This window comes from Pontiella desulfatans (assembly GCF_900890425.1).
GTDB classification, from domain to species: Bacteria; Verrucomicrobiota; Kiritimatiellia; order Kiritimatiellales; family Pontiellaceae; genus Pontiella; species Pontiella desulfatans.
Genome location: NZ_CAAHFG010000001.1, coordinates 3,517,088 through 3,574,758, shown reverse-complemented (window position 1 = coordinate 3,574,758; position 57,671 = coordinate 3,517,088). Strand labels below are relative to the sequence as shown.

Below are 57,671 nucleotides of genomic sequence, written 5' to 3'. Positions count from 1 at the left end.
GACCGAAAAGGGACGCTTTATTGAGGTGACCATTCTGGACAAGGTACTGGCCGATTCTCCGGTAGCGACGGAAGAGGTCTTCGGGCCGGTGCTGTCGATTGTACGCTTTAAAACGCTGGATGAGGCGATTGCGATTGCCAACGGAACGGATTTCGGCCTGTCGGCGGGGATCTTTACGAATGATTACAATCAGTCGATGAAGGCGGCCCGTGAGCTGCGTGCCGGCACGGTCTGGGTCAACACCTGGCTGGAAGGCCATCCGGAACTGTCGTTTGGTGGGTACAAACAAAGCGGTCTGGGACGCGAACTGGGCAGCCGCGCGGTCGAGGAATATACCGAAGAGAAGAGCGTCCTGTTCAGCCTCGGCAAAAGACAGCCCTGGTGGTAAATCAGCGAGATAGCGTTGACCTTTGTTGAACCGCGCGTGTTGCGAAGGGGAAGACAAAGGTTAATGCCGTGCTGATTTATTGATGTTCACTGCGTAAAGCGGTGTTTTTTCAGAATTTTGGATTGTTGACAATGTACATGTGCGGGTTGTGAAACTGGAACAAAGGAGAGTACGATATGGGTGGATTAGGATTTGTTTATGCTGTGGTTTGTGTGTTGGCCTGGGGATCGTGGCTGGTGCCGTCGGAGAAGGTGAAGTTTCCAAATGAGCAGGCGAAAACCTTTTATGTGGCGCTGGCGACATCAATCATCGCAACCATTGTGGTGGCGCTGCGCGGTGAGATGGGGCAGCTGGCATCGGGCATTGCCTGGGTGCCGGTGATCGGCGGGCTGATCTGGGCGGTGAGTGCCTATTGTGCGTTTGTCGGCTGCAATCACATCGGTATTGCCAAGGCTTTCGGGATCTGGGCGCCGCTGAATATCATGGTATCCTTCATCTGGAGTCTGACGCTGTTCGGGCAGTTCCGTGATTGTTCGGTGCTGACGTGGGGGGTTGGACTGGTTTCGCTGATCGTGATGATCGGCGGCATCTTCATGATTATTTTTGCCGGCGGTGCCGGCGAGAAGGAAGAGGGCAAGTCTGCAGTCAAAGGTTTGCTCGGTGCGGTGGGCGCCGGGATTCTGTGGGGCACCTTCTATATTCCGGCCGCCTATGTTTCCGAGACCAGCAGCGAGCTGGCGCAGATTTCTCCGTGGGCCTCGGCCCTGCCGCTGGCCGTCGGGATGCTGATCGGTACCTCCATCATGGTGGCGCTGACGCGTACGTCGCCGAAACTGGAAAATACCCTCTCAACCGTACGGGCGATGAGCTCCGGCGGACTGTGGTGCGCCGGTTTCTTCGGGATGCTGCTGATGGTGGCCGCGATTGGACCGGGACCGGGCTATACGCTGGCTTCCCTGTGCGTGGCCGTGAATGCACTGTGGGGCGTTTTTTACTTTAAAGATCCAGCCCCGAAAACGAAGGCCGGCAATCTGACCCTGACGGGCGTGCTAATTGCAACGCTGGCCGGTACCGTGCTGGGTAACTTCGGCAGCCTGGACCGCATTATGGGCCAGGAAAAACCGGCCGTAGAGGAAGTGCAGCATGTCAATGAATAAGACACAGGTAACGTATGAAGTTGAGAACGGCATCGGCACCCTGCTGCTGGTGCCGCCGGAAGGCAAGCCGCTGACACTGGACGGCGAGGTGATGGTCGAGCTGGAGCAGGCCATTGCGGGCCTGGCTGCGGAAGCACCGCGTATGGTATGGGTCCGCAGCATGTCTGAACGTTTTTTCTGCGTGGGCGCCAATCTGAATGTGCTGCAGAACACCAATGAAGAGACGATTGTTCCGTGGGTGATGCAGGGACATCGTGTGCTCAATATGCTGGAAGATCTGTCGATGCCGGTGGTGGCGGTGGTAGAAGGCTATGCCATGGGCGGCGGTCTGGAGCTGGCGATGGCCTGCGACCTGATCTTTGCTGCGGACGGGGCAAAACTGGCGCAGTCGGAAGCCGGTCTTGGATTCATTCCCGGCTGGGGTGGCACGCGCCGCCTGGCCGGACGCATCGGGGTGGCCAAAGCTAAATACTACTATTACAGCGGGGCCATGATTGACGCGCCGAAGGCGGCCGAAATCGGCTTGGTTGACTTTGTCGGAAGCAAAGAGGAGATCGAGGCAGAACGGGGCCGCTTTTCGACGGCGGTTGCGGCGAATAACAGCAACTCGCTCACCCAGTTTAAAACGATATTAAATCAGCAGGAACGGGCGGCGCGTGATGAAAATGCCGCAGTGGAAGCCTTTCGTTCCATCAGTTGTCTGCAGGACCCTGATACAAAGCAGCGCCTGCATGACTTTCTTACGAAAAAAGGAAAAAAGGTATGATTGCAAAAAACGCATTGGAGGGGATCCGTATCCTTGATTTCAGTCATGTGTATCAGGGGCCGGTGGGCACCCAGCTGTTAGCGGACTATGGCGCAGATGTCATCAAGGTGGAACGTCCGGGCAGCGGCGACTGGAGCCGCTCCTGGGGCCCGTTCATCAAAGAGGTTTCGCTGCCGTTTGCCAATCTGAACCGCAATAAACGCTCGATTACCGTAGATATGAAATCTGAAGCGGGCAAAGAGATGATCCGCAAGCTGGTCGCGGCATCCGACGTGGTCGTGCACAACTTCCGCCAGGGCGTGATGGAGAAGCTTGGCTTCGGCTATGACGACCTGAAGGCGATCAATCCCGGACTGGTTTATGCGACCTCCAACGGATGGGGCGATACAGGACCGTATGCTGAACGCGGCCGGGCCGGCCATGACATGATGGCGCGCGCCGAGGGCGGCTGGTTTACTTTTTATGATGAAGAAAAACCGCCGATTCCCGGCGGTATCAGCATCGACTACCCGGCCGGGCTGAATCTGATGATCGGTATCCTGACCGCATTGGTGCATCGCCTTAGAAGCGGCGAAGGGCAGTATGTCTCCACGGATCTGTTGAGTGTGGCGTTTCATGCGCATGCCTGGGATGCGGCGGCGCGACTCAATGCAGACAAGATTGATCGTCCGGCTGCTGTTGGTGGAACGGAAGCGGCGATTAATAAAGCCTTCCGGACGCAGGACGGATTTATTGAAATCTCGCCGGTCTTTTCAAAGAACGCGTTGCGTGATATTTCGACGGCGCTCGGATTGGGCGATCTCTCAGAAAAATCGCAGTTCTGCACGGAAGAGCTACAGATTGAAAATACCGGGGAGCTGAACGCGATTCTCGCGAAATCCTTTGTGGAGAAGACCACCGGGGAATGGATGGTGGAACTGGAAGCCAATGGCGTGCTGTGTGCGCGGATCAACAGCTTTGAAGATGCGGCCGCTGATCCGCAGATTGCGCACAACAACATGGTGGTCTCGATGGAGGATGAAGAGGTGGGCGAACTGCGCCTGCTCGGTAACCCGATCCGTCTGAAAGGGACCCCGCCGCAGCTGAAGACATTTCCGCCACGCCTGGGTGAGCACAGCCAGGCCGTGGCCCTGGAGATCGGGTACACCCAAGAAGAGGTGGCCCGCATGACTGAAGAAGGAATTTTAGGATGATTATTAATAAAGAGATTACGGTAAACGATCTGAATGCGGATCTGGCGACCTTCTGGGAGCTGTCCGGTCAGAAGATTCGTTTGATTGAAAAAGAGTTCAGCACCACGCAGGGGGCTCCGGTCTTTACCTGGAAGGGTAAATATATTCCGAAGGGCTGGACCGACTGGACGCAGGGCTTTCAGTTTGGCTCCTCCATCCTGCAGTATGACGCCACCGGCGATGAATCGTTTCTGGCGCTGGGTAAAAAACAGACCGTGGAACAGATGGCACCGCACATCAGTCACGTTGGGGTGCATGACCACGGCTTCAATAATCTCTCCACCTACGGCAACCTGCTGCGTCTGATGAACGAGGGCCGCATTCCCGAGGATGCCTTTGAACGTGAATTTTACCAGCTGGCGTTGAAGGTGTCCGGCGCGGTTCAGGCCAGTCGCTGGACCGACCTGCCCGACGGCGGCTATATCTACAGCTTTAACGGTCCGCACTCTTTGTTTGTTGATACCATCCGCAGCTGCCGCATTCTGATGGTGGCGCATCAGCTCGGTCACTCACTGATGGGCGAAAACGACGCGAAGATCAGCCTGCTGGGCCGTGCACTCGATCACATGAAGGCGACCGCAAAGTATGCGGTTTTCTATGGGGAAGGGCGCGATGCCTATGATGAGTGGGGCCGCACGGCGCATGAGAGTGTCTTTAATGTGAACGACGGTAATTTCCGTTGCCCGAATTCGCAGCAGGGCTTCAGCGGATTTACGACGTGGACCCGCGGTCTGGCTTGGGCGATGGTTGGTTTTCCGGAAGAGCTGGAGTTTCTGGCTACATTGGATGATTCCGTGCTGGAACCCTATGGCGGGCGCGAGGAATTGGAAGCCATTTTCCTGAAGGCGGCCAAAGCAACTTGCGACTGGTTCATCGAAAACACGCCGACCGACGGGATTCCGTATTGGGACGGCGGTGCGCCGAAGCTGCATAAGCTGGGCGACTACCTCAACCGTCCGTCCGATCCGTTCAACGACTACGAGCCGGTCGACAGCTCGGCGGCCGCGATCGGTGCACAGGGACTGCTGCGCCTGGGTAAATATCTGGGCCTCGATACCGAAGACGGTAAGCGCTATTGGCAGGCCGGTCTGACCGCGTCCAAAACCATGCTGGGTGATCCGTACATCAGTCGTGATCCGGAACATCAGGGCCTGTTGCTGCACTCCATCTACCATGCGCCGAACGGATGGGACTATAAGCCCGAAGGTAGCAAAATTGCCTATGGTGAAGCCTGTATGTGGGGCGATTACCATGTGCGTGAGCTGGCGCTTTATCTACAGAGAAACGTGGATGATCAACCGGAATACACCTTTTGGGGCGGATTCGCTTAAGACCTCGGAGGTGAAGGCGTATCTTTGGGCGCAACTCTACGTGCGATGAGCTGTTGGTTTTTTCCAAGGTTTGGAAGATTCGTTTTTATTTTTTGCCATCCAGCGGGACGGCTCCGTCGGCGTCGCGGATGGCCTGTGCTTTTTTTGTCATATCTTCGGTGTAATAGCGGCGTGTTGTTTTGGTGAGATCCTGCGGAATATTTTCCGGCACGTTGTATTGTTCGCGCAGCTTTTCGAGTTCGCGGTGCATCTGTTTGGCGACTTCGGCATATTCGGGGCGTTGGTAGACGTTGGTCATTTCGTTGGGATCGGTTTTCAGATCGTAGAGCTCCCATTCGCCGAGGTCGTAGAAGTTGAGCAGTTTGTAGCGCCCGTCGTATGCGCCTTCGTGGCGATGCACCATGTGCCAGCCCGGATATTCGTAGTAGTGGTAATAGACGGAGTTGCGCCAGTCTTTGGGCGTGCGGCCTTTGAGGATCGGAACGAGACTCAGCCCCTGCATGTCGGACGGAATGTTAACGCCGGCGATTTCGAGGAAGGTTTCGGCAAAGTCGAGGTTGGACACGAGGTCGGAGTTGACGCTGCCGGGACGGGTTGTTCCGGGCCAGCTGATGAGCAGGGGGGTGCGGAACGATTCATCGTACATGAAGCGTTTGTCGAACCAGCCATGTTCACCCAGATAGAAGCCCTGGTCGGATGAATAGATGAAGACGGTGTTTTCGAGCAGACCGCTTTTTTCCAGGTGATGCTGAATCTGCCCGACGGAATCATCAACCGATTTAATGCAGCGCAGATAATCTTTCAAATAGCGTTGGTATTTCCAGCGGATCAGATCTTTGCCTTTCAGGTTGGCTTCCATGAATTTTTTGTTTTTCGGGCCGTAAGCGGCGTCCCACTTTGCAAGCTGTTCGGGAGTCAGTCGGCGTTTAATCCGCTTCTCCAGTTCATTGAAAACATCGTGTTCCCAGATTTTAAGGTCTTTCCCCAGCTGCATGGCGATGTCGAGGGATTGGTCCTGTTCTTTGGCGGCCTTGCCGCGCCCTTCGAGGGTGTCGAATAACGTATCGGGTTCCGGGATCTCAACGTCATCAAATTCGGTGAGGTATTTCAGGGAAGGCGACCATTCGCGATGGGGGGCCTTGTGTTGCACCATCAGGATAAACGGTTTGTCGGGGTCGCGCGTCTGGTCCAGCCATTGAATGGCTTTGTCGGTGATGACGTCGGTCACGTAGCCCTGTTCCTCGTAGGTTCCGGTCGCGGTCTGGAACTCGGGTTTGTAGTAGACTCCCTGTCCGGGCAGGATTTCCCAGTGGTCGAAACCGGTCGGTTCGCTATCAAGGTGCCATTTGCCGATGATGGCGGTTTGATATCCGGCGCTGCGGAGCAGTTTGGGAAAGGTCTGCTGCGAACCATCGAAGGTCGAGGCTTCGTTGCGCATGAATCCGTTCATGTGGCTGTGTTTCCCGGTCAGGATGGTGGCGCGGCTGGGACCGCAGATGGAGTTGCCGACCATGCACCGGTTAAAGCGCATGCCGTTGGCCGCGATTCGGTCCAGGTTGGGAGTGGGGGCGACGGCTGCCAGCCGCCCTCCGTAGGCGCTGACGGCCTGCGTGGCGTGATCGTCGGAAAAGACGAAGACGATGTTGGGCTGTTTTATATTTGCCGTGGCGGCAAAGGCGAGGGAGAGGAGGGCGAAGGTTGCAGAACCTGCTCGATGGATCGTCGGTTTTAAAATTGCATTCTTCATTTTGTGTCCCTTCTTTTCTGTGTGGGTTCTCTCAATTTCACACGACATTCTCTCTCTGCCTGCTGTTCGTCATTTTATTTAAGGTCATACTTCAGTCGTCCCGGCCGATTTAAAAGGTGTTGAAGTCCGATTTGGTAAAGTTCATCCGCCTGTTTCTGGCGCCAGGTTAACTGACCATCCTTGGCTTCGACATACTGCTTATACACGTTCGGCTTCTTTTTCAGCCGGTCTTCATCGGGAATCGGCAGATGCTCCAACCGGGATTCCAATATCATCCGGGCGTTTCGGCTGGCCTCATCGGCCGTCTCAATTTTTTCGAACGTGAAAGGGTTCCCCGATGGATTGCAGCGCCAAAGCTGTCCCTGGGCATCCAGCGAATAGTCCCGATTACGAATCATCCGATGAAAACCCAATACATAACTGAAGATCCACTCACGGCTATGCGCACGATCGCCCTCCAGCAACGGAACCAGACTTTGTCCATCCAGCACTTGCGATGGCAAGGCCCGATGGCCGGCCAACTCCAGCAAGGTCGGATACAGATCTACGCAATCGGTCAAACTTCCGGTCTCGCCATTCCATTTAACCCAGTTTGATCCCCCGGCTACAATAAAAGGTACGTGCGCACCGATCTCCGAAGCGGCGCCTTTCCCGATTCCATAGGTTGGATTATCTGCCAGGAAAAAGATGACCGTATTTTCGTATTCACCCATCGCTTTGAGCGCGTTCACCAGCCTGCCCACTGCCGTATCAAGATATCGTACATTGGACACCATGCCCGGCTCCGTTTTCGCGACCTCATGGTTGCCCGGCGCTTTCATCTCCGTCCAGGGAAAATGGGTCAGGTGGGCAGAATAATAGATAAAAAACGGCTTTTCGGCGTTGTTACTCCGTTGTGCAAAATCAAGGACAGCATCCCCGAGCATTTCCGGGCCGAAATCATCGGCCTCCGTCGATCGCAGACGGTTGTTTTCAATCACCATCGGATGCCAGGTTGCTGATGGACTGTGCAGTTTTTTATGGGTCGGCGAAAATTTGTTTGAGTTCCACCAATACCACCATGGGCCGGAATATTCCTGGATCCATTCCTTCTTCAATCCATCACCGCCGATCAGTGAGCCGTACAGAAAATATTCATCCACGCCCCAGTCCGGATCCGCCGGAGAGGTAGGCAGATGCCATTTGCCTCCGTGAAACGTTGCATATCCGGATTCCTTCATCGCCCGGAAAAGAGTCGTTTTTTCCCGAGGCATGGCATCGTACGTTTCGGTTTCAATATATGAGTTGCCGTAGGCGCCGTTGCGGAAACCATACTGACCACTCATGATGGCCGCACGGCTGCTCACACACAACGGCGTCGCCCAGGCGGTCTTGAATTTAATACCGCCCTCGGCCAACGCATCGATATTCGGCGTCGATATCATCGTATTTCCATAACAGCCCAGCTCATGCGTACTGCAATCATCGACCAGAAACAGGATAATGTTCGGTTGCTGGGTTGCCTGCAACCCAACCGGTATAAGGGAGAGCGCCAACGCCGCCAGCACTATTATATTTTTCATTTTTCTCATCGAGATTTCCTTTAACTGTTTTGTGCCGGGGATGTGGTGTTTAGGTTTGCAAGCGTTCACTGTGGGTTGGAAGGGACAACACTCAAGGTGGTTGTCTACGGCGTTTCCCACGTTCCGCGAATGTAGGTTGTTTCCGGGAATTCAGGGATGCCACGTTCGCCGGTATGGATCATGGAGATGATTTTTCGAATGGCACAGGCGCCGATGGCACGAGAGGGGGGGCGAATGCCGGGACCTTTATCTTGGGGTTCTTTTAGTGAAAAATCGAAGACCGGCGTATTCTCCGGCAGTTGGTTGTCGAACATTTTTTCCAAGGTATGGCAGTGGTAGGTGATGATGTGGTCCGGTCTTATTTTTTCGATGGAACGCACCATTCTCTTTATCTGCCTTGAGTCGTCGGGATCGACAATGAAGTATGGGAACTTTTGGTTTCGGGTGAGTGAATTATAGTGGGTGTATATGCTTTCGAAGGTGCCTCGTATGATTTCGGCCGTGGGCTTGGAGGGTGTGGCCGGGCAAATGAGTGCCGGGTTTTTGAATCCGAGTTCGTGCGCTTTGTGCAGTGTGAACTCCAGCGCATATTGCGTGTCGTGCAGGATGCGGTGCACCGGGAATGCGTGCGTTGTGAAATAGTCGAGAGAGACCACCGAAAGGCGCTGAAGGTTGCAGTCGAATTCGTATGTCTTATACGATGGAAGCATGAGGAGACCCTGCGCGTTGCGATGGCGCAGGATGCTGGCCAGCCGTTTCGGGGTATAGGTTCCCTGCCAGAATTCTTCGAGCTGATAGCCGAGGGTCAAAGCCTGCTCCTTCGCGCCGGCGAAAACTTCCCGGAAGTCATAATTGAGGCGGGTATCGGATTCGGATATCGGATGTTCCATGGGATTCCACACCGCGAGCGTGCGGATCTGTTTAGAGGGATCCTTGGTTTGGATCTGCGCCATGAGCTGCGAAAGGTTGGGATCCAGATGATAGCCCAGTTTTTTGGCCAGGCGTTTCACTTTTTGGCGCATGACCGGGCTGATTTGAGGATCATTCTTCAGCGCCCGTGTAATCGTGGACCGGTTGACGCCCAGATGTTGCGCAAGGTCTTTTTGAGTGATGCGTTTTTCAGTCATGGTGTATCGTTGTTTATCCGATCCTGTCGTGGTCAACTGTTCTGATTCATTTGAGGAATAGAACAGAATTGATTCCCGCTCAAGGGATATTTCCGCAAAGATGGCGCACCAGGTGCGTTCGGGGCGGGTGCTGACATTTAAGAGCTGTTTTATGAGCGGAGATCCCGTCGGTGGCTGTAGGGGAAAATGGAGAATAGAATGAAGGGTCTTGCTTGATCAACGCCGGGCTCTCTTATGGCTCTGAACTAAAATCCCGGCGCAACGGGTGCGCTAGGTTTGGGTTGCGGAATGACATCGCATTTGAATAAATGGCTATTCGTTGAAATTAGAAAAGCGGCCACGACGGGACTGCGAACAACCTAATGAAAGGAGAATGAGATGAAATCAAAATGTATGAAGATTGTCTTGTTGGGGCTTATCGCGTGTGCGGCGGGTCAATTGCAGGCGGGAGTGGTCACACTCTATACTGATGACTTTACAGCCGCTACGGATGCGAACCTCCTCGGTCGGACTCCGGGCGGAACGCTGGGTTCCGGTGCGGGAGCATCAGCAAATACATGGCTTGCGCGCGAAGCCGATAATCCGTACACGACACAGGTGGACGCGACAGACGATGTCGTGGAATACTTTCAGAATCCCACCGACGGAAAGACCTCCAACGGATTGCTCGCGTTCGCTCCGGAGGCAGGGAAAGTGTATGCTCTCACTGCGGATCTGGATAATAATTTTACGGGTCTGTACGATTCTGTCAGGCTTGGGTTTACATCTGCTTCCGTATCCAACAATTTTGGTGGTGGAACGAGCGCGCGGATCTATACTACTGCCACCGGCGACTTTAAGTTGAATTCGAAGCTGGAAGGAGATACCGCCGTCAACGTGGACACTACAATTGGGAATGGGACGATGCAAATGGTGCTTGATACGACAGCTGCACAGTGGGCGATTACTGCCTCGTGGCAGAGTCAGTCGACCGGCGAGTTCGTAGAGTTTAGTAGTCATACATATACGGTTAATCCAACAGATATTACGCATGTGGGTTTCGGGTTTTCGAACGGGAATGGCAACCTCGATCCAGTTGAAGGCCTTGGAAGTACGGTTGACAACTTCAGTCTGACGGTTATTCCGGAACCGACGACGTTGGGGCTGCTTTCGATGGTGAGTGGCACCTTGCTCTTTATTCGCCGGCGTCTGGCTTTATAGGCCGTAGCGTATTTGTGTTGAGAAACCTCCGGCATTAAGTGTTCGGAGGTTTTTTTTATCGCTCGATCCATTCAATAGTGAACTGGGCGCCAACGAGCATCGGGAGGTGCCGAGCCAAAACTGAGTGTGTAAACAAATCAACACACATATTCAACATAACGTTGCTGTTTGCGGCTCAATTTTATTGTTACATTTCTCCACTTTAAGCTGAGATAATTTTAAGGAGTTTGAATTTAATGAATGTAGCAATATCCAGGTGTCTCGGTCTGATTCTATTTTATGTGTGTTTTCTCTCGCTTGCGACTCCTTCGGCGATTGCAAAACAACCGAACGTCCTCTTCATTTTCGTCGATGATCAGGGGTATTACGACCTCGGCTGCTATGGCGCAACGGAGGTTGAAACACCACGGATTGATGCGTTGGCGGCGAAGGGATTGCGGTTCACGGATCACTATTCGGCGGCACCGATTTGCAGTCCGTCGCGTGCCGGATTGCTGACGGGGTGTTATCCGCGGCGTTCAGGGAATCATATCTGGGTGCACCGCCCTGATTCAGAGCATGGGATCCCGTCGGACCGGTTGACGCTCGGTGAGCTCTTTAAGACGGCCGGGTATGCCACCTGTTGTATCGGCAAATGGCATGTTGGTTTTCAGGAGCAGTTCCTCCCGAAAAGCAAAGGATTTGATCATTACTACGGAGTCCTGCATAACCTCGACTCCTGTGAGGTTGGACAGTTCGAGGCCGAAGGCGGCATGCCGCTGTTGCGCAATGATACGGTGTTGCGCCGCAATACGCCGCCGGGCGAGCTGGTGAAGCTCTATACCGAAGAGGCCATCCGCTGGATTGGTGCACAGGTGGATAACAATCGCCCCTTTTTCCTCTATCTGCCCCATACCATGCTCCATGAGCCGCTCGGCGTGACCGATGCGTTTAAGGGATCGTCGGATTGGGGGCTCTATGGCGATGCTGTTCAGGAAATGGATTTTTATACCGGCAAGCTGGTGGATGCGCTGGAGCAGTTCGGTGTGGCGGACAATACGCTCGTAATTTATACCTCCGATAATGGTCGGCTGGGGGGGCGAACCCCGCAACAGCCCATTCGAGGCACCAAGCTGACGACCTATGAAGGTGGGCTGCGTGTTCCCTGTGTGGTGTATGGTCCCGGACTGCGTATTCCAGAAGGAGAGGTGACGTCGGCACTAACCTGGTCCATGGACTGGTTTCCGACGCTGGCCTCTTTGGCAGGGATTAAGGTTCCTGATGACGCCATTCTGGATGGCCGCGACCTCAGTGCCCTGTTGACCGCGGAGACGGATGAAATTCCGGCTTTTGATGAGGCGGTTTCTTTGAATGCTGCGGTGCCGTTGCGCCGTCCGTATCAGCTCGACAGTGAATGGCAGGGACTGTTTACGCAGGAAGAGTATTTGAATGCATTCTTCTATCACGGCAGTGAAGGGATGCTTTCAGCGGTACGCGCAGGAAAGTGGAAATTGGCGCTAACACCGGCTCTAAGGTTGTATGACCTGGAAGCGGATCCCGGCGAACGCGTTGAGGTGATCGCCCGCTGGCCGAGCGATGAACTGTTGGCTTCGACGGCTCCGGAGGACATTGCAAAGGTTGAGGCCTGGAAGGTGAAGGCCAAACTGCGTGGCATGGCCGTTCGGTTTCAGCAAGAGATGGAAGCCGTGGAGTAGATCCAGGTCGGGCAGACTGGGTGCATCGAAGCCAAAGGAAATTTATGACAGGACATTATCGATCCATTTTTTTTGCGGGCCTTTTTGTGGCGTCCCTCGGTTATTCCGAACGTCCGGTGGATCATCTGAATCTTTTTATTGGCACGGGGTATAACGGACACACCTTTCCGTCGGCAACGGTGCCGTTTGGTGCGGTCGTTCCGGGGCCGGATTGCTCGGTGCGGGAGTGGCATGCGGCGGCTGGCTATCATTATGACAAACCGACCATTATGGGGTTCAGTCAGACCCATCTCAGCGGAACCGGACTGACCGATTGGGGGGATTTCCTCCTGATGCCGGTGGTAGGTTCGGTGCCGTTGGTTCCGGGGACTGAAGCCGAGCCGGAAAAGGGCTATCGCTCGCGCTTTTCCCACGATGACGAGTCGGCCGAGGCCGGGTATTATCAGGTGCGCCTGCAGGATTATGATATTAATGTGGAGCTGACGGCAACCGAACGGGTAGGCGTTCATCGGTACACGTTTCCGGAGGGCGAGCCCCGCCGGATCCTCATGGATCTGGAGCATGCCATTCAGCGCAACACCACAATCCATTCCTACATGCGCATTCACGATGCCCAAACCGTGACCGGATACCGCATTACGGGGTCGCGCTGGGCTTCCAGTCGGTTCCTCTATTTTGCGATGAAGTTTTCGGAGTCGATGACGGAGCATATGATCCATGATCGTGTGCGGCAGCTTGATTATGACAATATTCCGGAGTTGGCTTCGTCGAAATTGATTGCCTCGTTCCGTTTTGAACCCGGTAGGGAGTTGATGGCTAAGATTGCGATCTCGCCGGTGTCCATGCGCAACGCGTTGGAAAATCTGGAGACCGAAGTTCCGCATTGGAATTTTGAAAAGGTCCGCAGTGCTGCGGAAGCGAAGTGGGCTCGTGAGTTGGGTAAGATTTCTGCGGAGGGTTCGGACAAGGCGCTGGAGGTCTTTTACTCTGCGCTCTATCGCACCATGATTCATCCCGACGTGCATCAGGATGTCAATGGTGAGTACCGCGGGGTTGATAAAGAGGTTCACTCCGCCGACGGTTTTACGAACTATACGGTCTTCTCTCTCTGGGATACGTTCCGGGCGTTGCACCCCCTGCATACCATTACTCAGCCGGAGCGGACGGCGGACTATGTGAAGTCGATGCTCGCCTATCAGGAACAGAGCGCGCACAACATGCTGCCCTGCTGGTCGATGCACCATAACGATAATTTCTGCATGATTGGTGTGCATGCCTTGCCGGTTGTGATTGATGCATGGATCAAGGGGCTGACTGATGAGCCTGCGGAAAAAATTCTGGATGCGGTCATTGCAACAGCGACGCAGCCGGGGGCTCATAAAATGAAGTATGAGCAGTATCCTCAGTGGTACGGGCAGCAGCACTATTTGAAGCGCGGTTATTTCCCGGATGAGCTTGTCCGCTCGGGGACGTCGTTGACCTTGGAGCATGCGTATGACGACTGGACCGTCGCTCTGATGGCTGAAAAGATGGGGAACAAAAAGATCGCCGGCGAGTATCAGGCACGCGGGCAGAATTACCGCAAGGTCTGGGATGTTGAAAAAGGCTTCTTCCGTGCCAGGATGGGAGACGGCTCCTGGCACCCAACGTTTGCACCGCGCGCATACCATCGCGAGGATTTCAAGGATCGCGAGTTTACAGAGGGCAACGCGTGGCAGTATCTGTTTTTTGCACCGCATGATGTCTACGGCCTGATTGATTTGATGGGTGGCAAGGCGCAGTTTGCCGGGCGCCTTGATACCCTGTTCACATTGCCGCCCCAAAAAGATGGGCCGGCGGTCGGCGATGTCTCCGGGTTGATCGGGGACTATGCACACGGAAACGAGCCGTGCCATCATGTTGCATATCTTTACAACTATGCCGGGCAACCGTGGAAAACCCAGGAGCTGATCCACCAAATTGCGCGGGAATTTTACCCTGCCGCGCCTGCCGGCTACATCGGCAATGAGGATGCCGGGCAGATGTCAGCGTGGTATGTCATGAGTGCGATGGGATTCTATCCGGTCAATCCCTGCGGAGGCATTTATGTGATTGGATCCCCTTTGCTTTCCGGCTGCACGATCCATCTTGAAAACGGGAAATCCTTTCGTATGACGGCTCAGGGATTGTCGGAGGAAAATATTTATATTCAGTCGGTTAAATTGAACGGTCGGCCGCTGAATAATGTGTGGATCACCCATGCGGATATCATGCAGGGCGGTGCGTTGGAGTTTGAGATGGGATCCCGTCCCGGCACGTGGGGGGCGAATTCAAAGCCCGTTCCATTTGCAGACGGTCAAAAATAATTGGAGTAACTATGACGGAAGCACAGAGAAAATATTTGGTTCCCTTCGCGATTGTAACCAGCCTCTTTTTTATCTGGGGGTTTATTACGGTGTTGGTGGATGCGCTGATTCCGAGATTACGCGATGTTTTCACCCTCAGCTATTTTGAAGCCGGTCTGGTTCAGGTGGCTTTTTTCGGCGCCTATTTTCTGGTGTCGCTTCCCGGGGGGACGATTGTCTCGAAGATTGGATACAAAAAAGGGATTATTCTCGGACTCTCTGTGATGGCGCTGGGGTGCTTTCTGTTTTTGCCGGCATCATCGATTCGGGTATTCCCTCTATTCCTGCTGGCGCTCTTTGTCTTAGCGGGGGGGATGACGCTTCTTCAAGTGGCGGCAAATCCATATGTCGTTGCGTTGGGGCCTGAAAAGACCGCATCGAGCCGGTTGACGCTTGCGCAGGCCCTTAACTCGCTGGGGACGGCCATCGCTCCTTTGGTTGCGGCGTCTTTTATTCTTGGCTCAGAAGTGCTTTCTCCTGAAGCGCAACAGGCGCTGTCGGCCGGAGAACTTGATGCCTACCGGATTGCTGAGGCTTCCGCTGTTCGGGTTCCTTTTGTTGCCCTGGCTATGGCCTTGGCGGTCGTTGCTTTCATTTTTCGGTTTTTTCATCTGCCGGCCGTTAAGGAATTGGAAAAGCATGCCGATGAAGGCTATGGATTTGCATTGAGGCATCGAGGGCTCATGCTGGGTGCGCTGGGCATCTTTGTTTATGTCGGTGCCGAGGTGACCATTGGCAGTTACATTGTGAACTATCTCCTGCGTCTTGAGATTCCTGAACTCATTCAGTCGAATGCTCTGGTTGCCGGCTGGGTTGAAAACCTGGGCGGCATGAAGATTGAGGAGATGAACCCGTCGCGGATTGCTGGAACGTTTGTCACCTTCTATTGGACGGGAGCCATGGTCGGCCGGTTTATCGGTTCTTTATTATCCCGATTGATAGCGGCCTCCCGCCTTCTGGCCATCTACGCTGTAATTGCGGTCGCATTATGTCTGGCCGCCGGGTTCGGGTCGGGGTTTGTGGCGGTTTGGAGCCTGCTCGCCGTCGGGCTGTTTAATTCGATCATGTTCCCGACGATTTTCAGCCTGGCGATCAACAGTCTGCCACATAGTCGTTCGCAGGGATCCGGGGTTTTGTGTGCGGCGATTGTCGGCGGAGCCGTTATTCCGCCGCTGTTCGGGCTGGCCGTTGATGTGAGCAGCTTCACGATCGCATTCTTCCTGCCGGTTTTATGTTATCTGTACATCGCGTTTTACGGATGGATCCAGAAGGTGGAAAAGTCGTAGTGCGGCATGGGAAATTCAGCGTTTAATCAGGGAAATTACAGGGACGTAATATGAGTCGAATACATCTTTTTTTAATACTTGCCGGCCTTCTTCAGAGCGTTCACGCAAAGCCGCCCAACATTCTCTGGATCTTTACCGATGACCATTCGCATAACGCGATCAGCGCCTACGGAAGCCATCTGACCGATTTGGCGCCGACGCCCAATATTGATCGTATAGCAGAGCAGGGCATGCTGTTCCGCAACAGCTTTGTATGCAATTCCATTTGCGGCCCCAGCCGGGCCGCAATCATGACCGGCAAGCACAGCCATGCAAATGGGTTCCGTTCGAATGGTGACCGGTTTGACGGTCACCAGCAGACCTTCCCGCGGCTGTTGCAAAAGGCCGGGTATCAGACGGCGGTGATCGGCAAGTGGCATCTGGGCACGGATCCGGTCGGTTTTGACCATTGGGAAATCCTGCCGGGGCAGGGGCACTATTATAATCCGGACTTCATCACCGCAAAAGGGACCCACCGCGAACCGGGCTATGTAACGGATCTGATTACAGACAAATCGTTGAGCTGGATGAAAGAGCGGGATCCGGAGCGGCCGTTTATGCTGATGCTGCAGCACAAAGCTCCCCATCGTGAATGGTCGCCGGCCAAGCGCCACCTGCAGCTGTTTGACGATGTGACCTTCCCGGAACCGCCGACCCTGTTTGATGACTACAAAGGGCGCGGCACTGCAGCAAAAACGCAGGACATGACCATTGCCAGGACGATGCATCCGGGCGACCTGAAGATTAACGACGTGGTTGATTTCGAAGATAAGACGCATTGGACCTCTCGAGTGACGAAAAACCGTATGGATCGGATGACGGAAACGCAGACCGAAGACTGGTGGGCGGCGTATTCTCCAAAAAATAAAAAGATGATGGAGGCCAACCTCTCGGAGAAGGATTTGGTGCGCTGGAAATATCAACGCTACATCAAGGATTATCTGCGTTGCATACGTGCGGTGGATGAAAATATCGGGCGCGTGCTGGATTATCTGGAGGAGAGCGGACTCGCTGAAAATACGGTCGTCATGTATTCCTCCGACCAGTCGTTCTATCTCGGCGAACATGGTTGGTTTGACAAACGGTTTATGTATGAAGAATCGCTTCGCACGCCTTTGATTGCCTATTGGCCAAATCATGGCACCCCGGGGGCAGAAACGGAGCTGATGGTGCAGAACATTGATATGGCGCAGACTTTTCTGGAGATCGCCGGCGTTCCCTTTCCGGGCGATATGCAGGGGCGCAGCCTGGTGCCGCTGCTCAACGGAAAGAATCCTGCGGATTGGCGTGAATCGATCTATTATCAATACCATCAGGACGTAAACACCGTTCATCACGTTTATCCTCACTATGGAATTCGAACGGGCCGCTATAAATTAATCTATTTTAATACACTCGACGAGTGGGAGTTCTATGACCTGGAAAAAGACCCGCAGGAAATGACCAGTCAATACGCCAACCCGGAATATGCTGGAAAAGTGGATGAACTGAAACAGCAGCTGACTGAACTTCGAGCAGTCTATCAGGCAACAGAATAATCGAATTTAAAACCACCCGCAAAAAAGGGACCTCATGAAAAAACATCCTAAAAATAACCTGATCAAACTCTTTATCCTTTGCCAAATGGCTCTCGCGGGGACGGGGTGCGCACAAGCCGGATCGGTTGAAGAAGAGCTGCACGAAAACTGGAGCTTCCGTCACCTCGGAACCGCAAAGTGGTATTCGGCAACCGTTCCCGGATGCAACTATACCGACCTGCTGGACAACGGCATCATCAACGATCCCTTCTGGCGACTCAACGAAGCCGACCTTCAATGGGTCGACAAGCTGGACTGGGAATATAAAACCACCTTCTCCGTAGAACCGTCGCTCCTGAATCACGACCGTGTAGAGCTCGACTTTGCGGGGCTGGACACGTATGCCGACGTCTCCTTGAACGGAACAAATATTCTATCCGCCGATAATATGTTCCGCAACTGGCAGGTGGATGTAAAAAACCATCTCAAACCCGGAGCAAATGAACTCTACATTCTGTTCCGATCGCCCGTTGTCGAGGGAATTAAAAAACACGACGAGTTAGACTATATCATTCCAGTTTCCAAAAACGATCGGGCCGAGCTCGGACAGGTGCCAGGTGGAAAGAAAGTATCTGTCTACAATCGAAAAGCGCTCTATCACTTTGGATGGGACTGGGGGCCGCGCCTCGTCTCCAGCGGCATTTGGCGCCCGGTAAAACTTAAAGCGTGGAATCAATCACGAATCAAAGACCTGCGCATCATTCAAAACAGTCAGTCCGAAGAACGCGCGCAGCTAACCGCCGTGTTTGAAATTGAAGCCGAAACCGCAGGCGAAGCCGATCTGGCCATCCGCGTGGATGACGGTCAAGTGGCTGAAAAATCGGTGCAACTCAACGCCGGCATTAACACCTGTCGTCTCGACTTTGAAATTCAGAACCCGGAACTCTGGTGGTGCGCCGGGCTGGGGGAACCCCACCTCTATGACATTGCCGGAACCCTTGCACAAGGGCAACGAGTCGACCGCACATCCCACCGGACGGGCATTCGAACCGTCAAACTCGTGCGTGAAAAAGACGACATGGGCACCTCGTTCTTCTTCGAAGTCAACGGCATCCCCGTCTTTATGAAAGGTGCGAACTATATTCCAAACGACATTTTGCCGACCCGCGTATCGGACGCCAAATACCGCAAGGTCATTCAGACGGCCGTCGACTCCAACTTTAACATGTTGCGGGTTTGGGGCGGCGGCTTCTATGAAAACGACATCTTCTACGACCTCTGCGATGAAAACGGTATTCTGGTTTGGCAGGACTTTATGTTCGCCTGCGCCATGTTCCCTTCAGATGAAGAGTTTCTCGAAAGCGTGCGTCAGGAAGCCATTCAAAACGTAAAACGGCTGCGCAACCACCCATCGGTTTCCATCTGGTGCGGCAATAACGAAATGTTAACGGCATTGGGGTGGGCTGAATGGCAACTCATAGAACAAGGCCTGGGCGGTTCGGATCCCGAAGGCGCGTGGGCTGCCGTTTCCAATGGATATGAACGTATCTTTCACGACGTCCTTCCGTCCGTCATTGAAGCGGAAGACCCCGGACGTTTTTATTGGTCGTCCAGCCCCTCCGCCGGACCGGGAGTTAACGCGCGGAAGGTTGGTTTGGAACATGGCGACGAACATTACTGGGGTGTCTGGCATCAGAAGAAGCCGTATGAAACCTATTCCACCCACATCGCCCGTTTTATGAGCGAGTATGGATTTCAGTCGTTCCCGGAGCTGCGCACCATCAAAGAATTCGCACTCCCGGAGGACTACGGACTGTTGACCGAGGTCATGAAGCATCACCAGCGATCGCCTGTGGGCAACGAAGCCATTGACCACTATCTGCTTCAAAGCTATCGCAAAACCAAAGACTTCGACTCCTTCCTCCACGTCGGTCAGGTTTTGCAGGCGGAGCTGATTAAATATGCCGCCGAGGCGCATCGCCGGGCTATGCCGTTCTGCATGGGAACGCTCTACTGGCAGCTCAACGACTGCTGGCCGGTCGCGTCCTGGAGTTCAATGGACTCTTCCCTGCGCTGGAAAGCGCAGCAGTATTTTATGAAAAAGGCCTTCGAATCCATGTTGATTTCCCCGTTTGAAAAAGAGGGGGTTCTCGATCTTCACATCGTCTCCGACAAACTCCAACCGCTCCCCGGAACTCTTTGCCTAAAGGTGATGGACTTCAATGGAAAATTGCTTTGGACAAAAACCCTCGACGGCACCGTCCCCGCGAACACATCAACCGTCATATATTCCATTCCGCGTGAGGAGATTCTGGAAGGCATTGACGACACCCGGGCCGTGCTTCTTGCCGAATGGGTCGAAGAGGGCACCGTGCAGGCTGACGCGCTCTACTACTTCCGCCGCGTCAAAGATCTGGAGCTTCCCGAAGCGACGGTGACGCACAAAATAAAACCGGTCTCGGACGGATTTGAAATCACCTTGAAAACGGATCAGCTGGCGAAGAATGTTTATCTGACCATTGGCGACGAAGACGGATTCTTCAGCGATAACTATTTTGATTTGCTGCCCGGAACCGACGTTTCCGTTCTCCTCAAAACAGACATCAGCGCCGGCACCCTGAAACAAGTCCTTCGGTGCAGCACTATCGCAGATACATTTTAAACGTGAACGGCGGTCAGCCAGTGAAAAACGGGGGCTGTGAATGGTGAATCAGCAAAAGAACATCGGCATCAATCTCTGGAGCATTAAAGAGCACCTAACGACGATCGAGGAAGCCGACGAATCGTTGCGCCGTCTGGCGGAAGCAGGTTGTTCGGCAGTTGAGCTCTGTCTGATTTCGGAAATGCCGGATGCGCAGACCATGAAGCGCCTGTGCGACCGGTATGGTCTGGCGGTCTGCGGCCTGCATGACATGACGGTGCTGGAAAATCCGGTGGCTTCGCTGCAAGCGGCCAAGACGGTCGGCAGCGGCTTTGTCTCCTTTCCCTATCCACAGGGGCGAGATCTCTCCGATCCGGATCAGGTATCGACGTTGGTTGAGGAGCTGAACGAAGCGGGGCGGGTTCTTTACGAAAACGGCGTCACGCTGACCTATCACAATCATCAGGTCGAGTTCGCGCGTGCCGACGGTGCACTGGTGCTGGATCGGCTGGTGACCGAAACCGATCCCCGAACCGTTCAGTTTCAGCTGGATCTGTACTGGGTTCAGCTCGGTGGCGGTAATCCGGTGCAGTGGTGCAAAAATCTGGAGGGCCGCCTACCGCAGCTGCACGTGAAGGACTATGCCATCGGCGCAGACGGACAGCCGTGTTCGTGTGCCGTCGGAAAAGGCAATCTCTCCTGGGCGGAATTAGTCGACCACTTCGACGGCAAACAGCTGATCATTGAGCAGGAACTCTACACCTCGGATCCATTCGATGAGCTGGCCGAAGGCATTCGTTTTCTCAGCAGCTTCGGCTCATAGAACGAACAGCTCCGCGCCGCTTTCGGTGCGGATCAATTTTCTCACCACGGAATACCTAGCGCGGCCCAACCGCAACCAAATTGAAACCACGAAACCCATCAAACGCATGAAAAGGGAATTGCCCACGAATCACTCGAATGAACACGAATGAAGAAAAAAGGCACTGTCCTGATTCGTGAAAATTCGTGGGGATTCGTGGGGAAAAATAGCCTCTGTTTAGTTGCTGTTGAATAAGGATTTGCAGAGAAAAGCTTGCCAGGAAAACAAGTTTTCGGCGGATAGTAGTACAAGAACCCACAAGGAGAGAGCCGTTCGGATGCATCATTTTTGTGAATTTTGGTGTTTCTTGTGGCCAACTATTTTTCCGTTTAACTCTTAACATTTGAGTGCCGGAGCAATAGGAGTCAAAACTTGCTCCGCACCGATCCGTGGGACCTCATCCGTGGGACTTCTGGGTTTCCAAGGTTCGGAAAGCCGGACCCACGCGGAATACCGCTGAGTTCAGGCTCTACTCTTTGCGTCGTCGCGTCGTCGCGGTCAAAATCTCCCCGCACCGTCTCCGAATAAACAAATCAACACCCTTATTCAACATAACGCGGATGTTTATGGCCGCATTCTATTGCTATCTTTGACCACTTAAGTAAATAAAGAGAGCTGAAGGTATGAGAAAACGTTGGTTGCACAGTCTTGTAGCGCTGGGAACATGCGCATTTGTTTGCGGTGTGTTTGCGGAACAGCCGAATATAATTTTTATTCTGACGGATGATTTGGGTTATGGCGACCTGGGGGTGATGGGGCATCCCTATGTTCAGTCACCCAACATCGACCGGTTGGCGAACGAAGGGCTCCTGCTGGAACAGGCGTATTCCGCTGGAGCTTGGTGCTCGCCCAGTCGGGCGGCGTTAATGAACGGGGTCTATCCGGCACGGGAGTTTAACGTGAACAACTGGGAGCTTTCTGCGGATCGGCCTACGCTGACGAGCATGTTTAAAGAGGCGGGCTATGCCACCGCCCACTTCGGAAAGTGGCACATGGGGGACAGCGAGGGGGTGCCGCCGCCTGCCGAGTACGGAGTTGACGAGAATTTCGGCACGCAGAGCACCGGGCCGGTATGGACGGACGAGGAGATGGCGGAATCGCATCATCGCGAAAGAACGGCGGCCCGCTATGTAGATCTCTCCATCGATTTTATGACGCGCAAAAAGGATCAGCCTTTTTTTATCAACCTTTGGGTGCATAACACCCACGCCATTGTGAATCCAACCGATGAACAATTGGCGGTTTATGACGATCTACAGGTGTCGATTGATGATTTTGAGGACCCGCTGCAACGTGATTTTCTGGAGTTTATTGCCGAACACGGAAATGTGACGAATGCCATGCGCGCATTTTGTGCCGATGTGACCGCCGTCGATACAGAGATTGGCCGTCTGCTCAGCAGCCTCGCGGCACTTGGGCTTGAGGATAATACGATCGTGGTTTTTACAAGCGACAACGGCCCGGCGCCGTACTTGAAAGTTGGGGAGCGGGATCTGCTGATCCCGCGGTTTGAGAAAAGTCCGAAGTTGATGAACAGTGTCGGCTCCGCCGGACCCTACCGGGATCGGAAGAGTTCGTTGCATGACGGGGGGATCCACGTTCCATTCTTCGTCCGGTGGCCTGGTAAAATCCCGTCGGGCATTGATTCGAGTACGGTGTTTTGCGGCGTGGACCTGTTGCCTACGCTGGCCGGTCTGGTCGACGGCGTGGCGGCGCCGGAGGATATTGATGGCGAAGATCTGAGCGCGGCGTGGCTGGGCTCCCCGCAAGAGCGGGCCACTCCCCTTTTCTGGTGCGATAAACCGGGCTGGTCGGCACTGCGCGACGGCAAGTGGAAGGCGCATCTGCAGGGGGATACGATTCGTCTCTACAACCTGGACGAAGATCTTTCGGAGTCGGTCAATGTGGCCGACGCCTATCCGGAGATTGCCGGAACCTATTTCGACACGCTCAAAGAATGGGAGGACGCTTTGCCTGCGAAAACGCCGGCGACGAATGGAGAGGGCGGGGTGGTGACGGACTTCTTTGTCGCGGGAACGGATGCGTCTTCGATTGATCTGACCTGGTCGAATCTGGCCGGTTCCGTTGTGCTGGAGTCCTCGACTACGTCGCTGCCGCTCATCGATTCCGTGCAGGATTCATTTCTGGATTCCGAGGGCGTTTCGGGAATCATCAAGCTGAATCTCCAGGCCGTGGATGACGGGTCTTCGAGGTTTAATCCATTTACATGGAGCGGCGGCGGGCAAAGCACGGGAAATGTAGTGCACACAATGTCAAGCCAGGGATGGGGAGTTCAGACGAGTACAAAAACGAATGGCGATATTCAGGACTCCGAGGCGCTGATTTTGACGTTTGACCTGAGTGAACTCTCCTTGGGGGCGGATCAGACGCTTGTGCTGTCAGCAATTGGTTTGTTTAATGATGTCGCTGAATACAGCGGCGATCTCTGGATGCGGAATCAGGAGGTTCCGGCGGGCGAACTCGGTGCAGGGCGGTTGCTCGCGAACCATGTCAGCTCCTTCTCGGATGCGATGCCGATTCGTGATGGCGACCAGATTGCCTTGATGGAAGGGTCAACAAAGATTCGGCTGGCGAAGCTGACGTTCGATATTTTGCCGGTCGGATTCAATGCGCCGAAGATCTCTATTTCCCTGGACACCGGGAACATGTTCGTCGGAGCAACGAATCTGTCTGCCGATGTCTATCTGAGGATTCAGCAGCGCGAGAGCCTGACCTCCGGCGCGTGGACGGATGTGGCGGTCACCAGTGGAGTCAGCCTGGCCGAGTGGGCGCTCGAAACGACCAATGCGTCGTCGTTTTTTCGTGTGCAAAGCAGCGACACCTATCCCGTGCCCCGGTTTGGATATCTTTTCAAACCGGTCGACGACTCCTTTGTGTCGGGGGCAAATACCGCGTCAAACTATGGGTCGAATACCAACCTTTCGCTTCGTGTCGGCGGGACGGGACAGAAACTTGTCTCCTATTTGAAGTTTGACGTCGATGCGGTGCCCTCCTCGATTTCGGAGGTTTGGCTGAAGGTGTATGCCGCGCAAGCCGTTTCCAATGAGGTCACGTTTCGTGCGGTTGCTGATAATGCGTGGGATGAAAGCACCATCACATGGAAGAATCGTCCGGGGTCGGGGGACGTGATCACGAAAAAGGCTTCTTTATCCAAGGGTTGGAATACCTTCGACTTTTTCGGCCACATCACTACAACGGGAACCTATTCGGTTGCAATTACGACCGTTGACCCGAGTGAGCTGGTTTTGATGTCCAAAGAGTCGGTCTATGACTCCGTGCTGGAGATTCGCGAAACCCCGGATGGACCCGAAACGCCGGTGGGGCTTTTTGCCGGTGGCAGCATGTATGGCAGTTACGGTAATAATGCTGCAGAGGTGAAGTCGTCCGGATTCGACACCCTTTTGCTTTGGAGTGCAAAGGTGAATTCCGAGGGGAAGATCAACTACAATTTGACCGAAAACCCGCTCGCGGAGCACGGATGGTATGTTGGCGAAAAGGATTGGATCGAGCAGCTGGTGGATCTGAAAACGGCGCCCTCAACCGTCAAGCGGATCGAGTTTTCGGTGAGTGCGTGGGGGGATGCCAGTTTTGCGAATATCGATGCATTGATCGAAGCCGAGGGAACCGGCGAAGACAGCCGGCTCTATCAGTCTTTCAAGGTGTTGCGCGATGTGCTGGGCGCCGATGCCATCAACTTTGATGACGAGGAGCACTATGACGTGGATTCCATGGTTGAGTTCAGCAAAATGCTCAGTGTCTTGGGGTATAAAGTGACGCTTTGTCCGTACATGAGGCCGGAGGGCGTTTGGAATCCTGTATACGAACAGCTCGAAGCCTATCAGCCGGGGCTGGTGGATCGGATTTATGTGCAGTGTTATGCCGGGGGCGCGGCGAATTACCCTGAGAACTGGAATACAAAATTTACCGGCGACCTCAAGGTGATCCCGGGGCTGTCAATTAGTCCGAGTGATGCGGGTTGGAAAACCCCCGCAGAGGTCGAGACGCAGCTTTCTGAATGGAAGGATCATTGCGGAGGGGGCTTTATTTGGCTGCATCAGGAAATTCTGAATGAGGGATACGGCGTTTCGAACGTTGCGAACGCGGTAATCAACGGCCTCCAATAAGGGCTGGCCGATCCTTTCGTGCGTTCCGGCTGGTGTTGCACATGAAGGGGGGGCTTTTTTACAGAATGTCATCCCATTGCGGGAGTTAATCGGAGCGTGTTATGAAGAAAGTGTATTCGGGGTTTAAACGGTGGAGAGTGATTTACGGGATCGGTGCGATTTGTTGCCTGAGTTCTGGCTTGAGGGCGCAAAGCGCATTTGAACAGGTCAATCCGTTTATCGGAACCGGGGGGCACGGCCATACCTTTCCCGGGGCCACCACGCCCAATGGAATGGTGCAGCTTAGCCCGGATACGCGAGTGTTTGGCTGGGATGCTTGTGCCGGTTATCATGATTCCGATGAATCGATCCTTGGGTTTACCCATACCCATCTGAGCGGAACCGGGATCGCCGATATGGGCGATTTTCTGTTTATGCCGTTTGCCGGTGAGGTGAAACTCGACAAAGGAACGCCCGAGGATCCAGACGCGGGCTATCGCTCGCGCTTCAGTCACGATCGTGAAAAGGCGGAGCCCGGCTATTACCGGGTGCATCTGGACGACTATGAGGTGGATGCCGAGCTGACCGCGTCTACTCGGGCCGGCTTTCATCGGTATTCATTTGAAGGCGATAAAGAGGCCGGTCTGCTCGTTGATATGAGCCATTGTCTCCAAGAGGATTATTGGCGGTATGAATTTGTAGAACTTCGCGTGATCAATGATCGCGAAGTGGAGGGCTACCGCCGCAAGCGGGGCTGGGCTGAAAATTCACATCTCTATTTTCACGCAAAATTCAGCCAGCCCTTTAAAGCCACGCTTTATAAAAACGGGAAGCCGTTTAATGGGAAGTGGGCGACGGCCGGCCAGGATGTGAAAGCGGTTCTCCGGTTCCCCGGACTCGCCGATCATCTGCTGAAAGTGAAGGTCGGTGTTTCGAGCGTCGACTATGCGGGCGCCCGCAACAATGTTGAGTCGGAGATTGCCGGGTGGGATTTCGATGCCGTTCGCGCGGCTGCAAAAAAGCGTTGGGAACAGCAACTGAACCGCATCGCGGTTCAGGGTGGAAGCGCGGACCAACGTGCCATGTTTTATAGCGCCCTCTATCACACGGCGCTCAGTCCGTACATTTTTACGGATGCGGATGGTCGCTACCGCGGAACGGATCAGCGCATTTATCAGTCGGAGGACGAGCCGATCTATACGATCTTTTCCTTGTGGGATACGTTCCGTGCGTTTCATCCGCTACTCACCATCACGGAGCCGGATACGAACGCGGCGTTCATCCGCTCCCTGCTGGATAAATATGATCAGGCCGGCATCCTGCCGAAGTGGGAACTCAACGCCAACCTGACCGGCACCATGATCGGATCGCATGCGATCAGTGTGATTGTGGATGCATATATGAAAGGGTGCCGCGATTTTGATGTGGAAAAAGCCTATGAGGCGATGAAGGCCTCGATTCACTATCGTGAAAACGACGATTTTCTTTATGCGTCGGAGAGAAAAAGGGAAAAGCTCAATCCGCGCGCGAAGTTCTATAACGATACGCTTGGTTTTATCCCCTGCGATCTGGAAAACGAGTCGGTATCCAAGGCGCTGGAATATGCCTACAACGACTGGTGCATGTTGCAGATGGCGACCGCGCTGGGCAAGACGGAGGACATTGCCCTCTACCAAGAGCGGGCGGGGCGCTACAAAACCTATTTTGATGCCGGAACCGGTTTCATGCGCGGAAAAAACCGGGACGGTTCGTGGAAGACGCCGTTTGATCCCAGGTTTTCCAAGCATCGGAGAGATGAATACTGTGAGGGCAATGCTTGGCAGTGGACCTGGTTTGTTCCCCATGATGTGAACGGCCTGGTCGAACTGATGGGCGGCACGGATGCGTTCACGGCTAAACTTGATGAGCTGTTCAGCACGGACTCCAGGCTGACCGGCGATCATGTCTCCAGTGATATCAGCGGGCTGATCGGCCAATACGCGCACGGCAATGAACCGAGTCATCATATTGCGCATCTGTATAACTTTGTCGGGCAGTCGTGGAAAACGCAGGAACTGGTGGATCAGGTTCTTTCAACCCTCTATTTTAATGACCCCAACGGGGTCGCCGGAAACGAGGACTGCGGGCAGATGTCGGCCTGGTATATTCTAAATGCGATCGGATTCTATTCCTTCTGCCCGGGCGATCCGGTTTACTCGCTGGGTCGGCCGATCTTTGACGCGGTATCCATCGCGCTGCCCGGCGGGAAGACCTTCGAGGTTGTGGCCACGAATAATTCCCCCGAAAATAAATACATCCAGTCGGTGCAGTTGAACGGCGAACCGCTGAAAGAGCCATTTATTTCGCATCGGGACGTTGTCAGCGGTGGGCGGCTGGAATTCACGATGGGTGAAAAGCCCAATCGGACGTTTTTTGCTTATGAGGATGCATTGTACTCCGTCAGGGATTAAATATCGGATCGTTGACCGTGAAGACACAGGGAATTTAAGCAGAAAAAATAACGCAACTTAAAGGGAGAATGAGATGAGTAGAACCACAAAAGGAATACGGACAATAATCGCCGCGGGCGCACTGGCTGCGGTGGCAGCGGTCGCCGCGCAGAAGAAACCCAACATCGTTATTTTTCTGGCAGACGATTATGGCTACGGCAGCTCCAACTGTTATGGAACTCCCGAATCAGTGCTTAAAACGCCCCATATGAATAGGTTGGCAGAAAAGGGCATGCGATTCACGCAGGCGTATGCACCGGCTGCGGTGTGCACCCCGACCCGCTACGGCCTGCTTACGGGGCGGTATTGCTGGCGAACCGGGATGAGGCGCGGGGTCGTCAACGTCTGTGACCGGCTGCTTATTGATGAGGGGCGATTTACGCTCCCGCAGATGCTGAAGGATGATGGCTACCGCACCGCTGTAATCGGGAAGTGGCATCTGGGCTTTGGTAAGCAAGAGGGGAAACGTGCCGATCCGGAAAGGTATTTTAAACCGATTACGAAAGGGCCGCTTTCGATCGGCTTCGACTACTTCTTCGGCCTTCCGCAAAACCATGGAGATTACACCGGGATCTATATGGAGAACCATGAAGTGTACGGGCGCAGGTCCTTCGATAAAATTGAAATTGAAGGCAAGTCGCCATACGGAAAAGCTTGGATGGGCGTGGATGCTCCGCAGCGGGTCGATGACGAGGTCATGGATGTCCTGACGGAAAAGGCGGCCGAGTGGCTCAATCAGCAGCCGGACGATCAGCCCGTGTTTTTGTATTTTGCCGCACCGGCGGTACATGCTCCGGTCACCCCGTCCAAGCGCTTTAAGGGCACGTTGGCGGCCGGGCCGTTTGCAGAGTTTATTCAGGATCTGGACTGGAGTCTCGGCGAGGTGGTAAAGGCCTTTGAAAAGAGCGGTCGGCTCGAGAACACCCTGTTCATCTTCTCGAGTGATAACGGGGGTGTTTACGGAGACGAAATCAAGGAGTGGACGCGCGAGGTCCCAGGTGTTTGGAAGCTGAAAAGCCAGGTGACCCAGATGCGGCAGGCTGGCGCGGAAGTGAATGGTATTTATCGAGGCGGGAAGCAGGATCCGCTTGAGGGAGGAACCCGCGTGCCTTTCATCGTCTCCTGGCCGGGGCATGTTAAAGCGGGTACGGTGAATGACGACAAAATAAGCCTGGTGGATATGACCGCCACACTGGCCGAGCTGCTGCATATTGAAACCCCCGCCAAAGAGCTTGGCGCAGAGGACAGTGTGAGCGTGCTGGATACCTTTTACGGCAAGCCCGTTGATCGCGATGCGCTCGCAACCTGCATTACGCACAGCGGAGCCGGAACCTTTGCTCTTACGCTCGGGAATTGGAAATACATCGAAGGGGCAGAGGTGCCGATAAAAGGCAAAAAAATGGATCCTCCCGGTACAACCTGCCAGAACACCAGAGCTCTGTATGATTTGGAAAAAGATCCGCACGAGGACAATAATCTGATTGAGGCAAATCCCGAAGTCGCAAAGAAAATGCAGGCACTGCTGGATCAAACAAGAACGCGCTCCTTTTCACGCAAGCACTAATCTGCAGTGCTCACCGGATAGGTTCGAACGGCAGGAAATCCTAAATTCGAAGCACCCAAATCTAAAATAAAAAAATGGGAGAAAGCATGAGAAAACGTTGGTTGCAAAGCCTTATAGCGCTGGGAGCATATGCATTTGTTTGCGGTGCATTTGCGGAAAAACCGAATATCATTTTCGTTCTGACGGATGATTTGGGTTATGGCGACCTGGCGGTGATGGGGCATCCCTATGTTCAGTCACCCAACATCGACCGGTTGGCGAACGAAGGTCTCCAGCTGGAACAGGCGTATACCGCTGCGGCCTGGTGCTCGCCCAGTCGGGCGGCGTTCATGAACGGGGTCTATCCGGCACGGGAGTTTAATAAGACCAGAGTGCTTTCCGCGGATCGGCCCACGCTGACGAGCATGCTGAAAGAGGCGGGCTATGCCACCGCTCACTTCGGAAAGTGGCATATGGGTCACAAAAAGGGGGCGCCGCCGCCCACCGACTATGGTATCGACGAGAATTTCGGCAAGCAGAGCACCGGAGCGGTATGGACGGACAAGGAGATGAAGCAAAAGCATCACCGCGAAAAAACGGCGGCCCGCTATGTGGATCTCTCTATTGATTTTATGACGCGGAAAAAGGATCAGCCCTTTTTTATCAACCTCTGGGTGCATAACCCCCATGCCGTCCTGAAACCGACCCCGGAACAATTGGCGGTTTACAAGGATCTTGAGGTGTCGATCGATGATTTCGAATATCCGCTGCAGCGCGAATTTATGGAGTTTGTTGCTAAGCATGGAAATGTGCAGAAGGCCATGCGTGCTTTTTGTGCGGATGTGACCGCCGTCGACAAAGAGATTGGTCGTCTGCTCGACAGCCTCGCTGAACTTGGGCTTGAGGAAAATACGATCGTGGTTTTTTCGAGCGATAATGGCCCGGCTCCGTTGTTGAAGGTTGGGGAATGGGATCAGATTGTCCCGCGGTATAAGAAAGATCCGAACTTGATGAACAGTCTCGGCTCCGCCGGACCCTATCGGGATCGAAAAATCGCATTGCATGACGGGGGGATTCACGTCCCGTTTTTCATACGCTGGCCTGCGAAAATTAAACCCGGTATCGACCGCAATACGGTGTTTTGCGGCGTTGATTTGATGCCCACGCTTGCCGGACTGGTCGGTGCGTCCGCTCCGGAGGGGATGGATGGCGAAGATCTCAGCGCGGCGTGGCTTGGCGCTCCGCAAGCCCGGGAGAAAGCGCTCTTGTGGAGCGATACTTCCGCATGGCTCGCATTGCGTGACCGGCAGTGGAAGGCGCATCTTCAGGGGGATACGATTCGCCTCTACAACCTGGACGAAGATCTCTCGGAGTCCAACGACCTGGCTGGCGCGTATCCGGAGATTGCCGCGAAATATTTTAAAACGCTCAATCAATGGAGGGCCACGATCTATCCGAAAGGGGCATCGAGACCCAAAGCAGGCGGCAAGAAAAAGAAAAATTTAAAACAGTAAACAGAGGGATGTTATGAAGAAAAACAGGTTGAAATGCGCACAGTTATTAATGGGCGTTGCTCTGCTTTGCGGGGCGGGCATCGCGGCTTCTTCCGTGCCTGCCGCTGAGGCGGCTGGACAAGGGGCATCCCCGAACAAGCCGAATATTATTTTTATTCTGACGGATGATCTGGGCTACGGGGATTTGGCGGTGACGGGTCATCCCTATGTTCAGTCACCCAACATCGACCGGTTGGCGAACGAAGGGCTCCAGCTCGAACAGGCGTATGCCGCTGCATCCTGGTGCTCGCCCAGTCGGGCGGCGTTTATGAGCGGGGTCTATCCGGCCAAGGAATTTAACGCGAACAAATGGATTCTTTCTGCGGATCGGCCCACGCTGACGAGCATGTTGAAAGAGGCGGGCTATGCCATCGCCCACTTCGGAAAGTGGCATATGGGTCACAAAAAGGGTGCGCCGCCGCCCGCCGACTATGGTATCGACGAGAATTTTGGCACGCAGAGCACCGGGGCGGTATGGACGGATAAGGAGATGAAGCAAAAGCATCACCGCGAAAGGACGGCGGCCCGCTATGTGGATCTTTCCATCGATTTTATGACGCGAAAAAAGGATCAGCCCTTTTTTATCAACCTCTGGGTGCATAACACCCACGCCGTATTGAAGCCCACCCCCGAACAAAAGGCGGTTTATAAGGATCTGGAGGTGTCGATTGATGATTTCGAATTTCCGCTGCAGCGCGAATTTCTGGAGTTTATTGCCAAGCATGGAAATGTGCAGAAGGCCATGCGCGCTTATTGTGCGGATGTGACCGCCGTCGATAAAGAGATTGGCCGTCTGCTCGACAGCCTCGCTGAACTCGGGCTTGAGGAAAATACGATCGTGATTTTCACAAGCGACAACGGTCCGGCGCCGGTCTTGAAAATTGGGGATTGGGACAAGATCGTTCCGCGGTTTAAGAAAGATCCGGCCCTGATGAACTGTGTCGGCTCCGCCGGACCCTATCGGGATCGAAAATTTGCATTGCATGACGGGGGCATTCACGTTCCGTTTTTCATACGTTGGCCTGCGAAAATTAAACCCGGCATTGACCGTGATACGCTGTTTTGCGGCGTTGATTTAATGCCCACGCTTGCCGAGCTGGTCGGCGCGGCTGCTCCGAAAGGGATCGATGGCGAAGATCTTAGCGAGGCATGGCTTGGCACCCCGCAAACCCGGGAGAAAACGCTCTTGTGGAGCGATAATCGCAAATGGCTCGCATTGCGCGACCGGCAGTGGAAGGCGCACCTTCAGGGGGATACGGTTCGCCTCTACAACTTGGACGAAGATCTCTCGGAGTCGAACGATCTGGCCGGCACTTATCCGGAGGTCGCCGAGAAATATTTAAAAACGCTCAGGCAATGGAAGGCCTCGATCTATCCGCAAAGGAGTGGTTTATGAAAAAAGTAATTTATTTATTCATCGCAGGCGTGTTGGTTTCGTTATCAGCAGGGGCTGGGGATTCCAGACCGAATATTGTTGTGATTGTTTCGGACGATCAGGGCTATGCCGATGTGAGCTATAATCCTCACTCTCCAAAGGAGGTCCAGACGCCGAACATTGATCAGCTGGCAAAATCGGGCGTCGTCTGCTCGGCGGGCTATGCCTCGGGCTACGTCTGCTCGCCGACGCGCGCCGGGCTGATCACCGGCCGCTATCAGCAACGATTCGGAATTTATACCGCCCGGCAGGGCGGATCGGGCATGCCGCTCGATGAAACCTGGTTCCCGATGCACTTGAAGCAGGGGGGCTACCGCAGCGGTGCGTTCGGGAAATGGCACCTTGGTCTGACGATGGACTATCACGCGCTCAATCGTGGGTTCGACTATTTCTACGGTTTTATGGAACGCGGGGCGCATGACTACTTTCATCTGAAACCGAAGACGGATAAAGGACGGGTGCACCCAATCTATCGGAACCTGGATGCTGCGGAGAATGAGGAGGGCTATCTGACGACTCTCATCACCCGGGAGGCCGTCAATTTTATCAAGCGCGAAAGCGACGGGCCGTTCTTTGCCTACGTGGCCTACAACGCAGTGCATTCGCCCGCGCAAGCACCGGCGGAGGATATCGCACGGTATAACACGGGCGATGAGAAGCGAGATATTCTTATGGCGATGCTTTACCATCTCGACCTCGGCGTTGGCGAAATCGTCAAGGCGCTGAAAGAGGCCGGCGTGTATGAAAACACACTCATTTTTTACCTGAGCGACAACGGGGGTGACTACGGGATGAAAGCCAGTAACGCTCCGCTGAGCGGCGCTAAACATCAGGTCCGTGAAGGCGGTATCCGCGTTCCCTTCATTGTTTCGTGGCCAGGCAGGTTACAGGCGGGAACCACGTGCGATGTGCCGGTTTGGTCGACGGATATTCTGCCAACCTCGCTGGTTGCTGCGGGGCTGGAGGCACTGCCCGGCTCCAAACCTTTCGATGGAAAAAACATCCTTCCGGCACTGACCGGGAAAAGCAAAAAGATCCACGATGCGCTTTACTGGTGCGGCGGCAGTGATGGCAAGTGGGCGGTCAGGAAGGGGGACTGGAAACTTGTATTCACCCTCGGAAAGGTTGGTCTCTACGATCTATCGAACGATATTGCCGAGGCCAATAATCTCAAGGATGCGCATCCCGAGAAGCTGCAGGAACTGCAGAACCTATACCATGCCTGGTTCGCGGAAATGGGCGATCCCTCCGAAGGATCAAAACAGTGGGTTGCGGGGAAAAATAAGAAAAATAAAAAAGCGAAGAAATGAGGGGTTGAGATGATGAAACCGAGGAATATGAAATGCGTACTATTGGGTTTGTTGGTGTTTCCGGCTCTGATTTCAACAGGGCAGGTGGTGCCGGGTGAAAACAGGATTCCGGCCTCTGGCAAAAAGCGTACCGATAAGCCGAATATTGTCGTATTTCTGGCTGACGACTTCGGGACGGGGTGCATCAACGCCTACGGCGCAGATGAGCAGTTGGTGCGGACGCCACGCCTCAATCAGCTGGCGAAGGACGGCATGCTCTTCACCGAGGCCTATGCGCCGGGTTCGGTCTGTTCGCCGACGCGCTATGCGATGTTGACCGGGCGCTATGCCTGGCGTGGGCGGCTCAAGTCCGGCGTGGTGAACCCCGGCGATCCGCTGCTGATCGAAGAGGGACGGCGCACGGTGGCGATGATGCTTCAGGAGCAGGGCTACCGTACGGCGCACATTGGTAAGTGGCATCTGGGCTACACTCGTGAGGTTAAGACGCGTAATTATGCCGCGCTTGAACATGTTTCGCCGGGACCGAACGATATCGGCTTTCACTATCATTTTGGACTGCCTAACAACTTGGACGACCAAACGCGCATCTACATGGAAAACGACGGGATTTATGGATTGCGTTCGCGCCGGGTGAATCCGTATTCCAAGAGTTTTTACGGCAGCCAGTATGCCGGCTACGATGCGCCGCAGCGACAGCGGGAAAAGGTGACGCAGGATCTCAACGCCCGCGCCCGCAAATGGATACGATCCTCTATTGAGGAATATCCTGATCAGCCGATGTTTCTCTATTTTGCCGCCGCTGCAGTGCATCATCCGATTGAGCCGTCTGCCCAGTTCCGCGGCACCAGTCCGGTCGGTGCTTATGGCGACTTTATTCAGGAGCTGGATCACTCCGTCGGCGAAGTGATGGATGCGCTGGCTTATGCCGGCGAGCTGGATAATACGCTGTTTATCTTTTCGGCCGACAACGGTAGCGATACCGGCGGTAAGGGCCGGCCGGAGCGGTTCGCGATCGATGCCGGGTTGAAGATCAATGGCGAGCGCAGGGGCGATAAACATACCATCTGGGAAGGCGGCGTGCGGGTTCCGTTTATCGTACGCTGGCCGGGGCAGGTGCAAGCGGGGCAGGTGTCGGACCGCCTCGTCAGCTTGGCGGATATCTATTCCACGCTCCAGCATATCGTGACCGGCAAGCCGGTCAGCGGGTTCGACGATGCGCCCGACAGCTTCAGCTTTGCCGATGAAATTTCGCGTTGCAACCACGCCGGCCCGATGCGTAAGCATGCCGTGTTGAATAACGTGCATGGGGTTAAGGCGCTGTGTATGGACAACTGGAAATACATTGAAGGACGAAATGATGAAATGTCGGAGCTTCTGATCAAGCGTTCAAACAAAAAAGAATTGGCACCCGGTCTCTATCAGCTTGATAAAGATCCGATGGAGAGCAACAACGTGATCGACCAGTTCCCCGAAGTGGTTGAGCAGCTGAAGGCGCAATTCCAGAGCATCCGGGCAACCGAATCCGAGCGCAAAGCCTCTCTGTAAGGTTTAGGGGGAATGCAGGCTCTATCCCTTTGAATCTTCGCGTCTTTGCGGTCAAAAAACAGCTTCGACTGGCTACTGTTTAATAAGGGGATATTTGGTCATTTGTTGAAGTTGAATGGAGTGGATATGAATCGTTTTTTGAGTAAATTAAGTTTTCTTGTTATCGGGTTTGTCCTGATGACTTCGGTCGCCGCGCGGGGCGGAGAGAAACGTCCGCTTCGACAAGCTCAGGACAGGCCGAATATCCTGTTTATCCTGACGGATGATCACCGTTGGGATGCGATGGGGTTTACCGGGGTTTATCCCTTTCTGAAAACCCCGAATATGGATCGGCTGCGCGCCGAGGGCGCGTATATGAAAAACGCGTATGTGACGCTCTCGATGTGCGCGCCCTCGCGGGCCTCGTTTCTGACCGGGATGTATCCGCACAAGCATGGCGTCTCGAACAACGAGAGCCACCGCGAATGTGACTGGATGAAAACCCCAGCGTTCCGAAAATTGTCGCTGAATAAACATATCAACACCCGCATTCAACATAACGTTCCTGTTTTCGGCCCCATTCCATTGTTATCTTAAACGCTCGAATGATAGGTGCAGCGCCATCGGAGCGTGTTGCAAAAACATAAGCAAAAGGAGAATGAGATGAGATCGTTATTCAGAAAAGCAGCCTTGTTCGGGCTGGTTGGTTGTGCGGCAGCTCAGTTGAGTGCAGGGACGGTGGGATTCTGGCGTTTCGAGCCGGGTGCTGTTACGAATGATTCCAGCGGGAACGGGTTGGATGTGACGCAGCTGATTGTGGGTGCCTCTGGCGGAGCCGGTATCGACTTCCCAAAAGGGGTGGATCGTAATGAGTCCGGAGAAGGCTCGTATCTGCCGACTATCCCTCAGAGCGGCGTGACGAACGCCGGGGTTTCTTTTTTCAGTGCCAAGGGGAACCATTGGGCCGTTGCCGATACAAACCTGTTTGATTTCGGAACCAACGCCTTTTCATTCGAAGCGTTTATGACGCCAACGACAGGGAGTGGGTTTCAAATTGTTGCTTCAAAGGGAGAAGAGTGGCGCGTAACGGTTAATGAACTAACTGGCGATCTTATCCTGTGGGTATGGGATACAGCCATCAGCAACTGGGCGACTGCGCAGGCCAGGCTGGATGGGACGACCTCTTTTACGGGATCGGTTGATTATTATATTGGAGCCGTCGTGACACCGGGTGTGAGCAATACTGCGGTAACGCTCTATTACCAGAACCTGACCGATGGCGGGGATCTGTTGAGCGCTGAGAGAACCATCGCCGGGGTGACTGCCATTCAGAACACAACGAATTCTTTCTTGCTGAATGGTCCTGCAAACAACAAGGCTGTCCGCTACATGGATGAGGTGCGCCTGAGCTCCGGGGCGCTGAGCCGGTCCGAGTTGCTTGCGACAGTGCCCGAACTCGGCTATTGGCGTTTCGAACCGGGCGCCGTTACGAATGATTCCAGCGGAAACGGATTGGACCTGACGCAGCTGATTGCGGGGGCTCCTACTGGCGGTGCCGACTATCCAAAGGGAGTGGCTCGTCCTTCCACCGGCGACGGCGTGTATTTGCCGACCATCCCTCAGAGCGGGGTGACGAACGCCGGGGTTTCTTTTTTTAATGCCAAGGGGAATCACTGGTCCGTTGACGATACGAACCTGTTCGATTTCGGATCTAACGCCTTTTCGTTCGAAGCGTTTGTAACGCCAACGACAGGGAATGGTTTTCAGGTGGTTGCTTCAAAGGCTGAAGAGTGGCGTGTAACGCTTCATGAAGGAACGGGTGACCTTATCTTTGGGATATGGGATACAGCCATCACCAATTGGGCGACCGGGAAGGCCAAGCTGGATGGAACGAACTCCTTTACGGGGTCGGTTGATTATTACATTGGAGCCGTCGTGACACCGGGTGTGAGCAACACGGCGGTGACGCTCTATTACCAGAACCTGACCGATGGTGGGGATCTGTTGAGCGCTGAGAAAACCATTGCCGGGGTAAACTCTATTCAGAATACAACGAATGCTTTTTTATTGAATGGTCCTTCAAGCACTCAGGCGGTCCGCTACATGGATGAGGTTCGCCTGGTCACCCGGGCCCTGGGTGAGTCCGAGTTGCTGGTTTATTCCGCGGTCGTGGTCGACCCGAGCGGGTTTGATAAGTTTGTCGATAAGTACGATCTTTCCGGCGACCCATCCGCCAATGCGGACAACGATGAACTCACCGACTGGGGCGAATATATCTTTGGCGGAAATCCGACCAATTCGGGGGATATCGGAACGCAGCCTTCGTTTGATTCCGGGGACTACCTGTTCTCGATAGTTGGCGACAACGCCCTGCAGTATTATGTGCTCACAACCAGCAATCTGGCCGGGGGCAGTTGGGGAACCAATACCGGGCCCGTTGCGATCACCGACGAGAGCGGAGAGCTGGGCAGCTACACCAATGCGGTTGGAACCGCGGACGACGAACTGTTCATTAAACTGCTGGTAGAATAAGAATCGTTGTCTCACTTGGATTGCCCCTGTTTGTGCCTGGATGTTCGGGCACAAGCGGGGTTTTGTATGTGAAGATATCAGTTGTTGAAGTGGAACGGGGTGGGTATGAATCGTCTTCTGAGTAAGTTAAGTTTTCTTGTTGTCGGGCTGCTCCTGATTGCTTCGGTCGCGGCGCGCGGCGGCGAGAAACGTCCGCTTCGACAAGCTCAGGACAGGCCGAACATTTTGTTTATCCTGACGGACGACCACCGTTGGGATGCGATGGGGTTTACCGGGGTTTATCCCTTTCTGAAAACCCCGAATATGGATCGGCTGCGTCATGAGGGTGCGCATATTAAAAACGCATTTACGACGTTGTCGATGTGCGCGCCTTCGCGCGCATCGTTTCTGACTGGCATGTATCCACATAAGCATGGCGTCTCGAACAACGAGAGTCATCGCGAGTGCGATTGGATGAAGACTCCGTCGTTCGGGCAGTATCTGCACGATGCGGGCTATTATACGGGATATATCGGCAAGTGGCATATGGGGCAGGGCAATGATCCGCGCCCGGGATTTGATTTCTGGGCGATGTTTTCGGGGCAGGGCAAGTATGTCGGCAACAACCTGAATGTGAATGGAGCACCGGTTCGCGAGCCGGGCTATGTGACCGATGTGCTGAACCGCTACGCGAAAGAGTTCATTCAGATGGATCGCGGCGATGCGCCGTTCATGCTCTACCTGTCGCACAAGGCGGTGCACCAGCCGTTCGACCCGCCTACGCGGCATAAAGAGCTGTACCCCGATGCCTATTTCCCCGCGCCGGAAACGCTGAGGGAAAACCGCGAAAGCAAGCCGGCGTGGCAGGGAATGATTTCCTGGGGGCCGACCGTGATGGTGAATGGGCAGTTCGAATCTGCAGAACCGAATACGAAGCTGCTCGGTTGGGATGAAAAGACGGGATTCATCGGCCGCAGCAAAAAATATCTGCAGTGTGTTGCAGCGGTCGATGAAGGCATCGGCGAAATTCTTGACCTGCTCGAAAAACGTGGCGAACTGGATAACACCTTTATCGTCTATGCCGGTGATAACGGCTACCTTTTGGGCGAGCATGGGCGCAGCGACAAACGCGTGGCGTATGACGATTCGATTCGCATCCCGATGGTGATTCGTTACCCAGAACGGATTGCGCCCGGAGCAACGATTGACGAGATGGTGTTGAATATCGATCTCGCCCCGACGTTGCTGGAACTCGCAGGTGCGAAGATTCCTCCGTCGATTCAGGGAAGCTCAATGCTGCCGCTCTTTGCCGGAAACAGGGCCGGGTGGCGCGAAGGGTTTCTCTATAACTACAACCGGGATCTGCAACCATTGCTCCCGACCATTGTGGCGTGGCGTACGCCCGACTTTCTTCTTTCAACGACGCCTCTTCGTAAAGATTTGGATGAGTTATATGATTTACGGACCGATCCGCTGGAAAAAAACAACCTGATCAACCATCCCGAATATAGCGAGCGGCGCAAAGCACTGTTGAGGGATCTGGAGAAGGAAAAGAAAAAACTCGGCTTCACGCTCGATGTGCCTGATCCGCGTCCGGGCCGCTGGGAGGTGGAGCAGGAGAAGGAGTTCACGCACACGCCCGGTTCGGTCACGTTTACCCCGGAAAAGCAGGTGGTGCTCCCCCAAAATAAAAATGTGGACCTGAGCTATGGCATCGTTCGGTTTGAACTCGATTTTGAGGCGGAATCCGATGGGGTGGTGCTGAACCAGACCCGGGATAGCAACGGAATATGGCTTTATGTTCAGGATGGAAAGGTGAACTTCTGTTATCACAACCGGAAATTTTCATACATTGCCCGAGACGATCTTTCTGTGCTTGGGAAACGGGCACATGTGGTGGTTCAGTTTGATAACGCCTCTTCCTCGTTTTCGCTGTCAGTGAATGGCCGCCCCGAAAAGTCGGGGTGGTTTGTGAATCACTACAAACCGTTGGGTAAAGTGCCGCCGCCCCTCACGCTCGGTAAGCCGCGGAGCACTTCCCCGAAACCCATTTCGCTTCAGAAAGGGATCAAAGGCGAGATCAAGCGGATTGCTGTTTCCCAGATAAATGAATAACTGCCGTGGAGAGGTGATGAGATTTTTCGCAAATAAAGTGGGTTTGTTGGGTTGGGTTGCATTTTTGGTGTTGCAAGGGGTCCGAGCGGGCGCTTCGGAATCCACGCCTCCCAATGTATTGTTGATTGTCTGCGACGACCTGTGCAATCGCGTGGAGGCCAACGGGTTTCAAGGGGTCAAAACCCCCTGTATGGATCGCTTTGCGACGGAGTCGGTTAACTTTCAGCGGGCCTATGCGCAGTATCCCGTGTGCGGGCCGTCACGCTCTTCTTTTTTGAGCGGGCTCTATCCGGAAAGCACGCGCATTTTGGATAATGAGACCAAGCTTCAAGATACGCGGCCCGGGGTTAAAATCCTGCCGCAGGTGTTTCAGGATAAGGGCTATTGGACGGCTGGCGTGGGGAAGATAACGCATGCTCCGTGGAAACCCGCTCCCGAAGGATCGTGGCATCAGTTTGAGCTGTTCAACAATGAGATCAATGTGGGGAAAGAGATTCGGTGCCGTGACTATGTGAAAAAACATGGTGAAATCAAAAACGATGCGGATCGCGAAAAATTTGAAGCCTGGTTTAAGAAGAATAAAATCCATAATCAAAACCCGAAATCAAAGGGGTGGGTCGATGTGGATGACGAAAAGCTGAAAGATGGCAAAAACGTCCGGCAGATCATCCAGTGGCTGGAAGAGAAGCCCTACGGAGACAAACCCTTTTTTATGGCTTGTGGCATTCACAAACCGCATGTCCCGTTCTGGGCGCCTAAACGCTATTTTGATATGTATCCGCTCAATGAGGTTCCGATTATGCAGAATCCCCTCAACGACTGGGACGATATTCCGGAAGTTGCGCTCTACAATCGGTACGTTGCATACGGGTTTAAACCTGCCCGGCCGAACGATTTGCTCGCCGCTGAATATGTTCAGGCCTATCATGCCTGCATTTCGTTTGCAGATGCTCAAATCGGGCTGTTGCTTCAGCGGATGAGGGAGCTGGGCCGGTTTGAGGACACCATCATCATAGTCACTTCTGATCACGGCTATCAGCTGGGAGAACATTTTTTGTGGGGTAAGGCGACGCTGTTTGAACCCTCCGCGAATACTCCGTTGATGATTCGTGCGCCGGGAATGCCGGGGAACGGGGCTACCTCCCAGGCACTCGTAGAGCTGGTTGACCTTTTTCCGACACTAAAGGATCTCTGCGGGCTGGACGTAGGACATGCGCTGCAGGGCCGGAGTCTCGTTCCGCTGTTGAAAAATCCGGAAGCAAAGGTCAAGGACTCCGCCTATTGTGTCACGAGCCGCGGGAAAGGACCTGAAAACCTCGGGCGATCCATCTACACCGAACGGTGGCGATACACCGAATGGCTCGGAGATCCGGAAAACAACGAACTTTATGATCGAAAAAACGATCCGGACGAACACGTTAACTTGGCGCGGAAGCCGGAATATACGACTGCCGTCGGAAAGATGCGGGCGTTGCTGCACCATAAGCAGAATGAAGCCAAGGGAGAAAATTGATAAACAGGTTTAAGCAGAAGCCGGGCTGGTGGCAACAGTGACGCCATCATGAACATTGAGTAGAATAAATACGGTTCTGAGATTTTACGGAACCCGCAAATAGTCAAAGGGAATCACAATGAAAATAATGAAAATAATGAAAAATCAAATAGTGCTGGCGGAAACGGGTCAGTCCTTGAATTCTGACATCCAGTAAAACCCTTCTGTTTCTGAGTGGTTGCGGCGGTCGATTTCGTCCGCCTACGCTAAAAAGCTTTGGCGCGACACGTCCGCCGTTTCGCATGTTCCAATGTTCGGAAGGAATGGTTCCGAACCTTGGAAGAGGAGAGCAGGGCAGGCAGGATGCCCGCGGTACAGTTTCCAATGCTTGGAACCCTCCTCGGGGCCACTCGGCTGTCCCTTTCGCCTACGCCAAGGCTCAAGGCTCCGGCGCGACACGCCAGCAACCAGCGGGCGCGGGTGGTGAAATCTGACCTGTTCATGGTGACCTGTAGCATTTGGGAGCTTATCCACCCGCTTTCGCTCGATTGCACAGATTTACGGGACGACAACTCTCTTCTGCCGACCCAAGTCTTAATCTGTGAAAATCTGCGTAATCTGTGGATTCCTCCTCCGGCGGATCAGCCGTTGGCTGAAAAAACAGCTCCGCATCGTCCCATCATTTTGTCGTCAAATGATTTTGTCATCATCAGTTGCCGCATCGTGCCGAGTTCAACTCGGCGATCCTCTTGTTTCCAATGTCTGGAACCTTTTTTTCCAATGCTGAACCACTTCCTGGCGGTCGTTATTTTGTTTCCAACAAAATTGCCGCTCTCTGCGATCGCTTCTTTTTGGGAATACAAAAAGCACTTTCGGCTACGCCTCAGGTATCTATCGCTACGCTTTCGGGGAAAACCTGGGGGGGCTACTTTGAGTTCTCTGCCCCGAAGTGTCGGGGTAATCACGCTCTCTTCGAGCGTCAGACCGGTTCCCTTCGACAAATTCACATCTTGATTCAACATAACGTTGCTGTTTGAGGCTCAATTTTATTGTTACTTTTTCCCACTTTAAGCTGAGATAATTTTAAGGAGTTTGAGTTTAATGAATGCAGCAATATCCAGGTGTCTCGGTCTGATTCTATTCTCTGTGTGTTTTCTCTCTCTTGCGACGCCTTCGGCGATTGCAAAACAACCGAACGTCCTCTTCATTTTCGTTGATGATCAGGGGTATTACGACCTCGGCTGCTATGGAGCAACGGAGGTTGAAACGCCGCGGATTGATGCGTTGGCGAAAAGCGGTGTGCGCTTTACTGATTTTTACTCGGCTGCGCCCATTTGCAGTCCTTCACGCGCCGGGCTCATTACGGGATGCTATCCGCGCCGGACGGGGAACGAGGTTTGGGTGCATCGTCCGGATGCAGAAGGGGGAATTCCCTCTGAGCGTTTGACCATCGCGGAGCTTTTTAAGGGCGCAGGCTATACCACCGCGTGTATTGGTAAGTGGCACCTGGGTTTTACGGAAGAATATCTGCCGCTGAATCAGGGCTTTGATCACCACTACGGAATTCTCCACAATATGGATTCGTTTGAGGTTTCGCACTTTGATGATAAAGGCGGAATTCCTTTTCTCCGTGATGGCGAAGTGCTTGAGCGTGGTGTGGGAGCGGATCAGCTCACGAAAAGATACACCGACGAGGCTATTGCGTGGATGGAGAAGGTATCTGGCGAAGGGAAGCCCTTCTTTCTTTATCTCCCGCATACCATGTTGCATGACCCATTGGGCGTGAGTCCGGAGTTTGTCGGAACCTCAAATTGGAAAAAATGTCAGGAGTATGGCGATGCAATTCAGGAGATGGATTTCCACACGGGCCGGCTACTGGATACACTGGCCCGATTGGGCATCTCAGATAATACGATCGTGGTGTATTCGTCCGATAATGGACGGGGGCCGGGGCGCAATGCCGATCAGCCAATTCGTGGCTTCAAGCTGACGACTTTTGAGGGCGGACTGCGCGTTCCCTTTATTGTGGCAGGTCCCAAGGTGCGTGAGGGTCATGAGTCAGACGTTGTGGCGCACATGATGGATTGCTATCCGACACTGGCCTCGCTGGCGGGTATCCGGGTTCCAGAGGACGTTATTCTTGATGGTCGCGATTTGAGTGCTCTATTGGCCGGGAAAACCGATGAGATCCCCGCGTTTGATGCCTCCGTTTCTTTGAATGCGGATGTTCCGCTTCGTCGTCCATTCCATCTGGGGTATGAGTGGTCGGAATATTTTACGCAGGAGGAGTATTTGAACGCCTTCTTTTATCATGGCTCTCAGGGGGCGCTTGCCGCAGTCCGTTATGGCCCGTGGAAGTTGTATCTGAACCCCACACTGAAATTGTTTAACCTCAATCGTGATCCAGGAGAACGGAATGAGGTGAAGGTGGGGTGGCCGTCAGAAGCTATGATGGAGTCGACGGACCCGGAGGATGTTGAACAGGTGAGGGTTTGGAATGTGAAAACCAAACTGCGCGGAATGGCGATCCGGTTCCAGGAAGAGATGCATTAATACTCTGATTTCTGACACGATGGATGGAGAATAGAATGAAGAAGCAAATTTGGATATTTGGAGTTGTTTCAGTTGTGAGCGCAATCCTGCTGGCAGGCACGGCGCAGGCACGGCCGAATTTTTTGATTATCGTCGCCGATGATTTGAATCATGACAGCCCGGGGTTTTCCGGGGTCGGGGTTGCCCCGGATGTGACTCCAAACCTGGATCGTCTGGCCAGCCAGAGCTACTATATTGAAAACGGGTTTTCTACGGTCGCGGTCTGTCAGCCTTCCCGGCAGTCGATGTTAACGGGCCGTTATCCCGGGAAGTATGGCGGCAAGGGATTCTTTCCGATTGGCAATGAGGTGGAAACCGTTACGGCGAGGCTCAAGAAGCATGGGTATATAACGGCAACGCTGCACAAGGTCCATCATATGCTGCCTGTGGAAAATTTCGCCTGGGATTATACCGCGCAGCAGTTTGGGATCGAGGAAAAGGATTTCATCGTTGGTCGATCGCCCGACTTGTTTTACAAGTCGGTAAGCCAGATCGCGGAGCTGTCCAGAGAGCGAGAATCCCCGTTCATCTTTGTGGCGAATTCCGCCGATCCCCATCGTCCGTTCTCCGGGAACGCGAAGGAGGAAAAGAAGTTTATGCCGACCGGTTATCAGGAGATCCCACCCCCGTCGCGCACCTATTCACCGGAGGAGATCAACGTGCAGGCGGTTCTTCCGGATCTGCCGGGAGTACGCCAGGAGTTGGCCTATTATGCAAATTCGGTGCGGCGGCTCGATGATACGGTGGGTGCCTGCATGAAAGCGCTTCGCGACTCGGATGTGGAGGGGCAGACCGTGGTTGTCTTTGTGGCGGATAATGGAATGGCACTTCCGTTCGGGAAGTTTGACTGCTACTTGGACAGCAATAAAACGCCCATTCTTTTCCGGCTTCCCGACGGGTTGGGAGCGGGGAAGAAAAACTCGAACGCCCTCGTTTCGCTGATCGACATTACGCCGACGCTTTTGGAGTTGGCGCAGCTCCCCCCTATGGAAGGGATTGACGGAAACTCTCTGGTTCCAGTTTTTCAGGCCGCTGAAGAAGGCAAGATGTCCAGCTTCAGGGATTACGTTGTTACATTTCGGCACGAGGATATCTTCTATGCCAACTATATAAAGATGTTCTCGGAAGGGAATCCTGGCTTTCTCGATGGCTTAAAAGCAAAGGGTTGGCGGTTGCGCCACGATCATCCGAGCCCCGGAACCTATTCGTTGGATCGCAATATGAGAATGATCTTTGATGGGCGTTATTCCTATATCTATAACCATTGGAGAATGCATGGCAAGAAGCGGGTAACTCACCCTTCTAATATGACGTTTGATGCCATGTTGAAGGGCGCAAAGTCCGATCCGATACTTGCGGAGCGGTTGGATTCCTTCATGTATCGGGCTCCTGAAGAACTCTACGATTATACGAAAGACCGGGGCGCACGGAAAAACCTGATGGGTTCTCCTGAATATCGCGGGGTTTCTGAAAGGTTGAAAAAAGAGCTGCTGGATTGGATGCAGCGCAACGATGATCCGCAGATTAATGATTTTTCCTCCGATGCTGGGTTGATTCGTTAGAGAGAGGGCGGGGTAGCTTTAGTTTTTGGTGAGTCGGAGAGAAGACGGTATGTGCTTTGTAAAAAGAGAGGTTGATTATGAGAACGTTGGGTTTTGTGTTTTTCGCGGGGTGTTTTGTGGCAAATTTAAATCTTTTTGCGCAGGTGAAAACCGGAGTAGAGGAAATTGATGCGGCTCGCCTTAGCGTGAAGAGTGCGCCGACAAACGATCAAAACGCCCAGCATCGTCAATCGGTACTGTTTTCGTGGTTTCGTCACATGATCAATCGGGGCGTCGATCTGCAGAGTATGGACGAATTGGGGTTTACTCTTGCTCATTGGGGCGTTGTTAAGCCAAAGAATTATCATCTGCTGGATGAGGCCTATGCCTTGATGGAAAACCTGCAGGGAAACCCGGTTTATATCGAAGAGATTCGCGGGCCTGGAGCCGCCCCGGACAAGGACGTGACCGATTGGCCGTTCTTTGGCGGGAGTCCCCAGCAGGCGGGGCTGTCGAAGGACACGGGGCCGATGACCGGCGAAGTGGCGTGGAAATTTCCAACCGGGCACTCCTACTACGCGCCGGCCGCCGTCGAGAATGGCCGGGTTTATATTACCTCGCCCGGCATCCGGTCTCTCATGTACTGCCTGGATGAGGTGACTGGGGATGTCATCTGGAAAACAGAGCAGGACGGCCTGCAGATGTATGCTACCCCGCGAGGGGCCTCCAATGTGGAGATTCTGAAAGACCAGGTGGTCATGCGGGCGACCAGTGGCAGCTGGGAATATGAGGAGCCCGTCAAGCACATCTTTTACATTGATAAAAAAACCGGTGAGATCCGTAATCAGATCGATGCAAACCGTGTGGATTATCGGAGAGGAGCCACGTCCGTTACCGCGACGGAAGAGGTGGTGGCCTATCCCTATGGCCGGGTGGATCTGAAGAACAAGCCGGGCACAACCATTATGCAGGACACCGTCCGGGTAAAAAATCGTAATGGTCGCGGTGGGTGGGCCCTCCGCACGGGCCAGCTGTTCGGTGAAATCGTCATCGACGACGACTTGGTCTTTGCTGGAACTGATTGCGGCTTTCTCTATGCCCTCAATCTGCGGGGGGGGAATCGGATGAAATGGAAGTATGAGGCGGGCTCCCCGATCCGCACGACGCCTGCGGTCGATAAAAATATCGTCGTGACGACCACGGAAAGCGGATGTCTTATTGGCCTCGACCGCTCCAGCGGAAAGGAACGCTGGCGCACACAACTTAATTCCGGTGAAGCCCGGGCATTCCAGCTGTTTTCCGCCCCGGCCATCAGCGATGGCAAGATATTTATTGGATCCGCCACCAAGGAACTCTACTGCGCGGATTTGGAGTCGGGCAAGCTCCTGTGGCGGGTGGCGGCGAGTGACTGGATTCGGTCCAAACCGTTGGTCATCAAGAATCGGGTTTACTTTGCGTCTCTGGATGGAACCGTCACAGCCTTAGAGTTTAATGATTCCGGAACCAAGCAGCTTTGGAGTGAACAAGCGGGCCACCACGAGATTTTTTCGGATCTGTCTGGAACCGAAAGCGGAATTCTTGTCAGCACCTCCGAGTTGTATCTGTACTCACTGAACCCTGAAAACGGAGCGGTGCAGTGGAGGCATAGCGTGGTCGAGTCCACCTACGAAGACGGCGAGAGAAGGATGGCCGATATCGTCGCCGGCGGCGGGGATTTCCAAAGTCCCCCAACCGTGAGCAACGGCAAGGTCTACGTCGGCACCCCCTCGCGCTTTGTTTTTGCGGTGGATGCCCAAACCGGTAAAAAGATCTGGCGGTTTGAAACGTCCGGACAGGTTTCCGGAGCCCCCAGCGTCTACAGGGGGCGGGTCTACTTTGGCCAGCAGGGCGGTAATGAGGAAATGTATTGTGTCGATGCAGAGACGGGAGATCCCGTCTGGTCGAGCAAGGTCGGCTGGGTCTGGTGCACCAGTACGCCCGATGATGAGCGGGTCTATACCGGAACCGTGGATGGACGGATCATCGCCCTTGATGTCGAGACTGGCGAAGAGGTGTGGGAATACCTGACGAATGGAGGCGTCTATCCTGCTCCGGCGGTTGATGACAAACGGGTCTATACCGGGGCGTGGGATGGACACTACTTTGCACTCGACAAGAAGACCGGCTTGCTGGACTGGGCCTATTCCTCCTTCCGAGGGGCCCCGGATTCCGCCGCGGGCGTTCTCTGGAAGGGCATGTACATTTGTCGCTCGTCGGGCGAGCTGTGTGCCTTGGACGCAAATACCGGGGAAATGTATTGGTCGTTTAAAGATCCGCGCTCTGGGCCGGGACGAATGACCGTCATGAACGCTACGCCCTCGAATTCGGGCGATTACACCTTCGTTTCCGCAACGATCGATCACGACGGGGCCGCCCTCGGCGGAACCTTGTATTGCCTGGACACCGCCACGGGAAAAGAACTCTGGCATTATAAGGGTGCCGGTGGCTGGACGGGCTCCTCCTGTACAGAGAAGACCGTCCTTTGCGGCTCCTCGACGGAATCCTTCGTCACCTGTCTGGATGTTGAACCCAATCCGGATGGTACGCCGAAAATTATCTGGCGCACGAAGATTGGCGGCATCCTGGAGGAGACCATCCCGGCCATCTCCGGAAACAGGGCCTATCTTCTCTGCTCCGATGGATATTTGTATGCCTTTGATTAGCATTTAAATGCAATACGTCAGAGCGTGCTGAAATAGTTAATGAAGGAGCAGTTCTTAAAACGAATCGGCGAGTGAGAGAGCTGGGATAGTGAAAGCGGAAGGCGGCCAGCGATGGCTGTCGAGCCGTGCTAAGGTACATGTCTTTAAATGGATTAAATATGACGATGTTGAAATGGCTGCTTTCTGGATTTCTAACCATATCCTTGTGTACTTTGGCCGCCTTTGCCGACAGCAAGCAGACGCCCACTACGGTTTCGGCGGATACCAACGCATCCGAACTGTTTCTGTCCGGCCAAGAGCTGGAGGGCATACGCATCCTGTGCGTCAAACGAGCGTGGCCGACGTGGAGCAAAAAGAAGGACAAAGACGTTCTGGATCACCTGGGTTTTCCGGTAAACCACGTCTGCCACTCGTCACTGTCGCGCGATTCCTATCAGAATGAAATTGGCATCTACGATCCGGCAACGAGGAGCTATAAAACGCTTTACAAGCCGGACGGAAACTACTTCGTCGGCCAGGTCGACCTGCACTGGCAGGCGGACAAATTCCTGTTCACCGAGTCCAACAGCACCAACTGGAAGATTTTTGAAATGAACATCGACGGTTCGGGGCTGCGGCAGGTCTCCCAGACCCCGGAGGATGTGAGCAGCTTTGATGCGTGTTACCTGCCGGGTGGGGGGATCGTCTTTGCCAGCGATGCACCCAAGCAGGGTGTGCCGTGCTGGCATGGCTGGCGAGGCCGCAAGGACCCCAAGAGGTATGTGGCGAACCTGTACAGGATGAATGCCGATGGCAGCGGTATGCGCCGTTTGTGCTACGATCAGGATCACGACCTGCATCCGTTTGTACGCAATGACGGGCAAGTCATGTTCAGCCGGTGGGATTATACGGGCATCAACCGGATATACATGAGGACCATCATGACGATGAACCCCGATGGAACCGGTCAGAAATCCATCTACGGCAGCAACCGGTGGTTTCCAAGTGGCTTTTACTATCCCCAGGAATTGCCCGGGCAAACGGGAACGTTTTTGGGCATTGTGGCCGGATACCACAAAAGCTGGCAATCCGGCAAACTCGCATTGCTGAACCTAAGTGACACGGACAATGCCCACGCCGGCACCACGCAGATCCACGGGCCGTGGGAGCCCCTGGAACCGGCCGTCCGGGATGGCTGGACCCACTCGAGCTGGCCGGAATTTATGACGCCGTCCTACATTACGAGTCGACACTATCTCACCTCGGCATGGGAATCGCCTGCAAACAAGAAGATTGGCATCTACCTGGCCGATGTAGACAACAATATCTCGCTCTTGCACGAAGAAGAGGGCTTTGCATTCCTGGAGCCCATTCCCATTCAACAACGAAAAGTACCACCGGTCATCCCCGAAGGGGTCAACCTGGATAAGGATGATGCCACCGTATACATCCAGGATGTGTACGTGGGGCCGGGATTAAAGGAGGTGCCCCGTGGAACCGTGAAAGATCTGCGCGTCATCGCCTATGACTTCGGCTATTCGCGTTTGGCCGGGACCGATAAGATCGGGCTGTCGGGGCCCTGGGAAGCCATGCGCATCCTCGGGACCGCGCCAGTGGAGTCAGACGGATCCGCCATGTTTAAGATTCCGGCCAATACGCCGGTGGCCTTTCAGCCGTTGGATGAAAACGGACGCGCGGTTCAGCTCATGCGTTCCTGGGTGACCGCCATGCCGGGCGAAACCATGTCGTGTGTTGGGTGCCACGAGTCGCCGGAAACAGCGCCGCTGTCCAGGCGGTCAATTGCCCTGCTCAAAGAACCCGAACCGCTGGCCGAATGGTATGGCCCCGCCCGCGGGTTTGATTTCGAACGCGAGGTGCAGCCCGTCCTCAATCGCTACTGCGTCAGCTGCCACAACGATGAGCAGCCACTGGATCTGCGCGCGGAAAAGTATTTTCCCGAGTATACCGGGCGCGTGCCGGGCACGTGGGATTACTTGCGCTTGCATCCGGACCTGAAAGCCAAATATGACAACAAGGTGTTGTACACCCCTGCCTATGAAGCGCTGCTGCCCTATATTCGGCGGGTGAATGTGGGCGATGATGTTTCGCTGCTGGAGCCCGGTGAATATCACGCCAACACCAGCGAACTGGTTCAGCTGTTGAAGGAAGGACACAAGGGCATTGAACTCGATCCGGAATCCTGGAGTCGGATCACGACCTGGATTGACATGAATGGCCCCTGTCACGGCACCTGGTACGATGTGTATAATGAGCCGGTTCCGGAAGATGACACGAACCGCAGATGGGAGCTGGCCGCTCTGTATGGCGGGCCGGCGGTGATCCCGGACCTCATTTCGGAAATGGATCCCTACGATGAAACCCCGGTTACGTTTCGTTATGAAGAAACAAAACCGCTCGAAAGAAAGCCGCTGAAGGACCTGCCGAAGCCGACCTGCAAATCGCTCGACCTGGGCAATGGGGTAAGCATTGATCTGGTGAATTTTGGCGCTGGATATTGGATGGGCTCCCGTGAGATCAGCAACGCCCAGTTCCGGCAGTTCGACCCGAACCACAGCAGCCGCTATTTTGGCAAGCGCCATGATGAAGAGAGCGATGGCAGTGGAAAGGGGTTGCCGCTGGACGAGGATCAGCAGCCGGCAGTGCGGGTTTCGTGGAACCGGGCCATGGCGTTTTGTGCGTGGCTGTCCGAACAGACCGGGATGAATGTAAGCCTGCCAACCGCCGCGCAATGGGAGCAGGCCTGCCTGGCGGGTGGCCGCGGCGAGTTCCATTACCCGGGAGACGATTTCTCTGCATACGAGAATATGGCGGACCGCACGTTTGCTACCTATGGACATAAGGGAGAGGACACGTTCGATCACTTCCAGGTGGCGGGGGATGTGGATATGATCATGTCTGAAGGGGTTGACCTCGCGGATAGAACGTTTGATGACGGAGCCTGCGTGACCGCACCCATCGGAAGTTACGCTCCCAACCGATTCGGATTGTACGATATGCACGGGAATGCTGCGGAATGGACGCGGTCTGCTTATGACGGCCAAGAAAAAACGGTCAAAGGCGGTTCGTATCTGGATCGCCCCGAGCGCTGTTCGGTTAGCGTTTCGCATGGCTATCCGGCATGGCATAACGTGTATAACGTCGGCTTTCGGATCATTGTCACCGAACGGCAATAACCCAACCCGGCTCTGACGGGCCAGAAAGAGGCACTATGAGAAAAACAGCCGCGCTGTCAGTCATTCTAATCTGTTCCGTAACAGCCGCTTTTGCACAACTGCCGCGGTTGTTAGTCGCCGGCGGAAATAAAGTATTTGTTCTGGAACCGGACAAAACGGTGAGCTGGGTTTACCAGGCAAACGCAGGCGGGTTATACGATGCCTGGCCGCTGGAATCAGGACATGTTCTGTTTTCGACACGATGTGGTGTTCATGAGGTCACGCCTCAAAAAAAGATTGTGTGGGAATATGTTTTGGAAAAGAAGAGAGGCGTGGAGATCGACGCCTGCCAGCCCTTGGAGAATGGCAATGTCTTAATGATTGATTCCGGTAATAATCGGCTAGTGGAGGTGAACAAGGACAACGACATTGTTGTCGAGGTGCCCCTGCCTTCTACATCCGAAAAAATTCATTGGCGCTATCGACTGGGCCGTAAAAACAGACGTGGGAACTATCTGGTTGCCATGCTTCCTGACAAAATAATCGAAGTGGATGCCGCCGGCAAACTCCACCGGGAGATTGACTTAAAACGGTATGGAAAGCCGCAGGGTCAAGGCATGTTGCACAGTTTCGAAGTTCTTGAACTGGACGATGGAAACCTGCTGGTTTCAACTGGGTTTGATGGCCGGTGGCTTGAAATCGATGCAGACGGCAACGCCGTGTGGGAGTTTTCTAAACAGACTCATCCTGACATTGAGATCTGTTTTGCCGGGGGGGCGCAACAGCTGGAGAATGGCAATTTTATCTTGTGTAATGCGGATTATCATACAACCGATCCCGAACAGCAGAAGGTGCAGCTGCTGGAGGTTACTCCCGATCATAAGATCGTCAACCGCGTGCTGTTTGACGAGTTAGCTCCGCTTATTCAATTAAATAAGGAGAAGGGCAAAAATATGGATTATATCCATTTGATTGGGGCGAAACCTTTTTAACCGCAGGAGCTGTGTCGCCCCGCCCTTGGGGCTGACTCTGGGTGTCGCAAGGTCGAGCCGGGGGCATCCCGCCGTACGCCGCCTTCCCGCGCTCGAATGTCCCGATGATGCCGTGCTGCCGAACTTATTCGCCAGCTGGCATTTCCGCGTCGGCCACATTTGAAATGCCGTTTTTCAGGCAGAAAGGTTGAGTCTTCGGGGGCGACATGCAGATTCTTCCGACGAACGGGGAACTCGCCGTCACCGTTTACCTTCCATATGCGCAACGGAGGGATTAGCCGGCGGCGCGGGCGATCTCTTCGAGCGTCAGGCCGGTTCCCTTCAACAAATTCACATCTTGATTCAACGCAATCAAGCTGTGGTCGCGACAGGCGGAATTGTAGTTTCTAGGTCCTAAATAGAGTTTTAGGGTGAACGGTATGAACGCCGTGTTTAATTCGATGAGGAAACAAATGATGCGCTGGAATAGTTCGAAACTTCTTTGTGTGGCGATGGTGGTGGGAGCGGGGTTCTTGACGCAGGCAACCGAGGCTGTCTCTCCCCCGGCCGATCATCGCAATTACGCGTTTCTTGATGGGGAGATCTCACAGGAGGTGCTGGAAAATTACCTCTCCCGTGCGATTACCATTGCGGAATGTCTGCATTCAAACGGCTTGTACAATAGTGGGATGCCCTATGAGGATTCGGATGATGATCTCCGCATGATTCTGAATACCGGGGCCAAATTTGTCGGCCGATCCATTTTTCAGTGGGACAAACCGGCTCTGTTTAATGAGCCCGGCTGGCTCGCCGCAGCGAAGACGAAAATGGAAGCGGTCCATCAGGAGGATCCCACCGTTATTTTTCAGGCCGCAATCTTTGAGAGTGTCACTGACAAAGTAAATGTCGTCCCGATCCCGGACTGGGTGTTTGAAGAATTCGGAATGAGCGTGGAACAACGGAACTTCAACTATGAAGCGATGCTCAATCTCAATGGGAACTATGTGGCCGGGACCCCGGGATGGGACAAGGGCTTTAGTGTTCCGGATATTACTCGCTTGGAAACGCAGCTGTTCTTTTACTTTATGGCCAGGCAGTACATCGATATCGGGATCGAGGCCATTCACTGGGGGCAAATGTCGCTCATGGCCATGGGGGACCACAATAATGATTATACCGCCTGGCAGACGGTGCTGGGCAAAGTTCGGGCGTATGCCCGCGACCACGCCCGGCGAGGCACGGTCCTGTGTGACGCACACATGTCCAACTATGGCCTGAAGACGGCAGATGGTCATTTCCTGTGTGACTTTTCCTCATTCCCCTTGCGGGTGAAAGAGGACCTTGCCAACGAGGGCGGCGGGCTGCTGGAAGTGGGGCATATTAGCTCGATTTACGGGAAAACTCCGGGCGGAATCACTCCCAGCGGATGGTCCTGCAAACGCATTCCCTATCTGGTCGAGTTTGATAACTTCGGAGGTGTGCTCAATCCCGGGGTTCCTGACCTCAACAGCCATTGGGTTTGGGGCTATGACGAAATAAGCTGGTTTGGGTCACTGGATGAGGCCCGTCGCAACGAATTTCTGCGCTATGCCTTCAGCTGGTTGAAGAAGCATGACAACATGGGATATCTGGAAATGCCGGGGAACCGGCGTCACAAACTCACGGTTGAGGGTAGTTGGTCACGCTTCCGGGCGAACTTGAAACAACACTGCTCGACCGGGACGGATCTGGAGGTTGTAATTAAAGAATTATGGAGTGCGGGTACGGTGGGATTCTGGCGTTTTGAGACGGGTGCCGTTACAAATGATTCCAGCGGGAACGGGTTGAATCTGACGCAACGGATTGCGGGTGCCTCCGGTGGCGGTTCCGGCTATCCAGAGGGAGTCGCCCGTAATGAATCCGGCGCAGGCTCTTTTTTATCGACCATTCCTCAGACCGTGGCGGCGAACACCGGGGTTTCATATTTTAACGCCAAAGGGAACCATTGGGCCGTTGCCGATACGAACCTCTTTGATTTCGGAGGCGGCGGTTTCACATTCGAAACGTTCGTGACGCCATCGGATCAGGGCTTTCAGCAGGTTGCAATAAAGGACGAAGAGTGGAAGGTTAGCATTCATAGCGCCAATGGACTTCTGACTGTGTCGCTATGGGATAGCGCAACCAATGACTGGGTGGATGCGAAGAATACATTTGATGGAAATACGACCTTTGCGACGGGGAAAGATTTTTATATTGCCGCGGTTGTGGATCCGGGCGATACCGATACCGCACTGACACTCTATTATCGGAACCTGACCGATGGGGGAGATTTGTTGAGCGTGGATACAACGATTGCCGGATTAAATTCTATCAATAATACAACGAATGATTTCTTGCTGAATGGTTCGCAAAACTTCCAGGCGGTGGACTATATGGATGAGGTTCGTTTGAGCTACGGGGCGCTGAGCCGGTCCGAGTTGCTTGCAACCGTGCCCGAACTCGGCTATTGGCGTTTTGAGCCAGGTGTCGCCACGCATGATTCCAGCGGAAACAGGTTGGATCTGACCCAACGGATTGCGGGTGCGCCTACTGGCGGTGCCGACTATCCAAAGGGTGTGGCTCGTCCTTCCACCGGCGACGGCGTGTATTTGCCGACCATCCCACAGAGTGGCGTGACGAACGCCGGGGTTTCTTTTTTTAATGCCAGGGGGAATCACTGGGCCGTTGGCGATACGAATCTGTTTGATTTCGGAGCCAACGCCTTTTCGTTCGAAGCGTTCGTAACGCCAACGGCGGGGAATGGTTTTCAAATCGTTGCCTCAAAGGCTGAAGAGTGGCGCGTAACTCTTCATGAAGGAACGGGTGACCTTATCTTTGGGATATGGGATACAGCCATCAGCAACTGGGCAACTGCGCAGGCCAAGCTCGATGGAACGAACTCTTTTGCGGGATCGGTTGATTATTACATTGGAGCCGTCGTGACACCGGGTGTGAGCAATACAGCGGTAACGCTCTATTACCAGAACCTGACCGATGGTGGGGATCTGTTGAGCGCTGAGAAAACCATTGCCGGGGTAAACTCTATTCAGAATACAACGAATTCTTTCTTGCTGAATGGTTCTGCAAACAACAAGGCGGTCCGCTACTTGGATGAGGTCCGTTTGAGCGCCGGGGCGCTGAGCCGGTCCGAGTTGCTGGTTGCTTCCATCGCCGTGGCCGACCCGGGCGGGTTTGATGCGTTTGTCGATCAGTATGACCTTTCCGGTGATCCGTCCGCCAATGCGGACAACGATGAACTCACCGACTGGGGCGAATATGTCTTTGGCGGAAATCCGACCAATTCGGGGGATATCGGAACGCAGCCTTCGTTTGATTCCGGGGACTACCTGTTCTCGATAGTTGGCGACAGCGCCCTGCAGTATTATGTGCTGACAACCACCAATTTGGTCGAGGGCAGTTGGGGAACCAATACCGGCCCCGTTGCGATTACCGACGAGAGCGGAGAGCTGGGCAGCTACAGCAATACAGTCGGAACCGCGGACGACCAACTGTTCATTAAGCTGCTGGTGGAATAAGAACCGATTTTTATATATTTACATTTATATGGAGGTTTTATGAATACGGGTACAGAGCTTATTAAGGTTTCTGCGGACGGCCGCAACTACGGTGACTCGTTTGCGGTCGGCTGCGCCCCGACCGGCAGGCGCGATGTGAACGGTATGACCGCCGTGGTTTATTCGATGAGGAAACAAATGATGCGCTGGAACAGGTCGACACTTCTTTGTATGGCGATGGTGGTGGGCGCGGGATCCTTGCAGGCGACCGAGGCCGCCTCTCAATCGGGCGACCAGCGCAACTACGCGTTTAGTGATGGGGTGATCTCACGGGAGGTGCTGGAAAATTATCTGTCCCGTGCGATTACCATTGAAGAATGCCTGCATTCAGACGGCTATTACAATAATCCAGCGGTCTATCATGATGCGGATGATGACGTCCGCATGATTCTGAATGTCGGGGCCAAGTTTGTCGGCCGCGCCGTCAAGCAGTGGAATAGCCCGCAGTTGTTTAATAAGCCCGGCTGGCTGGTTGCGGCAGAGAAAAAAATGGAAGCGGTCCATCGTGAGGATCCAACCGTTATTTTTCAGGCCGGGATCTTTGAATGTATTTCTGAAAAAGTAAATGTAGTCCCGATCCCGGACTGGGTGTTTGAAGAGTTCGGAATGAAGCCGGAAAAACGGAACTTCAGCTATGACGCGATGCTCAATCCCGATGGCTGGTTTTGGGCCCGGTCCGAAAACTGGCCCAAAAACTTTAGTATTCCGGATATCACCCGCCTGGAAACGCAGATGTTCTTCTTCTTTATGGCCAAGCAGTACATCGATATCGGGGTCGAAGCGATTCACTGGGGGCAAGCGTCAAAAATAGGCAGGGCTGACAAGCGCAATGATTATAAAGGCTGGCAGACGGTGCTGGGCAAGGTCCGGGCTTATGCCTTGAAGCACGCTCGGCGAGGCACTGTCCTATGTGACGCACACATGGAATCGAACACCTTTGGTCTGAAGACGGCAGATGGTCATTTCCTTTTTGACTTTTCCTCATTCCCCTTGCGGGTGAAAGAGGACCTTGCCAATGAAGGCGGTGGGCTGCTGGAAGTGGGCCATATTAGCTCGATTTACGGGAAAACTCCGGGAGGAATCACTCCCAGTGGATGGTCCTGCAAACGCATCCCCTATCTGGTCGAATTTGATATCTTCGGAGGTGCGCGGAATCCCGGGGTTGCTGACCTCGACAGTCATTGGGTCTGGGGATATGACGAAATGAGCTGGTTTGCGTCATTGGATGAGGCTCAGCGCAATCAATGGCTGCGCTACGCCTTCAACTGGCTGAAGGAACATGACAGCGTCGGATATTTGGAAATGCCGGGGAACCGGATCTATCAGCTCAAGAAGAATGAAATCTTCAGACGCTTTCAGGCGAACCTGAAAGAACATTGCTCGACCGGTACGGACCTGGAGGTTGTGATTAAAGAATTATGGAGTAATCTCTAACGCGGCTGCGCAGCAGAGATTTTAACCGCGAAAGAACGCAACTATATCTGCGCCTCCTCCGGCAATCTGACGGCGCCGCCTTCACGGATCCAGAAGAGGCGCTTGCCGGAACCGATGCCGCCAGAGCCGATTCGATCTTTACGCTGCTGCCGACCACATCCGGTGCCATGAAGTGGAACGGCAAAGCAGGGCGCAGTTATACCGTCTCGGAATCGCCTGAATTGGATCCGGCGGATTGGAACGTGGCCACTAACATCGGCGCGCTCGCGACATCGAGCTCTCCCTGCCCACATCATTCTTCTACCGCGTTGAAGTTCAGTATCCCTGAGGTAGGGCTCGGTCGGCGGTCCGTCCCTGCCGACGATGCGGACAGACGGGGATATTCAATATATCCGCCTGTGTTCTCTGTTCTAACCATAATACTGTAAGGTTGTTACGCCATAATCATTCATTCTGCGGTCTTCTGCAAAGCTACGCATTCATAAGTTAGTTTTTTGTAATATCCTTGTTGATGACAACGCCTTTGAGGTGGAGGTTTCCGTTTTCGAAGGTGCCGCTTTTTTCGGCGCGCGGCTTTTTGTTGATGTTGAAGCCTTCGGCCATGGAGGAGCCGATCAGGCGGACCGGCTTATTCAGCGTTTCAAAGTTCAGGGTGCT

The 57,671-nt window shown here is 54.0% G+C and carries 35 protein-coding genes (2 of these 35 running past the window's edge); 30 read left to right on the top strand and 5 right to left on the bottom strand.

Annotated features, from left to right (window positions below; genetic code table 11):
* The 5 genes from E9954_RS12545 to E9954_RS12525 all read left to right on the top strand — a co-directional run.
* Window positions 1-388: the 3' portion of an aldehyde dehydrogenase family protein gene (locus E9954_RS12545; RefSeq protein WP_222847165.1), read on the top strand. It extends 1,088 nt beyond the left edge of the window; 388 of the gene's 1,476 nt are visible here — the last part of the coding sequence; its start codon lies off the left edge, out of view; its stop codon occupies window positions 386-388.
* Window positions 389-564: 176 nt separating this feature from the next.
* Entirely contained in the window at window positions 565-1,545 is a 981-nt protein-coding gene (locus tag E9954_RS12540; protein ID WP_136079508.1) for a GRP family sugar transporter, read from the top strand.
* On the top strand, window positions 1,538-2,311 hold the full coding sequence (locus E9954_RS12535) for an enoyl-CoA hydratase/isomerase family protein (RefSeq protein ID WP_168442208.1): 774 nt from the start codon (window positions 1,538-1,540) through the stop codon (window positions 2,309-2,311). The genes E9954_RS12540 and E9954_RS12535 overlap by 8 nt, the downstream gene beginning before the upstream one ends.
* Window positions 2,308-3,504, top strand: coding sequence for a CaiB/BaiF CoA transferase family protein (locus E9954_RS12530; RefSeq protein WP_136079506.1), 1,197 nt, complete (start codon window positions 2,308-2,310; stop codon window positions 3,502-3,504). Before E9954_RS12535 ends, E9954_RS12530 begins: the two co-directional genes overlap by 4 nt.
* On the top strand, window positions 3,501-4,874 hold the full coding sequence (locus tag E9954_RS12525; protein WP_136079505.1) for a glycoside hydrolase family 88 protein: 1,374 nt from the start codon (window positions 3,501-3,503) through the stop codon (window positions 4,872-4,874). Before E9954_RS12530 ends, E9954_RS12525 begins: the two co-directional genes overlap by 4 nt.
* An 85-nt stretch (window positions 4,875-4,959) precedes the next feature.
* Here E9954_RS12525 and E9954_RS12520 read toward each other — a convergent pair whose 3' ends face one another.
* The 3 genes from E9954_RS12520 to E9954_RS12510 form a co-directional block, all read right to left on the bottom strand.
* Window positions 4,960-6,621, bottom strand: coding sequence for a sulfatase family protein (locus tag E9954_RS12520; protein WP_136079504.1), 1,662 nt, complete (start codon window positions 6,619-6,621; stop codon window positions 4,960-4,962).
* A 74-nt stretch (window positions 6,622-6,695) separates the two neighbouring features.
* Window positions 6,696-8,183 carry a sulfatase-like hydrolase/transferase gene (locus E9954_RS12515; protein ID WP_168442207.1) on the bottom strand — a complete coding sequence of 496 codons (1,488 nt, stop codon included), beginning with the start codon at window positions 8,181-8,183 and terminating at the stop codon, window positions 6,696-6,698.
* Window positions 8,184-8,287: 104 nt separating this feature from the next.
* Window positions 8,288-9,310, bottom strand: a complete 1,023-nt coding sequence (locus E9954_RS12510) for a LacI family DNA-binding transcriptional regulator (protein ID WP_136079502.1) — start codon at window positions 9,308-9,310, stop codon at window positions 8,288-8,290.
* A 378-nt stretch (window positions 9,311-9,688) separates the two neighbouring features.
* Between E9954_RS12510 and E9954_RS12505 the strand changes: the two genes are divergently transcribed.
* From E9954_RS12505 to E9954_RS12420, 18 genes are all read left to right on the top strand, one after another.
* Entirely contained in the window at window positions 9,689-10,510 is an 822-nt protein-coding gene (locus tag E9954_RS12505) for a PEP-CTERM sorting domain-containing protein (protein ID WP_136079501.1), read from the top strand.
* Window positions 10,511-10,746: 236 nt separating this feature from the next.
* The gene (locus E9954_RS12500) at window positions 10,747-12,204 is read left to right on the top strand and encodes a sulfatase family protein (RefSeq protein WP_136079500.1); all 1,458 of its coding nucleotides are present in this window, start codon (window positions 10,747-10,749) and stop codon (window positions 12,202-12,204) included.
* A 44-nt stretch (window positions 12,205-12,248) separates the two neighbouring features.
* The gene (locus E9954_RS12495; RefSeq protein WP_136079499.1) at window positions 12,249-14,549 is read left to right on the top strand and encodes a GH92 family glycosyl hydrolase; all 2,301 of its coding nucleotides are present in this window, start codon (window positions 12,249-12,251) and stop codon (window positions 14,547-14,549) included.
* A gap of 11 nt (window positions 14,550-14,560) precedes the next feature.
* Entirely contained in the window at window positions 14,561-15,874 is a 1,314-nt protein-coding gene (gene fucP / locus E9954_RS12490; RefSeq protein WP_136079498.1) for an L-fucose:H+ symporter permease, read from the top strand.
* Between the two features lie 50 nt (window positions 15,875-15,924).
* Window positions 15,925-17,451, top strand: a complete 1,527-nt coding sequence (locus E9954_RS12485) for a sulfatase family protein (protein WP_136079497.1) — start codon at window positions 15,925-15,927, stop codon at window positions 17,449-17,451.
* A gap of 34 nt (window positions 17,452-17,485) precedes the next feature.
* Window positions 17,486-20,092 carry a beta-mannosidase gene (locus E9954_RS12480; RefSeq protein ID WP_136079496.1) on the top strand — a complete coding sequence of 869 codons (2,607 nt, stop codon included), beginning with the start codon at window positions 17,486-17,488 and terminating at the stop codon, window positions 20,090-20,092.
* Between the two features lie 40 nt (window positions 20,093-20,132).
* Entirely contained in the window at window positions 20,133-20,894 is a 762-nt protein-coding gene (locus tag E9954_RS12475; protein ID WP_136079495.1) for a sugar phosphate isomerase/epimerase family protein, read from the top strand.
* Between the two features lie 662 nt (window positions 20,895-21,556).
* Entirely contained in the window at window positions 21,557-25,078 is a 3,522-nt protein-coding gene (locus E9954_RS12470; protein WP_136079494.1) for a sulfatase-like hydrolase/transferase, read from the top strand.
* Between the two features lie 101 nt (window positions 25,079-25,179).
* Complete coding sequence (locus E9954_RS12465; RefSeq protein WP_136079493.1) at window positions 25,180-27,507, top strand: GH92 family glycosyl hydrolase; 2,328 nt, start codon at window positions 25,180-25,182, stop codon at window positions 27,505-27,507.
* Window positions 27,508-27,580: 73 nt separating this feature from the next.
* The gene (locus tag E9954_RS12460; RefSeq protein WP_136079492.1) at window positions 27,581-29,110 is read left to right on the top strand and encodes a sulfatase-like hydrolase/transferase; all 1,530 of its coding nucleotides are present in this window, start codon (window positions 27,581-27,583) and stop codon (window positions 29,108-29,110) included.
* Between the two features lie 86 nt (window positions 29,111-29,196).
* Complete coding sequence (locus tag E9954_RS12455) at window positions 29,197-30,603, top strand: sulfatase family protein (protein ID WP_168442206.1); 1,407 nt, start codon at window positions 29,197-29,199, stop codon at window positions 30,601-30,603.
* A 13-nt stretch (window positions 30,604-30,616) separates the two neighbouring features.
* A complete protein-coding gene (locus E9954_RS12450) occupies window positions 30,617-32,038 on the top strand; it encodes a sulfatase family protein (RefSeq protein WP_136079490.1) in 1,422 nt (473 codons plus the stop codon).
* Window positions 32,035-33,387: a sulfatase-like hydrolase/transferase gene (locus tag E9954_RS12445; RefSeq protein WP_168442205.1), complete on the top strand. Its 1,353-nt coding sequence runs from the start codon at window positions 32,035-32,037 to the stop codon at window positions 33,385-33,387. Before E9954_RS12450 ends, E9954_RS12445 begins: the two co-directional genes overlap by 4 nt.
* Window positions 33,388-33,414: 27 nt before the next feature.
* The gene (locus E9954_RS12440; RefSeq protein WP_168442204.1) at window positions 33,415-34,932 is read left to right on the top strand and encodes a sulfatase-like hydrolase/transferase; all 1,518 of its coding nucleotides are present in this window, start codon (window positions 33,415-33,417) and stop codon (window positions 34,930-34,932) included.
* A gap of 126 nt (window positions 34,933-35,058) precedes the next feature.
* Complete coding sequence (locus E9954_RS12435) at window positions 35,059-35,508, top strand: sulfatase-like hydrolase/transferase (protein WP_136079487.1); 450 nt, start codon at window positions 35,059-35,061, stop codon at window positions 35,506-35,508.
* 66 nt (window positions 35,509-35,574) lie between these two features.
* Window positions 35,575-37,443 carry a hypothetical protein gene (locus E9954_RS12430; RefSeq protein ID WP_136079486.1) on the top strand — a complete coding sequence of 623 codons (1,869 nt, stop codon included), beginning with the start codon at window positions 35,575-35,577 and terminating at the stop codon, window positions 37,441-37,443.
* 105 nt (window positions 37,444-37,548) lie between these two features.
* On the top strand, window positions 37,549-39,537 hold the full coding sequence (locus tag E9954_RS12425; RefSeq protein ID WP_136079485.1) for a sulfatase-like hydrolase/transferase: 1,989 nt from the start codon (window positions 37,549-37,551) through the stop codon (window positions 39,535-39,537).
* 16 nt (window positions 39,538-39,553) lie between these two features.
* Window positions 39,554-41,050, top strand: coding sequence for a sulfatase (locus E9954_RS12420; RefSeq protein ID WP_168442203.1), 1,497 nt, complete (start codon window positions 39,554-39,556; stop codon window positions 41,048-41,050).
* 620 nt (window positions 41,051-41,670) lie between these two features.
* Here E9954_RS12420 and E9954_RS12415 read toward each other — a convergent pair.
* A complete protein-coding gene (locus E9954_RS12415; protein ID WP_136079483.1) occupies window positions 41,671-42,051 on the bottom strand; it encodes a hypothetical protein in 381 nt (126 codons plus the stop codon).
* 79 nt (window positions 42,052-42,130) lie between these two features.
* Here E9954_RS12415 and E9954_RS12410 point away from each other — a divergent pair, with 79 nt between their 5' ends.
* From E9954_RS12410 to E9954_RS12380, 7 genes are all read left to right on the top strand, one after another.
* Window positions 42,131-43,582, top strand: a complete 1,452-nt coding sequence (locus E9954_RS12410) for a sulfatase-like hydrolase/transferase (protein WP_136079482.1) — start codon at window positions 42,131-42,133, stop codon at window positions 43,580-43,582.
* Between the two features lie 35 nt (window positions 43,583-43,617).
* Window positions 43,618-45,183, top strand: a complete 1,566-nt coding sequence (locus E9954_RS12405) for a sulfatase-like hydrolase/transferase (protein WP_168442202.1) — start codon at window positions 43,618-43,620, stop codon at window positions 45,181-45,183.
* 116 nt (window positions 45,184-45,299) lie between these two features.
* Complete coding sequence (locus tag E9954_RS12400) at window positions 45,300-47,864, top strand: outer membrane protein assembly factor BamB family protein (RefSeq protein ID WP_168442201.1); 2,565 nt, start codon at window positions 45,300-45,302, stop codon at window positions 47,862-47,864.
* Between the two features lie 158 nt (window positions 47,865-48,022).
* Window positions 48,023-51,037, top strand: coding sequence for an HzsA-related protein (locus E9954_RS12395; protein WP_168442200.1), 3,015 nt, complete (start codon window positions 48,023-48,025; stop codon window positions 51,035-51,037).
* Window positions 51,038-51,072: 35 nt separating this feature from the next.
* The gene (locus E9954_RS12390) at window positions 51,073-52,008 is read left to right on the top strand and encodes a beta-propeller domain-containing protein (protein WP_136079478.1); all 936 of its coding nucleotides are present in this window, start codon (window positions 51,073-51,075) and stop codon (window positions 52,006-52,008) included.
* A gap of 452 nt (window positions 52,009-52,460) precedes the next feature.
* Complete coding sequence (locus tag E9954_RS12385) at window positions 52,461-55,541, top strand: hypothetical protein (protein ID WP_168442199.1); 3,081 nt, start codon at window positions 52,461-52,463, stop codon at window positions 55,539-55,541.
* A gap of 39 nt (window positions 55,542-55,580) precedes the next feature.
* Window positions 55,581-57,014: a hypothetical protein gene (locus tag E9954_RS12380; protein ID WP_136079476.1), complete on the top strand. Its 1,434-nt coding sequence runs from the start codon at window positions 55,581-55,583 to the stop codon at window positions 57,012-57,014.
* A gap of 486 nt (window positions 57,015-57,500) precedes the next feature.
* Here E9954_RS12380 and E9954_RS12375 read toward each other — a convergent pair whose 3' ends face one another.
* A protein-coding gene (locus E9954_RS12375) for a glycosyl hydrolase family 28-related protein (protein WP_136079475.1) crosses the window boundary here: on the bottom strand, window positions 57,501-57,671 show its final stretch. 2,475 nt of this gene lie beyond the right edge of the window; only the last 171 of its 2,646 coding nucleotides appear in the window; its start codon lies beyond the right edge, outside the window — the gene reads right to left on this strand; it ends in the stop codon at window positions 57,501-57,503.

Coding starts and splice junctions, on each gene's coding strand:
- E9954_RS12510 (WP_136079502.1), bottom strand. CDS start 9,310: ATGACTGAAAAACGCATCACTCAAAAAGACCTTGCGCAACATCTGGGC.
- E9954_RS12435 (WP_136079487.1), top strand. CDS start 35,059: ATGAATCGTTTTTTGAGTAAATTAAGTTTTCTTGTTATCGGGTTTGTC.
- E9954_RS12470 (WP_136079494.1), top strand. CDS start 21,557: ATGAGAAAACGTTGGTTGCACAGTCTTGTAGCGCTGGGAACATGCGCA.
- E9954_RS12485 (WP_136079497.1), top strand. CDS start 15,925: ATGAGTCGAATACATCTTTTTTTAATACTTGCCGGCCTTCTTCAGAGC.
- E9954_RS12405 (WP_168442202.1), top strand. CDS start 43,618: ATGAAGAAGCAAATTTGGATATTTGGAGTTGTTTCAGTTGTGAGCGCA.
- E9954_RS12530 (WP_136079506.1), top strand. CDS start 2,308: ATGATTGCAAAAAACGCATTGGAGGGGATCCGTATCCTTGATTTCAGT.
- E9954_RS12430 (WP_136079486.1), top strand. CDS start 35,575: ATGAGATCGTTATTCAGAAAAGCAGCCTTGTTCGGGCTGGTTGGTTGT.
- E9954_RS12500 (WP_136079500.1), top strand. CDS start 10,747: ATGAATGTAGCAATATCCAGGTGTCTCGGTCTGATTCTATTTTATGTG.
- E9954_RS12520 (WP_136079504.1), bottom strand. CDS start 6,621: ATGAAGAATGCAATTTTAAAACCGACGATCCATCGAGCAGGTTCTGCA.
- E9954_RS12440 (WP_168442204.1), top strand. CDS start 33,415: ATGAAATGCGTACTATTGGGTTTGTTGGTGTTTCCGGCTCTGATTTCA.
- E9954_RS12535 (WP_168442208.1), top strand. CDS start 1,538: ATGAATAAGACACAGGTAACGTATGAAGTTGAGAACGGCATCGGCACC.
- E9954_RS12505 (WP_136079501.1), top strand. CDS start 9,689: ATGAAATCAAAATGTATGAAGATTGTCTTGTTGGGGCTTATCGCGTGT.
- E9954_RS12540 (WP_136079508.1), top strand. CDS start 565: ATGGGTGGATTAGGATTTGTTTATGCTGTGGTTTGTGTGTTGGCCTGG.
- E9954_RS12385 (WP_168442199.1), top strand. CDS start 52,461: ATGATGCGCTGGAATAGTTCGAAACTTCTTTGTGTGGCGATGGTGGTG.
- E9954_RS12475 (WP_136079495.1), top strand. CDS start 20,133: ATGGTGAATCAGCAAAAGAACATCGGCATCAATCTCTGGAGCATTAAA.
- E9954_RS12455 (WP_168442206.1), top strand. CDS start 29,197: ATGAGAAAACGTTGGTTGCAAAGCCTTATAGCGCTGGGAGCATATGCA.
- E9954_RS12480 (WP_136079496.1), top strand. CDS start 17,486: ATGAAAAAACATCCTAAAAATAACCTGATCAAACTCTTTATCCTTTGC.
- E9954_RS12420 (WP_168442203.1), top strand. CDS start 39,554: ATGAGATTTTTCGCAAATAAAGTGGGTTTGTTGGGTTGGGTTGCATTT.
- E9954_RS12410 (WP_136079482.1), top strand. CDS start 42,131: ATGAATGCAGCAATATCCAGGTGTCTCGGTCTGATTCTATTCTCTGTG.
- E9954_RS12515 (WP_168442207.1), bottom strand. CDS start 8,183: ATGAAAAATATAATAGTGCTGGCGGCGTTGGCGCTCTCCCTTATACCG.
- E9954_RS12465 (WP_136079493.1), top strand. CDS start 25,180: ATGAAGAAAGTGTATTCGGGGTTTAAACGGTGGAGAGTGATTTACGGG.
- E9954_RS12390 (WP_136079478.1), top strand. CDS start 51,073: ATGAGAAAAACAGCCGCGCTGTCAGTCATTCTAATCTGTTCCGTAACA.
- E9954_RS12450 (WP_136079490.1), top strand. CDS start 30,617: ATGAAGAAAAACAGGTTGAAATGCGCACAGTTATTAATGGGCGTTGCT.
- E9954_RS12380 (WP_136079476.1), top strand. CDS start 55,581: ATGAATACGGGTACAGAGCTTATTAAGGTTTCTGCGGACGGCCGCAAC.
- E9954_RS12495 (WP_136079499.1), top strand. CDS start 12,249: ATGACAGGACATTATCGATCCATTTTTTTTGCGGGCCTTTTTGTGGCG.
- fucP (WP_136079498.1), top strand. CDS start 14,561: ATGACGGAAGCACAGAGAAAATATTTGGTTCCCTTCGCGATTGTAACC.
- E9954_RS12415 (WP_136079483.1), bottom strand. CDS start 42,051: ATGTTGAATCAAGATGTGAATTTGTCGAAGGGAACCGGTCTGACGCTC.
- E9954_RS12525 (WP_136079505.1), top strand. CDS start 3,501: ATGATTATTAATAAAGAGATTACGGTAAACGATCTGAATGCGGATCTG.
- E9954_RS12445 (WP_168442205.1), top strand. CDS start 32,035: ATGAAAAAAGTAATTTATTTATTCATCGCAGGCGTGTTGGTTTCGTTA.
- E9954_RS12425 (WP_136079485.1), top strand. CDS start 37,549: ATGAATCGTCTTCTGAGTAAGTTAAGTTTTCTTGTTGTCGGGCTGCTC.
- E9954_RS12460 (WP_136079492.1), top strand. CDS start 27,581: ATGAGTAGAACCACAAAAGGAATACGGACAATAATCGCCGCGGGCGCA.
- E9954_RS12395 (WP_168442200.1), top strand. CDS start 48,023: ATGACGATGTTGAAATGGCTGCTTTCTGGATTTCTAACCATATCCTTG.